The following is a 57,671-nucleotide window of genomic DNA, read 5'->3' on the forward strand; positions in this document are numbered from 1 at the left end:
AAATTACATTGATAACTATAAGAAAATTAGAAGTCAACAAAAACTTGTCTAATTATCCCCTTTAGAATTCAGGAAATTAGTAGCCTAGAAAATAGTGTTTTTTTTTAGTTCCCATTTTTAGGGTTCAGTGCCACGTGTGTGCGGGTTTCTTTTTGTTAAATTTAATAGGTAAATTTTTAAAAAGTAAAAAGAATCCTAGCACACTTAATAATATTGCAAAAATTATATAAAAAGCATTAGAAAAATAGTGTTGTAATAACCAGCTCCCTATAAACGTGCCAGGTATGGCACTCACACCAATTGTGATGCCTTGATTAAAAGCAATCTTTTTTTGTTTAGTATAACCAATAGCACCGATAATAGCGTTAATCATAACAATTACAAGTCCTGAACCAGCAGCTATACGAGGTTCTAAACCAAATAATATCAATAAGAACGGTACAAAGATAAATCCCCCACCAGCTCCAATAATAGTGCCATAAGCGCCAGCAAAGATACTGATCAACAGTAATACCAAAATTACACTTAAAGTCATTTTGTCATCCCTATCATTTTTTCTTAATCTTCTCATGTAGGTTTGACAAAACTCAAATAAGGATTAGTTATAGCCTATTACTAGAAGGAATGCTATATAGTATCAAACTCGTGTTAGAATTTATATAAGGTTAAAGAGGAGGGGAGAAAGTGAATCTTGAAAGTATAAAGATATTTTGTGATGTTGCTGAAACAAAAAGTTTTACTCAAGCTGCACAAAACTATTTTATTTCTCAACCAGCTGTAACGAAACAAATGAAGCAGTTAGAAAATTATTATAACGTGACATTATTTGATCGTAATGAGCGAAAACTAAAACTAACTAAAGCAGGAGAAACATTTTACCCGTTTGCGAAAGAATTAATTAGAATAAATGAAATTGCATTTCAAGCAATACAGAATGAACTCAATGAGCAAAATCATAGGCTGGTTATTGGAGCCAGCTTTACTATAGGAGAATATTTATTACCTCAAGTTATCAGTGAGTTTAAAAAGCAAAATACGAATGTACAAATTGAATTATCCATTGGTAATACACCATCAGTTCTTGAAAAATTAAACTTAAATGAAGTAGATGTTGCATTAGTCGAAGGTGTTTTCCAAATAGAAAAATATGATGTATATAAATTTGCAGAAGACAATTTAATCGCAATATGCTCAAGTCAAAATAAATTATTGAAACAAGATTCAGTAGAATTAAGCGATTTACTTAAAGAACAATTTATAGTTAGGGAAAAAATGTCTGGGATGAGGAAAATTATAAAGAATGAGTTAGAAAGACACAATATGACCTATGCTCAATCATTTATGGAATTAGGCAGCATACAAACAATTAAAAGTGCGGTAGAAGCAAATTTAGGGATTAGTTTTCTACCGAAAATTGCAGTAGAACGTGAATTAGCATTAGGTGTTCTAGGAAATATTAATGTGACTAACTTAAACTTAAGTAGAGATTTTTGGATTGTACAAAAAGATACAGAATTTAGGAAACAAATTGTAAGACAATTTAATGACTTTATTAAGGGAAAAAATTTTAATTGAAATTGTAAGCGTTAACAACTAGGTGGTGCAAATATGAATTATCAAAAAGTGGCCAAAGATGTTTTAAAACATGTTGGCGGTAAAGAAAATATTAAACATGTAACACATTGTGCTACAAGGCTAAGGTTTACATTGTATGAACAAAGCAAGGTAGACAATGAATCGATTAAACAAATGAAAGAAGTTATTGATGCTGTAGATAAGGGAGGGCAATATCAAGTAGTTATCGGTAACGAGGTAGAAGATGTTTATAAGAATTTAATGAAAGAAGGTAACTTGGAAGACAATCATAACAATGACAGGGAAGACGAAGTAGATAATAGAAATATATTTATTAAATTGTTAGACGTGATTGCTAGCATATTTACACCTATTATCCCTGTATTAGCTGGTTCAGGTATGATCAAAGCATTAATTGCGATTATTGACACCTTTAAGTTAACCAATTCAGATACAGCTGTGCATAGAATATTAACCATACTAGGCGATGCTGGATTTTATTTCTTACCGGTTATTTTAGCTGTTTCTGCAGCGAAAAAATTTAATGTTAATCAATATATTGCCATTGTTATCGGAGGTGTATTGCTGCATCCAGCATTTATTCAAATAGTGAAAGAAGGAAAATCTTCAGGAGAGGGTGTTTCCTTTTTAGGGATGCCTGTGGGTTTAGTTGATTATGCTTCAACAGTTATTCCAATCATACTTGCTATTTGGTTTATGAGTTTTGTAGAAAAACAACTTAATAAGTTTATACCTAAAGCCATTAAGATTGTATTAGTGCCTATGTTTACGATTCTTATTGTAGCCGTCGTAACACTGATTGTCTTAGGACCGATTGGGAACTATTTAGGAATTGATTTAAGTTACGTTTTTGCAACGTTGAATGTTCATGTAGGTTGGTTAGTTCCTACATTAGTTGGATTATTTATGCCACTACTTGTTATGACTGGTATGCATTATGCTCTAATTTCATTAGGAATTAACGAACTTGCTTCTAAAAACTTTGACCCAATCGCTGGCCCTGGTATGTTTGTATCCAATTTAGCACAGGCAGGAGCTGCTTTTGCAATTGTTTTTAGAACTAAAAATAAAGAATTAAAAACATTAGCTAGTTCAACAAGTTTCACTGCGATTTTCGGTATTACTGAACCAGTACTCTATGGTGTCAATTTAAGATATAAACGACCACTGGTTGCTGCTATGATTGGTGGCGGTGTAGGTGGTTTGTATTATGGTATCACAGGAGTAGGAAGATTTGCGCAGATACCACCAGGCATTTTATCGATACCAGGTTATATTGGACCAGATGGTTTTGGCGTTTTAATTCATGCCATTATCGGTATTATCATTGCCTTCGTCGTTGCATTTTTAATTTCATTAACCCTTGGTATTAATGAAGAAACTTTAGACGTAGAAGAACAGCACAACGCTTCAGATAATAACCAAATTGCTGATAAAGATACATTTACAGGAGCTCACGTAAATGCACCTATAACTGGGGAGGTTATTCCACTCAATGAAGTCAATGACCCTACGTTTGCTGCTGAACTGTTAGGCAAAGGCGTAGCGATTAAGCCGACAGAAGGTAAGGTTTATGCGCCAGTTGACGGCACGATTACAGCACTGTTAGATAGTCATCATGCGATAGGTATTACGAGTGATGAGGGTGTAGAAATTTTAATACATGTGGGACTAGATACTGTCGAATTAAATGGCCAATTTTATTTTCCACAAGTTGAAAACGGTCAAGAAATTAAGCAAGGACAGCTATTATTGGAATTTGATTCTAAACAAATCAATGATGCTGGTTACGAAACGACAACGCCAGTTATTATCACGAATACTGCTGAATTTGATGATGTGGAAACCATAGTAAATCAAACTATGACACATGGCGAAAAAATAATAAATATTAGCTGAAATAGATATAAAAATAATAGAAAGAAGGTATATTATGAGTTTTCCTAAATCATTTATGTGGGGCGGGGCGACTGCTGCAAATCAATGCGAAGGCGCATATAATCAAGATGGTAAAGGGTTGAGCACTGCTGACGTCATGACGTCATCGAAATATGGACAGCCAAGAGAAGTAACTCAAACTATTGATGAGACAAAACATTACCCTAGTCATCATGGTGTAAATCACTATGAACGTTATGAAGAAGATATTAAACTCTTTGCTGAAATGGGTTTTGAATGTTATCGCATGTCTATTGCGTGGTCTAGAATTTTTCCAAACGGCGACGATGCTGAACCGAATGAGGCAGGGTTGCAATTTTATGATAATATATTTGATTTATGCTTGAAGTACAATATAGAACCAATTGTCACGTTGTCCCATTTTGAAACGCCATTAGGTTTACAAAAATATGGTTCATGGTTGAGCCGTGAGGTTGTAGATTATTTTATGAATTACTGTGAAACAGTGTTCAAACGTTATCAGGGAAAAGTGAAATATTGGATTACCTTTAATGAAATTAATGTGATGTCAACGAAACCTTGGATGGCTGGTGGCATTCAAGAAGATACTGAACAAGCTAGGATGACTGCTGCGTATCACCAGTTTCTGGCAAGTGCCAAGGCAGTCCAACTTGCTCACGATATGAGCGGAGTATATCAAGTTGGTATGATGTATAACGGACATATTGCATATCCAGCGAGTCCCGATCCTGCTGACGTCATTCGTACAACCCAATTTATGCATCAGATGCTTTTTTACGCTGATGTTCAATGCCGTGGCTACTATCCAAATTATAAAATAAAAGAGTTTGAAAGAAACCATATTACGCTGCCAATTGAAGATGGAGACTTAGACGAACTTCGTGCTGGTACTGTTGATTTTATTTCATTTAGTTATTATTTAAGTCACATTGTAGGAGAAGATACACCTTTAAAATTTGTTGGGTTAAACGGTGTGAAAACAGGTTATAAAAATCCGACTTTAGATACAAGCGATTGGGGATGGTCTATCGATCCTTCAGGTTTAAGATATATTTTAAATTTATTGTATGATCGTTACCAATTGCCGTTAATGATTGTAGAGAATGGTTTAGGTGCAGTAGATAAAGTTGAACAAGACGGTAGTGTACGTGATATGTATCGTATAGAATACTTAAAAAAACATCTTCTAGAACTGGAAAAAGCAATTGAGATAGACGGAGTACCTGTCATGGCATATGCGATGTGGGGTCCTTTCGATATTATTTCTGCAAGCACCGGTGAAATGAAAAAACGGTATGGCTTTATATATGTAGACGTCGATGATGATGGCAACGGCACTTATAATAGATATAAAAAAGATTCATTTTATTGGTATCAAAAAGTAATTGAGACAAATGGAGCTTCATTAAAGTTTGAATAACATGAAATCATAGAGGTGGAAAAATGGGAAGACAATATATAGTATTCACAAGTGAATACGGAAGTGGCGCGCGTTTAATTGCTAGACAGTTAGCAGAAACATTAGACATTCCATTTTATGGCGAGGTAGATTTATTAAATGAAACTGCTAAATACCTTGAAATTGACACACAGGTTCTACATAACTTTGATCAATATGGTGAAGTAGCGGAAATAGATATAGAAAAAATCATTGATGGCTATCAGACGGTCATTTTAAATATCGTGCATAAAGGGCCATGTATACTAATGGAAAGAGGCGCAGATTATATATTAAAAGATGCAGTTTCATTCTTAAATGTATATGTTTACGCACCTGATATTGCTAAGAAAATTGAACGAGCAGTTAAAATTGCAGGCCAAAGTGAAGAAAACGCAAAAGCATTTATTCAACAACAAGAGCAATCACGTGCAGCGTTTTATCAACAATATACAGATATCACAAGAGCTGAATTAAGTGAATATGACTTATGTCTGAATTCAGATACTTTGACTGGTAATGCGCTAGATATGTCAATTTGTGTCGATATGATAAAGAGTGCTTTACAGTAACTTTAAAATTTACCGTTTATGATACTTAATTCTTCAATAGGTATAACCCAAAATATATGATTGGTTAGAATAATTGTTTCCAGCGTATTATATGGAAAAGAAAATTGAATTGAGGCATCATCAGTAATCACTCGCTAAATGCAAGATGCTGATGATGCCTTATCTTTAACATAGTTATCATTTACGAATTGATTATATTTTAGAATACACGATTTTGCTCGATTTCTACAAAAACTATGATATATCGTTTAGATTGTTTATGACTGAAATCATATCATCTTGAATCACTAAATCTGCATCGTTATCGTAAGGTGTAGGGTCTCTATTAATAATGATTAAGTTTTTGCCATCAAAATTTGAAATAAGACCAGCGGCAGGCTGAACGACAAGCGAAGAACCTAAGACTACTAAAGTGTCTGCCGCTTTAATCTTGTGTAGCGCATCAAAGATAGTGTCTTGATTTAGCGTTTCTCCGTAAAGCACGATGTCGGGTCTAATGATACTGCCACACATTTCACATTGATGTAATTGTTTATCAATGACATAGGGTTTTGTATATTTTTGATCGCATTGCAGACAATAAAATCGATTTAATGTGCCATGTAGTTCATCTGTTTGGGTACTGCCAGCATCCGAATGTAAGCCATCAATATTCTGTGTAATAACACCTAGTGATTGATGATCTCTTTCAAGTTGAGCAATCCATTGATGTACGACATTCGGTTCTTTATCGGCAAATAGTAAATACTGATGACAAAAACGAATAAAACCTTCTGGCTCATTTTTAAAATAATCTTCACTTAATAGGTACTCTGGGGAGTAACCATTTTTTGAAATTTCATCATATAAACCGCCAATAGAACGAAAGTCAGGGATGCCACTTGCCACAGATATACCTGCACCTGTGAAAAACGTGATTTTATCAGCATTATCTATAATACCCCTTAATTGTTCAATTTTCTGATTCATGTCTATCACTCCATTAGAATAGTAACGTCTGACCGAATTTTGCAAATCCTTTGATTACACTTACGTCAATTTTTGAAAATATAAATATATCTTAGTTTTTATATTGTAGTATTTGTACCAGGCCCCACAGGTATACCTAATAGATACCAAATGATAAATAAAATTGTCCATAAAACTAAAATAACAATTGAATACGGTAGCATAACGGATACCACAGTACCAATGCCGTTATGTTTATTGTATTTTTCAGCTACAGAAACGATATAAGGGAAAAACGGCATTAATGGTGAAATGATATTCGTAGCCGAATCACCAATACGATAGGCGACTTGAGTTACTTCTGGAGTAACACCTAACTGCATAAACATTGGTATAAAAATCGGTGCCATTAAAGCCCATTTTGCAGAATCAGCAGCCATCAGTATATTGATCATTGTGGTCATCAATATTAATATAATTAACGCTGTTAACCCATTAACATGCAAGGATTTTAATAATTCAGCGCCATTTACAGATAGCACTGTGCCAATATTTGTATATTCAAATAAAGCTACAAATTGAGCAGCAAAAAAGATTAAGACAATAAACTCAGACATAGTTGTTAACGAATCACTCATTAATCTAACAGCATCTTTATCGTTTTTAATCTTGTGATCAATGATGCCATAAACAATACCTGGTATTAAAAAGATCAGCATCATAGAAAATATAATACTATGTATAAACGGAGAGTCTATAAAATTCCCGTTGTCACCTCTTAAAATACCGTTGGATGGCACAACCATCAACCCTATTATAACAAGCACAATTGCTAATGAGATATTTGCCCATTTGAAAGCTTTGTTATTAATTTCATTAAACGTTGTATGTTTAGGTGAATCGTATTTCCCTAAACTAGGTTCGACTATTTTATCAGTAATGAATGTACCAATGATAACGATTAAAAAAGTAGATACAAACATAAAAAACCAATTGTCCGTAGCATTGACAATATAATTTGGATTTATAATTTGTGCTGCTTCTGTTGTCATACCACTTAAAATGGGGTCATTAGTACCTAAAAATAGGTTAGCAGAATACCCACCAGCAACTCCACTAAAAGCAGCTGCCAAACCAGCGATAGGGTGTCTATTAAATGATAAGAAGACCATGGCCCCGAGTGGTACTAAAACAACATATCCTACTGAAGCGGCTATATTTGATAATATACCTAGTAATACAATCGTAGGCGTAATGAGCGATTTTGGGGCATTAGCTACAGATTTTTGGATAAATGCACCAAGGTAACCGGTTTTTTCTGCTACGCCAACACCTAACATGGCAACTAGCACGGGGCCAAGCGCAACAAACGAGGTGAAATTCTCAACGACATTCGTAAATACATGAGAAATACCAGAGGAAGTAAGTAGACTAATAACATGAATGGTTTGGCTTTCTACTTTATTGTTGTCTGGATTGATACCTTTAAAATCAACCGTTATATCTAAGGTGTATAAAATATGTGACAAAATAAATAAGATAACAGTAAAAATTAAAAATATAGTTACAGGATGAGGGAGTTTGTTACCTAAGTATTCAATTTTACTTAAATAATGAGTAACTTTATTATTTTTCATAAAACCACTTCTTTCCCGATAGTTATACTAATGATTTTAAACCAAAAGCTAAGAATTTCAATCACTTTTGTTAGTACAATTTAGGTTAAACCGATCTTATTAAAATATTTAATCACCTAAATGAATCGGTCCGCCTGGCCCTACAGGTCTACCGAGTGAATACCAAATGATCATAAAGATAGTCCAAATGAGCCCGCCAATAATACTATATGGTAATAAATTTGCGATTAAGGTACCGAGTGCAATTTTCTTATTATATTTACGTGCGACAGTTAATAAGAAGGGAAGGTACGGAATCATAGGCGTAATCGGATTGGTGATCGAATCACCAATTCTATAAACCATTTGGGTAAATGCAGGATGAAAACCTAAAGTTGCAAACATTGGGATGAATATCGGCGCCAAGATGCCCCATTTGGCGGAAGCACTACCCATAAAAATATTGATTGTTGCTGTAAGTAGAATTAATCCAATAATTAAGGTGACACCGCTTTGGTGTTGTAGTAATTTAGCGCCATTAATCGCAATAACTTGACCGATATGACTCCAATCAAAGAAAGCCAATAATTGTGCGGCAAAGAAAATAACAATAATGAAACTACTCATATCAGACATACTTTGTGTCAGTATTTTACCTAATGATTTACTATTTTGTATTTTTCCGCTTTTAATTCCATAAATAATACCAGGAATAGCAAAAGTAATTAAGAGTATCACACCAAAGCCGTTCATTAAAGGTGAGTCTACGAGCAATTGTCCAGTTTCATTATTTCTTAAAAAGCTATGTTTAGGTATGGCTATAACAACGATACATACCAACCATAACACTAACATCCAGTTCGACCATAACAGTGCTTTACCCTCTTGCTTAGTAAATGTTTTCTTATCTACGCTAACGTCTGTATCTTTATCTATACTTAAATTTTGAAAACGGGGTATGGTCACTTTTTTCGCTAAGATATAGATAATTGGGACTAATAAAAAAGTCGATATAGACATAAAGAACCAATTCATTGCTATATTAATTGATATATCGCCCTCAAATAATTTTAGTGCAGATTGTGTAAATGAAAATGATAACGCATCGTCTAGGCCTATGATTAAATTTGCCCCATAACCTACTTCAACTGCAGCATAACTCATAATTAATCCAGAAATTGGATGATAGCCTAGTTTAATAAAAATCATTGCCGTAAGCATTGGCATAATCATAGGCGCAGCGCCACCTGCAGCGTTGCCTAAAATAGATATTAAAATTAAAAATGGTAATACAAGTTTATGTGGTGTCTTATCGACAACACTATGTAATAAATGTTCAAAATACCCAGTCTTTTCAGCAAGTCCCATACCAATCATAACAACTAAGACCATACCTAAGGCTGGAAAGGTTACGAAGTTGTTTATGGTTTCTGTTAATATTTTCGTTAGACCTTCCCAATTTAGCAAATTGACCACATGAATTGTTTTATTATTTGTTGGTTGTGTGGCTTGGACATTAAATAAAGATAAAACCCAAGATAAACCAAGCACAATGAGACATAACAAGAAGAAAAGCATACTAGGGTCAGGTAATTTATTACCTGCACGCTCAACTCTAGTTAGAATATTAATAGATATTCGTTTCATCATATCATTTTGAACCTCCCATAAAAATTAAATTAAGATATTATTATAACAGATAAAATTCAGAATTATTTGATTTTTTAAACGTTAAATACATCATATATTAAAGTTAAAAACTATTGTTTATGAAACAATGACATCTCTAGCGTTAATTATTGTTCGTTAAGTAAAAAACGAGTCAGAAAGCTAAGCACAATAATAAATGTTTTATATGGGATATAAAGACAAATTCAAAATAAATACATTTTAAATAATGATTTTTATAAAGTGATTCAGCAGTTAGATTAAATAGTATTATTAAAAAATATATTAAGTTATGAAAGCCTACTTAATACAGTCCTCAAAAATATATAATATTGCACAAAAAAATTTTGAAAATAATATCTACACATTATTTCTTATAATAAGTTATGATGAAATGTAGATTTATTAAAGTGAGTATCAAATGTTAATTATTTTGATAATCAGAAATAAGCAAAAGTTCATCTATTAAGATGAACTTTTTGTTTTAAAATTACGTACTTTTATTGAAAGGTAATATATTCATTAAATTGCGTATTGCAGATGGTTTTATAATAAGGAGGGGAAGGCATGCAAGATGAAAATGATCTATATAAAATGATCGTAGAAAAAAGAGATAGTAAGTGTCTAGAAATTCTATACGATCGTTACGAGTCAGTATTATTTAATTTGGCTTACAAAATTACACAAGATAAGCAATCTAGTGAAGAAATTTTACAAGATATTTTCATGAAAATTTGGCATCAAAAAGCAATTTTCAAACCAGAAAGGGGCAAGTTATCAACTTGGCTTATTACGTTATGTCGTAATGGAGCGATTGATATTGTTAGAAAAAGAAAGGTCGTAGAAAGCCAATTTGATGAAACATTTCAAGGTATCCAAACGAGTAGTTTACCTGAATATGATTTATTAGATAAGGAATGTTCTGAGGAAATACAAAAAGATGCTTTCATATTTGAACAAAGATCAACAGAAGATTATATCCTTATTTTATTACAAGGGGTTGAGCCAACAAGAAATTGCAGATAAATTAAAAATGCCTTTAGGTACTGTGAAAAGTAGACTGAGATTATCAATAAAACATTTAAATAACTATATTAAAAAGTTTTTGAGAAGGGAGAGTGAAGAAAATGAAAGATAACAAAGTTGATAAAATATATGAATATTTCAATGATAAGTTAAGTGAAAGTGAAAAAGTGCAAGTTGAACAAGAATTGAATATGTCATCTGAAAGTAAAGAAACTTTAGATAGTATTAATATTCTTCATCAAACTCTTCCTTACAGTAATAAAGAAGTTGACCCTCCGACGGGTATGAAACAAAGAATCTTAGAGTCAGTTTTAAACGAAGAAAATGGTGCCGATATAAATTCAGAAGTTGAAAAACAACAGGATAAAGAGGATGATAACCATTTAACTGCTGCACAATCATATAAAAGTGGTATGGGCGATTCAAGCGAAACACATCAATATAAAAAGCCAACGACATCACCTAAACAAAACGATGATAAAAAACCTAAAATACCTTTATTCCGACGGATTTCTGTAGGCATTATGGCGGCGTTATTATTATTATCTTTGATAGGAAATGGTGTTCAATACTTTAAACTAAAGGAATCGCAAAACCAATCTACTCCAATGATTAATACGAATGACGCTCAATCCATCAATTTGAAATCTATGGATGAAGATAAGACACAAGGTCAAGCTTACGTATCCAGTAATAAAACACATAGTAAATTAATGGTTGAAGCCAACGACATTGAAGCTACAAAAGGTAATGAAGTCTATCAAGTTTGGGTAATCAAAGATAATAAACCTTATCCTGCAGGCACATTTGCAACGAAGAATGATAAAGGTATGGTTGTATTTGATTTAAGTGATATGGATGTAGATGAGAATGACACGATTGCACTTACGTTAGAACCTTCACCAAATAATAATGAGCCTAAGGGACAAATGATTATGGCGAGTAATAAAATTTAATAAAATAAAATTTTAAAAATTTCTCAAAGGATCACAAATTGATGTGATCCTTTTCGTGTTTTTCTACGTATATTTTGTAATTACTTTTTTTATAAAAATACTAAACGTTTTAATTAATTTAGCAAATTATTAAATAAGGTGGGGGAGAACAATGAAAATAACTATTAAAGAAGTTTTATTAAGTATTGGAAAAAACGCATCAAAAACTTCTGAAAGTGTAAAGTTAGATACCAACAAAGTTTGTAAAAAGATCACTTCAATGTATCAAGATATAGACCCAGAAACTATTTTTATATTAAAAGACTCAAAGAATGCAACTTATTATATGCAACAAGCTTACGAAATGAAGCCTCTATTTATAATTACAGATGCACACCCGTCTAAACTTAAACATTTTGAATTGAATATACCTATCGTTTATGTCGATGATTTCCCTAAAGTTGCTAATAACTTGGTAAAATTATTTTATAATCCAGCTATAAAAGGGATGAAATTTATTGCTGTCACAGGGACTAATGGTAAGACTACGACGAGCCACATGATTGGTAATTTATTAACACAACTTGGCGAAAAAGTTGCTATTATCGGAACAATGGGCGTATATGATTGTTATTATCATAAACTTAATTTCAATCATACAACGCAGACCACACCGATGTATTTTGAAATGGCTGAGATCATAAATTATTTTTATAATAAAAACTATGATTATATTGTTTACGAAGCTACATCTATAGCATTAGACCAAAGACGGACAGATTTTATTCAAAATGATTTAGCAGTTTTTACGAATTTTAGCCCTGAACATTTAGAATATCATGGTAGTATAAGCAATTATTTAAATGCCAAATTAAGATTAGATGACTTGAGCTTATCCAATTTAGTTAATTTAGATACAAAATCATATCACAGTATTGTAAAAGACCAGTTCCATTTTTCAAGTCATCCATCGGCCTATTATCATATGGAGAATGATTTAATTAATATCGTTATTAATCAAAAACAATATACAGTTAAACCACGTTTTCAAGGGGGACATAACTACATTAATTTGGCTGCAAGTATATTTGCTTTGCATAAATTGAATTTCGATATTCAAAAGATAGTTGAAGCTGCAATGGTAATTGAATCGCCGTTACATCGCTTTCAAATTATTAAAATAAATAATTATGTGATTATTTTAGATTTTGCGCATACTTCTTTAGCAATCAAAGAATCGATTAACAATGCTTTGAAATATAGTGAAAGTATAGAAAGAAATTTGAATGTTATGGTTACAGGTATTGGGCTTAGAGGGCTCGATAAAGTAGAAAGAACGATATCAAATGTGCCTGATGGTATTAATAAATTAATGCTTGCTGCTGAACAAGTAGGGTATGTAGAGCCTAAAACAATTATTAATATGATGGTTAAACATTTACCTTCAAGTTATAAGGTGAATGATGTTTTAAAAGGTGTTTCTCGAAAAGAAGGGATAAAAGAACTTTTATACGCAACAGATAAGGAAAAAGAAATTATTTTACTTACAGGCATTAATGAGCCGCAAAATTATAAAGGTAAAAAATATGAGCATGATGATGAGCAGTATATTAAAACATTATTATAGAGGTAAGGTATAAATGGTTTATTTTTAAAAAGGAGTATTATGTTTAAAAGAGGCTGAGGCAAACGATGTTTCAGCCTTTAACATTGTATTGGCAGATGGTGGCTAAAATGGAAATGTAAAGTCCTCAACAGTCTTAGCATTCGTATGCTTTATTCCTAGTGGGAGAACGAAGCCATTTTATAAAAATACGATTTCTGTTCCGCTTCCTTTTATGCTTGCTTAATGTGATGTTATGAAAACGGTATACTTTTTAAAATATAATTAAAAAGCACCCTAAAAGTGGATTTATTAAATCCAACTTTTAGGGTGCATATTAACTAAGATTCGTTAAATTAGCTAATCATCACTTTCATCAGATAGCCTTGGTCGTCAAAGAAAGCTTTGTACATACCATTGTTTGTTTCATAAGCCATATATGAACCATTATCTGTTTTGCCCTCATCAGTCATGTGGTTAGACATATGTGCTTTTTTGAACATGTCTTTACTTACTGTATTCGGTTTTGTATCAAAAGTAATGTGAACGACTTGGCCGTCTTTATTCATATCTACCATTGTACTATCAACTTTTTTACTAGAATCAACCGTTTTATCAGATGCGGCTGTATTAACTTTATAACCATCAATCATCACGTTGTCGTATTTTAGTGCTCTTACAAAGTTATAGTCTTGAGTAAATTGGCCATCATAAGTTGTATAGCCATTATAGTTGTAATAAGGCATCATAGTTTCTTGAGCCATATGATCCATGCCCATGTCGTTTTGATTCATGTTACCTTTCATGTCATGGTTCGTGCCCATGTCGTTTTGATTCATGTTACCGTTCATGTCATGGTTCATGTTCATGTCGTTTTGATTCATATCGGCCTGCATATCTTGGTTCATGTTCATACCTTCGTTCGCTTGCGCTGTACTACTTGCACCTAACAATAAACCTGTAGCTATTGCTGATGATGAAAATAATAATAATTTATTATTCATAAACTTTCGCCCCTTTTTATATTTAATGATCAATTTCGAATCGCCTGAAAACAAGTAACAAATTAACGTATCATCACATTCACTTTGTACGTAAGGCCCCCTTTTTATGCTATTCACTAATATATACGTATGTTTAACGTGATAAGTTCACTTTTTTATAAAAAAATTTCGTGAAATTAAAACATGCTTTTAGTGTGAGCTTCTTTGAATTAAAGTCATGAATCATAACGCTATCAATACTATTTTAATAACTCATTACTAAAAAATTGGTAATCACGAAGCCTGCTTCACCCTGTAATCCATTTTTATTTAATGAAAAAGCAATGGTAACACAAGGATGAATATGTACACTTAATACAAAAAAGAGCGTAGCTTGATTAGAGAAACAATTATATTAATAGGAGATTTTTATAGCATAACCAAATGTATTAACAAAATAAGCAGACATATCTAAGTGTGAATATACATTAATAATTTAATTTGACACACGAAACAATATTTTGTAGATTATAAATAATACGAAATATTGTTTTAAAGAGGTGATGGTTATTAGAAATACTTTAATATTATTGGAATCATCGTTAACGAATTTGAATCCATCGGAATATAGGGTGGCGCAATATGTTATAGATCACCCGCATGAAACAATCAATAGTTCAATACAACATCTAGCAAACCTAACAAACGTCAGTGAAGCGACGATTGTTAGGTTATCTAAAAAAATTAAATGTAAGGGTTTTCAAGATTTGAAAATGAAAATTGCAATGGAACTTAATAACGCCAACGAAAGAGGCCCTGATTATGATGAATTAAACATGAACTATTCAAAAGAAAGTGTGATTAATAGCATTTCTCAAAGTAACATTAAATCTATAAAAAATACTGCTCAAATTTTATCACCTGAGGAACTAGAGCAAGCAATATTAATATTAAATAAAGCTAGGAAAATTTGTGTTTTTGGTATTGGAGCTTCATCTATTATCGCAGAAGATTTGAAACAGAAGTTAACACGTATTGATAAATGGTGCGAGGTTGGTAAGAGCTACGATGAACAAGCGACATTGAGTGCTAATTTAACGAATGAAGATGTTGTCATTGCCATTTCGAACACGGGGCAAACAGAAGATATGATACAGTCTCTGTCATTAGCTCGTGACAAAGGCTCGCAAATTATTTCTATAACTAAATATAGTAAGAATTACATAGCTGATTTAGCAAATATTAATTTGTTTTTTAGTTCTGTAGAAAAGCCAGTGAGGAGTGCAGCTATGAGTTCACGCATCGCAATGTTAAATGTTATAGATATTTTATTTATATCATTAGCTAGTAGAAATTATGAAAGGTATACGAAGTTGTTAGAGAACACACGACAAGCAGTTAAAGTTAAAAAAAGAAAATATTAGAGGAGTGTATTGATATGAAAGTATTAATGGTTTGTTCAGGTGGTATGTCTAGTTCTATGATTGTTGACGCTGTAAAGAAAGAAGCAGAAAAAGAAAATTTTAATTTAGAAATTAAAGCAGTTGGAACGGAAACATTTGAAAATCAAATAATTGACTATGATTTAGGTTTAGTAGCGCCTCAAGTGAGACATCGATTAGATAAATTCAAAGAGGTGGGAGAAGCGGCAAATAAACCTGTAGATGTTATAGATCCAATGGGATATACGCCAATAGGGGCGCCTAAGATTTTAAAGCAAATACAAACGTATGCATAAGCGCTAAGCTAAATAAGTGAACAAAGGGTGTATGTTATGCAGAAATTTTTGAAATGGATTGAAAAAGTATTGATGCCACCCATGGCTAAAGCATCCGAACAGAGACATTTGACCTCTATTCGCGATGGTATTATTGCAACACTACCTTTAATTATTGTTGGTTCATTTTTTACTTTATTTGCATCGCCACCGATACCTGCTTTGGAAAAATTAGTAGAACCACATGCTGAAAAAATAATGATAGCCAATAGGATGACGTTAGGATTAATGGCAGTTTATGCTGCGTTTTCAATGGGGTATAGTCTGGCGAAATCCTATAAAATGGATGGGCAGGCAGGCGGCTTACTTTCACTTGCCACATTTCTAATGATGACTTTACCGGTTAATTTGGATGATAAATTACCTCAAAGGGATGCAATGGGTTACGTGTTACCTATGGCTGACTTAGGTGGCTCCGGGTTGTTTGTAGCGATTATATCAATGATATTTGCTGTTGAAATGATGCGTTTAGTAGTGAAATCAGGTTTTACAATTAAAATGCCAGACCAAGTACCGGGATCAGTTGCACGTTCTTTTGAATCTTTGGTACCTGCGATAGTGATTATCGTTATATCTTGGTTTGTAAGAGTCATATTAAATATAGATTTAAATGCGATTATTAATAAAATTTTTGAACCATTAGGCAATTTTGCGGGTGACAGTTTATTAGGCGCTTTAATCCCAGTATTCTTCATAGTGCTTTTATGGTCAGCTGGTATACATGGCGTGGCTGTCATGGGTGCAGTATTCCAACCCATTTGGTTTTCTTTATTAGACCAAAATATCGATGCTAAAGCTGCAGGTGAGCCGTTACCACATATTATTGTTGAACCATTTTTCCAATGGTTTGTATGGATAGGCGGGGCAGGCGCAACACTTAGTTTGTGTATATTGATGATATTTTCAAAATCAGAATATTTGAAGAAGGTCGGTCGCTTCTCCATTATACCCAGCATATTTAATATTAACGAACCACTTATATTTGGTGCGCCATTAGTAATGAATCCGATTCTTGCTTTACCATTTATAGGCATTCCACTGATTTTAACAACGATTACTTATTTTGTATTTAAGTTAGGTTTGATTGCAAAGATTACAATATTAGCACCGTGGACGTTACCCGGACCTTTGGGTGCATTATTTGCCACAAACGGTGATTGGCGAGCCCTTGTGTTGGTAGTATTTAACCTTATAGTAGCAGTTATCATTTATTATCCATTCTTCAAAATGTATGAACGTAAAATGATAGAACAAGAACAAGGTAACATAAACGATCCGTTAAACGATGATTAAATGAGATGGGGGATTAGATGAGCGAGCAAAATGAACAATCTATATTCGAAATCATTTCACATGGTGGAAATGCAAGAAGCTTAGCATATGAAGCGCTTGATGCGGCAACAGAATTTAATTTTGAACAAGCCAACCAATTTATGGAACAAGCGAAGCAAGAAATGAGTAAAGCACATAATATACAAACAGAGCTTATACAATCTGAAATAAATGGTGACAAAGTAGAAACATCGTTATTAATGATTCATGCTCAAGATCACTTGATGACAGCCATTAGTGAGAAAAATTTAATTGAAAAAATGATTGTTTTATATAAAAAATTAGAAGAGAAGTGTTGATATGATACGATTTGTTTATATTATATTATTGTTTTTTCTTGTATTTTGCTGCTACAAAATAGCTCATTTTATAGTAAACAAATTCAATTTTAATAGATGGGTATTACTTGTAGCGATTCCATTTATCATTGTTGTCCCAGTATTGATATTTGAAAAGATTAATATATTGGGGTGGGGCGCTATGTTGTTTTTATTAATATTTGCAAGTATTCTCTTTTTTGAAAAATCACGTGTACTTATTGATAAACGACAAATGAGAGGCATTTTGTATAAATCAGATAAGGAGTAAATGTATATGCATAAATTAGGAATATCAGTTTATCCGACACAATCTTGTTTAGAAGAAATGATTCATTATATTGAATTAAGTGCGAAATATGGGTTTAAACGTGTATTCACAAATTTATTATCAGTAAAAAATGATGATGAAGCGGTATTTCAAAAGTTTAAATCAGTTGTTAGAGTTGCTACAGAAAACAATATGATAGTTATTGCAGATATTAATCATAAAGTGTTTAAAGATTTGAATTTAACGCTTAAAGATTTATCCTTTTTTAAATCATTAGGTGTATCAGGCATACGCGTGGACGCTGGGTTTTCAGCCCAAGAAATAGCACAAATGAGTTATAACCAAGAGCATATGTTTGTAGAATTAAATATCAGTGTGAGCGCAACTTTTATTGAAGATGTCTTAAGTTATAAACCCAATTTGAACCAACTTATAGGTTGCCATAACTTTTATCCTCAAACATACACTGGTTTATCTTACAACCGTTTGATAACTACGAGCGAGTCTTATAAAAAAAATGCTATTAAAACTGCAGCTTTTGTGACTTCACAAGAAGGAAAGATAGGGCCGTGGAAGATTATGGAAGGTTTGCCTACTTTAGAAAGCCATAGAAATTTACTTACAACAGTACAAGCCAAGCATTTATTAATGACAAATGTAATAGATGATTTATTGATTGGTAACGCATTTGCTTCTGAATCAGAATTGCGAGCACTCTCAGAAATTAATTTGACTATGCCTAGCTTTGATGTTTATTTGAGTAATGATATTACGTCATTAGATAGAAAAGTCATCGAAAAAGAATTTCATTTTAACCGAGGGGATGTATCAGACTACGTGATACGTTCAACTATGAGTCGTGTGCATTATAAAAATGAAGATTTCCCTCCAAATAATACAAACCAAATTGTTAAAGGAGATATTATGATTTGTAATGAGGCATACGGGCATTACAAAGGTGAAATGCAAATCGCATTACAAGATATGGTAAACAAAGGTTATAAAAATGTCATAGGCCATGTTAGAAAAGAAGAGCATTTTTTATTAGATTTACTTGAACCTTGGCAACCATTTGAATTAAAAGTAATATCTTAAAAACCATGTCATTGAATTACGAACGATGTCACAAAAGGATACAGAGCAGTTGCCTGTTTAAAGCTTACCGATTATATTACGAATTGTTAAAAGGAAAGCAACAAAATATGATTTAAAAAATAGGAAACGCATTTACTGCAGGAGAGAGGTTAGTCTACCCACCATTGAAGCAAAGGATTGGGAGCTACGGTACTCGCCAATCCTTTTTAGTATAACAAATCATCTTAGGTTTTTATTTGTATAATGGCTATTGAGGGCATTCATAGGGGTTAAAGTCGAGTGGCATAGGGGTAGCGAATCCTAGCATCACAAAGTCTTCGTCGCCTGTATTGGTCATATCATGGGCATCGCCTGGAAATGATACAAATATATCACCTGCTTGGATGGTTTTTTGATTATTATTGTTTGTGAAAAATGTACCTTTGCCTTGGAGAACAATCCAAACATCATCTGCATCTTTGTGTGTGTGACAAGGCAATGTTTGACCTGGTTTTAGACACCAAACAGCACCGGCTGAATGTGTTGATTCATAGAATATTGTTTTTTTCGCTGCTTCATCAGAAAAATGTTGTAAATCATTAATTTTAAAAAAACGGTTAGATGTGTGTAACATAGCTTTCACTCCTGTCAGTTCACAATATAATTGGGTGTTTCACCGCTAAGTTGTTTCACTACGTTTGTCGCTGCAATATCAGCCATCATATCTCTTGCTTCAAAAGTTGCATTACCAATGTGTGGTGTAATGACTACATTTTTCATTGATTTAAGCGCTTCTGTTATTTGTGGTTCGAATTCAAATACATCCAGTGCAGCACCTTCAATCACGCCTTCTTTAAGTGCTTTGACTAATTCGGCCTCATAAACAATTGGCCCTCTAGATGCATTGATTAAGTATGAAGTTGGTTTCATTTTTTGAATCGCTTGGTAATCAATCATATGCTTTAATTGTTCATTATACGAACAATTTATAGTTACAAAATCTGAACGTTCTAAAAGTGCATCGAGTGTGACGTATTCAGCATTTAATTCAGCTTCTTTATCTTTATAGCGATTTGGCCCTGTGTAAAGCACACTCATATCAAACCCTTTAGCACGTCTTGCAACTGCCATACCGATTTCTCCTAAGCCGATAATACCAATTGTTTTACCTGATACTTCACGTCCTCTAAAGAATAAAGGGGACCAACCATTGAATCCTTCGTTACGGCAAAGTTGATCGCCTTCAGGAATACGGCGAGCGACAGCCAATAAAACGCCCATCGTTAAATCTGCTGTTGCATTTGTGGAAGCAATCGGTGTATTCGTAACATCAATATGGTGTTCACGGGCAGCTTGGATGTCAATGTTATTAAAACCAGCACCATAGTTAGCTATGATTTTTAGTTTTGGCGCCGATTCAATGACTTTTCGGCTCACGTTAGTAGACAATAAAGTGATTAATGCATCTGCATCTTGAACTTTTTGAATTAATAATGCTTCAGAAATTAACGTTTTACCTGTGTACATATCAACCTCAAAATGTTTTTCAAGTTGACTAAGTCCCATTTCAGGGATTGCGCCTGCGATAAAAACCTTTTTCATAAAAATCGTCTCCTTTTATTATGTGAAAATATTCACAATATTTATCTTAAGTGTAGCATCTATCTAGTGATTAGGTATGTCTAAAATGATGAACTCAAAGTTTCGTTTTGTATAAAACAAACAAATTTTATGAGATATGTATCGGGATCAGGCATTTCACTCATTAAGCACTGGGTACAAGATAGCACACCTATTTCTAAAGAAGATCTGATTGATCATTTTTATAATCTAATGAATAATGGGACAGCTAGTATGATTAAAAAATAAAATATATTAATAGAGCGTCTTACTACAATGATTAAACGCTTGAAAAATAACTTGAAAAAACGCTGTATACATTTATACAGCGTTTTTTATGATGATTATGAGTGGAAGGCAATCTATCTAGCTAATGGTTATACTGTTTAATTCTTTTAGTGTTTGACTTGTTCTAGACTCAATTAGAACCGGCACAGTGTATTACAGAATGCCGATGAGTTTCATCCAAAGAGATCCTAAACCAATCCATATAATAAAATAAACGATACCTAAGATAAAATTCATTGTCCACCAACGTTTTTGGCTTATATAACCAGCCGCGTATAATATTGGCGCAGGTCCACTACTATAATGTGTTGTCGAAGCCAATAGATTACCGAAGAAACCTAACATGAGCGCACTGTATAACGGTGGCGCCCCGGCTGCAATAGCAACGCCTAACAGTGCAGCGTACATTGCGCTAACATGAGCAGTAGCGCTAGCAAATAGATAATGTGAATAGAAATAGAAAATGAGTAACATAACCAGTACGATTGGCCAACTAAAGCCACCTAAACTTGTTGCAATCAGTTTACTTAACCATGGGATAAAGCCTAGTTTATTTAATTGATCAGCCATTAATACAAGTACTGAGAACCAGATTAATGTATTCCATGCACCTGTTTCATTTAAAATATCTTTCCAGTTTAATACGCCAGTAATGAGTAATAATGATAGTGCGATAAATGCAGTCAATGTAGCATCAATTTGAATTAGGCTGCCTGTAACCCAAAGCGTCAATGCTATGATAAAGATGACAATCATAAATTTTTCTGGTATTGAGATTTTGCCCATTTTAGTTAACTCATTATCTGCCCAATTTTTAGCGTTAGGCGTTTGTTTAATACTTGGTGGGTATATTTTATAAATAATGAATGGAACAATAATGAGAGAAAGTAATCCAGGGACTAGGGCAGCTAAAAACCAATTCATCCATGTTATATGTACTTGAGCAGTACTTTCTGCAAGGTTTTGAGCGAGGGGATTACCAGCCATAGCAGTTAAAAACATTGCAGCAGTAATTAAATTACCTTGAAATTCTGTGAAAATTAGAAACGCGCCCATTTTTCGCTCAGATCCTTGCTTAGGGTCTGAACCAAATGATTCTGATAGAGATTTAATAATTGGAAACATAATACCACCCGCACGGGCCGTATTGCTTGGTGTAGCAGGGGCTAATATAAGATCGACACCTACAAGCGCATAGGCGAGACCTAATGTTTTTTTACCAAATCGTTTCACAAATCTTAGAGCGATGCGACGTCCTAGTCCTGTTTTTACAAAGCCTCTTGAGATAAAAAAGGCTATGACAATAAGCCAAATGCTATTATTACCAAACCCTTGCACAGCCGTTTTTATATCGGCAACACCAGTCAACACCATAAAAGTAAAACCTAATATGGATACAGCACCAATTGGCATAGGTTGCGTAATACAAGCGATAATAGTTGATACAAAAATAGCAAACATATACCAAGCTTGTATGCTTAATGATTCTGGCTTAAGGGGGGTCAGTGCCCAAATCAGTATACCGATGACAAGGGGGAGAATGAATTTGCGGTATCTTATTGAATTTTGCATATTGAACTTTCCTTCTTTCTACACAGATTACTCATTACAATTATCAATCTACCCTTATAAAAAAGTGCTGTAAAGAAAAAGAATGGAAAAAAATTATATATTTAGCAATAATTTTTTTAATGATCAACGCAAACGTGTATTTACAAAAAAGAGCTATGAAATATTTCTTATGGCAATGTGAAAAATATAATAGTTAAAGTAACTATTCACATTTTGTTTAAATTAATATATTCTTTAAAATATAATATATATCAAATTTTATGAGGTGAGTATATGAATAAATTTTCAAAATATGTTGTGACATTTTCACTGTCAGCGGTATTTTCAGTTGCTGCGCCACTCTCTACATACACATCAATTGCTAACGCTAGTGGGGGCAGTGCACCGGTCGTTGAACAACAGGATCAGCAGCAAGAAAAAGTGAATTTAGGTACTGAAAATACGATGGCTGTTTCATGGTATCAAAATTCCGCTGAAGCAAAAGCATTGTATTTGCAAGGGTATAACAGCGCCCAAGTCCAATTAGATAAAGAAATTAAAAAGAATAAAGGGGATCATAAACTTGCAATCGCATTAGATTTAGATGAAACAGTTTTAGATAATTCTCCTTATCAAGGTTATGCATCCTTAAATAACAAAGTACATCCAGAAGGTTGGCACGAGTGGGTAGAAGCTGCAACAGCGAAACCTGTATATGGTGCAAAGGAATTTCTAAAATACGCTGATCAAAAAGGGATAGCTATTTATTATATTTCTGATAGAGACCAAGACAAAGATTTTAAAGCGACACAAAAGAATTTAAAAGCGCAGGGTATTCCACAAGCAACAGAAGATCATATTTTGTTAAAAGGTAAAAATGATAAAAGTAAAGAATCACGTAGACAAGCAGTAGAAAAAGACCATAAGTTAGTTATGTTATTTGGTGATAACTTGTTAGATTTTGGAGAACCTAAAAAACCTACTGCTGAAGAACGTGAAAAATTTGTGCAAAAACACAAAGACGAATTTGGTAAGAAATACATTATTTTCCCAAATCCTATGTATGGTAGTTGGGAAGGCACATTGTATAATAACGACTTTGATATTAGCGATGAACAAAAAGACGCATTAAGAAAAGAATCTATTAAACAGTTTAACCCATCCACAGGCGAAGTAGAATAATAAAGAGAGACAATGGAAACACGTTACATGGTATGGCCTTTATTGGATTAAACGAAAACTAGCTTGATCCATTTTAGGATAGAGATAGAATAAGCATAGATTGAAGAAGTAAGATTGAAAACCAACGGGGCAGTATTCAGATGCCTGAGTTCACTATAGTCAATTAATGAAAACAACTGATTATATGAGTTTAAAATGAACGAAGTGTTTCACGTGAAAAAATAAAATATATAAAAAAGTCTATTGACATGCTGTTTCGAACTATGCCAATAGACTTTTAGGTTGAGAAGATTATTGTGCTGTATAACCGCCGTCAATAACGATGGCTTGACCTGTAACGCTTTTAGCTTTGTCACTGGCAATAAATACAGAGTAATCAGCTACTTCTTGTATATCAACTAGTTGTTTTTGAGGAATTAACGGAAATAGCACTTCATCCAATACTTGCTTGATACTGACATTTCTCGTTTTCGCAAGATCTTCCATCTGGCCACGCACGAGTGGCGTATCAATATAACCAGGGCATATTGCATTGACAGTAATGCCGTCTTGTGCGGTTTCTAAAGCAGTCACTTTTGTTAAACCTATAATACCATGTTTGGCACTGTTGTAAGCAGATTTGCCAGAAAAGCCGACAAGTCCATTAATAGAAGACATATTTAAGATACGCCCATATTGCTGATTTTTCATAATAGGTAGCGCATATTTAGTCATAATAAAAGTGCCAACCAACATAATATCGATCATCTGTTTGAATTTATCAGTTGGAAAATCTTCTATATTTGCTACATGTTGCAAACCTGCATTATTGATTAATATATCAATACGGCCATAATGTTTTACAGTTTGATTTACTAAATTTTTAACATCTTCTTCATCGGAAACATCAGCTACAATACCTATACATTCAAAGTTTTTTGTTTGAAATGATTGAACGACATGGTCTAATTTATCTTGATCAATATCAGTAAACACGACTTTTGCACCTTCGTTTAAAAAGACTTTAGCAATTTCTAACCCGATGCCACTAGCGGATCCTGAAATCATTGCTACTTTATCTTTTAACATATCTATCCCTCCATCATTGTTTATAATGTTTAGTTTACATCTATAAAAATGATAAGTAAAATGAATAAATATAATCAAAGGTATAACTTTTAGTAATAGTGAAAGGGGGGAACAAACTTGGAAATACGCCAAATCAGTTATTTTTTAGAAGTTGCACAACAAGGTAGTTTTACCAAAGCATCTCAAACATTACATATTTCCCAGCCAGCGTTAAGTAAAACAATTAAGGCGTTTGAAACAGAACTTGGTGTCGAATTGTTAGACCGTACAGATAAACGTGTAAGACTGACTGATTCTGGAGAAATTGTTTATCAATATGGTAAACAAATACTTAATACAATTTCAACGTTAACTTCAAGTTTAGAAGATAATGCAATGCTTAAAAGCGGTCACATTAAAATGGGTTTGCCTTCCCTCATTGGAATTATGTTTTTCCCTAATATTATGAAGGGGTTTGCTTCAGCCTATCCAGGTATAACAGTGGCGTTAACAGAGGAGGGGACAAACAACGTAATTCATCTTGTAGATAAAGGAGATTTAGATTGCGGTATTGTGATGTTACCTGTGGACCAAAATGATTTTGATGTTATTCCATTGACTCAAGATAGATTGATGTTGTTTTTGCACAAGTCTCATGTACTTGCAAATCATTCTGAGATTTCAATGATGGATGTTAAAGATGAGCCCATGATTTTATTTACTGAAGACTTTACAATGCACGATCGTATTATTCAGGAATGTAATGATTTCGGTTTTCAACCGCATATTGCATATAAAAGTTCGCAATGGGATTTTATCAAAGATATGGTGGAGAATAACTTGGGGATTACTTTTTTTCCTGGCTCACTTAATCGCAAAATAAATAAAGAGAAAATCATTTCATTACCCATCACCGATCCTTATATACCTTGGAAAGTAGGTATTATTGTAAAAAAAGGCAGTCATCGTTCTTTTGCTACTCAAGCTTTGATTGATTATATATTAGATAGTGATCTTTAGATGTACTATAACTATGAGTTATAGCAATGATGACGATTATGTATTTAACAAATCGTTTGTTCAATCTTATAGTATTAATTGTTCAGAGATAGATTTGAATGAATACATGGGAGTGATAAACGATGGAAAAGACAAGATACCAACAAGGTATAGATAAATTAATGACATATACATCAGAAACAGGCACAACACATTTACAGATAGCTGAAAATCTTAAAGATATTGCACCAGATGTATCAAAATATATCATGGAATTCGCATACGGTGACATATACTCACGTAACGGGCTAACCAACCAACAGCGTGCATTGGTGACAGTATCATCGTTGATTACACAAGGTACGGAACCGCAATTGGAGTTACACATGAATACCGCATTGACGTCAGGGGTGACAGCAGAAGAACTTGTCGAAGTCATCACACAATTAATACCATATACTGGATTTCCACGTGTATTAAATGCCTTAACTGTAGCTAAAAAAGTGTTTGCGGACAGAGATATTTCCGTTGATACACGTAAAGTAGAACAATCCCAATCCTTATAATTGAACAGATGGATGACAATATATTACCTGCTATATTTAATAAACAGTTTATAATTAAATGATTGGAGAACATGTATATTATATTGCGAGTGTTGGGACGGTGTATGGTAAACTTTGGCCAAAATAAATAATATAATAGTATGACAAATGATTTTTAAAACGCGATTATACACTTTAGAGCGAGAATGCAGATGCTTATTGTAACTGTGTTTTCGCTTTTTTATAAAAATGATGATAATAGTGACTTTGAAAATTCGAAAATAAATTTATTTTAACCTAAAATAATTGTATAATTGATTTTTAAAACGTTTTATAATATAAATGGGTTGTAACAACTGTATATATACATATAAAAATAGTTTGTTGTATAAAGCCAATAGGAGGGGTATGTAAAGCGTAGAGGAGCATACTTTCATCACTTTGATTACAGAAAAACAAAGCAAAACTCTAAATTTACAATATGGATAACTTTAATTATCACATTAATATTTATAGTAGTAATATTTATCGGTGGCATGGTTTCCAACATTTTAACGTTGATATTAGATTCATTTCATATGTTAAGTGACGTTTTAGCATTGAGCTTGTCTATGGTAGCTATTTATTTTGCGGCTGGAAAAATCAACTGTTCGCTTATCTTTGGCTTTCTTAGATTGAAAATACGAGCTGCTTTTTTGAATGTTTAGCACTAACCATGTTATCACCACAGAACACCCTCCTTTTGAGCGCTCATGTAGTGTTTGATAGCGCTTCTGAAGAGAAAGCATATGAAACCATATAATAATATATCTCGATTATTAGAGCATCAATATCACATGAAACATACCACGTTACAAATTGAGAATCTTAAATTTAATAGTCATTCCAAAAGTATTTTGAGAATTTGGAGAAATAAACGTTTAATATGGTATTTAAAACGATTACTTTTTAACAGATAACTCCCCAAATAGTTATTAAGTGTAAAGATGGAAATGAGTTTAACGTTGCACTTATGTATGCGATTTGGGTATTTTTTATGGCATATCTTTCATTTTAATAAAAACGTACATCATCATAGTTTTAATTGATTAAAATAAACTATATAATTTTAAGCATTAACCAAGAAAGGTGTTTATGATGGGACAATATCATATTAAAAAACCATTAAACAATAATGTTATTATTTGTACACGTCAGCAAAAAGAAGTAGTAGTTATTGGCAAAGGTATCGGTTTTAATAAGAAACCTGGGATGGTCGTGGATGACGAAGCAATGATAGAAAAAATTTATGCATTGGAACATAAGACACAACAAGAACATTATAAAGCGCTCATTGAAGAAGCAGATGACGCTGTTATCCAAGCGGTTATTGATGCAATTAATATGATTACCAATTCAGATATAGAAATTGACGGCAATCATTTAGTTGTTTCACTAACAGATCATATTATATTTGCATATAAACGGTTGAAACAAAACCAATATATTAGTAATCCATTTACGATGGAAACCAAACACTTGTACCCTGAAGCATATAAAATATCCGCTTCAGTTATTCACCAACTTAATTCAGTGTTACCAATTCAATTCCCAGAAGACGAAATTGGTTTTATTGCATTACATATTGCGTCTAATATGGAAAATTTAACGATTAGCCAAATGAATCATATTAATGATTTAATTAGCAAATGCATTCAAATTATAGAGCATGATTTACATCAATCTATAGATATGTCATCTATACAATATCAACGCTTTATTAGGCATGTTCAATTCTTAATTAGAAGACTTAGTAAAGGCGAGACGATCAAGTCACAAACTGAATTTGAGAATATGTTGAAAGCGCATTACCCCTTGTGCTATAATATAGCGGTCAAGATAATGAAAATGATGCAAAAACAATTAGGTGTAACAGTATATGAAGCGGAAGTTGTATATCTGACAATTCATATCAACCACTTAACACAATAATAAATGAAGCACGTGTAACTGATTCGATCAGGCATGAGTACTTAGACCGAGCAAAAGCTCAGTTTATTTACTCATGCCTTTTTTTGTGTCTTTAAACTTGTTTTGACGCAAATACATAGAAACGCACATAAATTCATAGCTCAGTTTATGAAATAAATAGAGTTTCTTGAAAATGGAGGATTATACAGTATGTGGAAGAAATTTTTTGGTCAGCTGCAACGTATAGGTAAAGCACTCATGTTACCTGTTGCAATCTTGCCAGCTGCTGGTTTGTTATTAGCATTTGGTACGGTTTTACAAGGAGAAGTATTACAATCATACATACCTTTTATTAAAATGGATGGTTTTCAACATGTAGCGCAAATGATGGAGGGCGCTGGTGTTGTTATTTTTGATAATTTACCAATGATCTTTGCGTTAGGTGTGGCCATCGGTCTAGCTGGGGGTGACGGCGTAGCTGCCATCGCTGCGTTTGTTGGTTTTATGATTATGAATAAGACAATGGGCGCATTTTTAGGTATTACACCTGATAATGTCGATGATGCAGCAAGTGGTTATGCAAGCGTATTAGGTATTCCAACTCTACAAACGGGTGTCTTCGGTGGTATTATTATCGGTGCGCTTGCTGCATGGTGTTATAATAAATTCTATAACATTTCGTTACCGAGTTATTTAGGGTTCTTTGCTGGTAAACGATTTGTACCTATTATGATGGCAACATGTGCGTTTATACTAGCTTTTCCAATGGCGTGGATTTGGCCAACGATTCAACACGGTTTAAATGCATTCAGTGAAGGTTTGTTGGATTCAAACACTGGTATAGCAGTGTTTTTATTTGGATTTATTAAACGCCTACTGATTCCATTTGGTTTACATCATATTTTCCATGCACCATTTTGGTTTGAATTTGGTAGCTTTAAAACTGCTGCCGGACAAATCATTCATGGGGACCAACGTATTTTTATTGCTCAAATTACTGAAAACGTACCGTTAACTGCTGGTAAATTTATGGGTGGAGAATTCCCAGTGATGATGTTTGGACTTCCAGCAGCAGCATTAGCGATTTATCACTCAGCAAAGAAAGAAAATCGTAAAGTAGTTGGTGGATTGATGTTATCAGGCGCTTTAACTTCATTCTTAACAGGTATTACGGAGCCATTAGAATTCTCATTCTTATTTGTAGCGCCACTTTTATTTTTTATTCATGCAGTTTTAGATGGACTTGGCTTCTTGATTATGTATGTATTAAATGTTCATTTAGGTTATACATTCTCAGGTGGATTTATTGATTTCTTATTGCTGAATATTTTACCAAATAAGACATCATGGTGGCTTGTGATTCCAGTAGGTATCGTTTATGCAGTGATGTATTACTTTATATTTAGATTCATTATTAAAAAATTAAATTATAAAACACCTGGTAGAGAAGATAAAGAAATGCAAAGCAATACTGTATCAGTGAATGAGTTACCATTTAAAGTATTAGATGCAATGGGTGGTAATGCAAATATTAAACATCTTGATGCGTGTATTACACGTTTAAGAGTAGAAGTTAATGACAAGTCTAAAGTCGATGTTGAAGCACTAAAACAATTAGGCGCTTCGGGTGTATTAGAAGTGGGTAATAATATGCAAGCTATTTTTGGACCTAAATCAGATCAAATCAAACACGACATGGCACAAATTATGGCAGGTAATATTACCAAACCTGAAGAGACAACAATAGAAAATGAAGATACGAATCAAGCAGTTGCTATTGAAGGAGAAACAATTTATGCACCACTTAAGGGTCATGTAGTACCATTAAGTGAAGTTCCTGACCAAGTATTTAGTGATAAATTAATGGGAGATGGTATTGCCATTCACCCTGAAAATGGAGAGGTTGTTGCACCATTCGATGGTATAGTAGAACTTGTGTTTCCTACCAAACATGCAATAGGTTTAAAATCTGAAGCAGGTGTAGAAGTATTAATTCATTTCGGTCTAGAAACGGTTGGATTAAAGGGAGAAGGTTTCGAAGTTCATGTAGAGTCAGGCGACGAGATTACAAAGGGTCAAACGTTAATGACAGTTGATTTAAGTTACATTAAAGCAAATGCGAAAAGCGATATTACACCAATTATTGTCACAAATTCTGGAGAACACGAGATTAAATCATCACGTGATGGCACAGTCGATCAAGGTGAAGTTTTAATTAAATTATAATAATATAAATAACTTTCTTAATACATGGTAGACATGTTGCACTGTATCCTATTTGCAGAAGGAAGTTAAAAACACTTTCGTTTGATTCATACTAAAATGAATTGATACGAGGGTGTTTTTTTATGAAAAGTGTTACTTATTTATTAGAATTTAAAAATAAGGTAATAGAAATTAAATGCGTGGTATACACAAAAAAACAAAATTACGTATTACTTAAATGTTTAATTAGATATTCAAATATTACTTTTTTGAAAATAGATGTAAACTTAAATAATATTAGATGTTTTATACATAGTAGTTTATAATATATAGGACATAATTATTAAATCATTCAAAATAAATAATTAATTTACTAGCATCGTAACATGAAAAATAACGATTTAAGTAAATACAATAGTGAAAATGAGGGAAAAGCATGATTTATACAGTAACAAGTACATTACCGCCAGTACATGGTGGTAGAACGAAAGCGTTGTTAAGTCGTATTAAATTGATTGATACGGAATTAGGCGTAACGAGCAAAATTTTTACAACGAATTATAATGCAAATTACGCTTCAGTATATGAAAAATTTATTAATGAAGGAAAAGTAACGAAAAATACAGAGTTTGAAAATTTATATGATTGGTTGAGTGGTTTTAAATTATTGGAGACACCTAAAAAGAAATTTAAAAATCAACCAAAATATCAAACGACAAATCGTAAAATCAAAGGTTTAACGGATGAATCATCAAAAAACGGGAACATTATACGTTATTTTAATGAAAATCAATATGTACTTTATCGCAAATATTATCAGTCTAGTGATGTTATGCAATTTGAAGATTTTATGTCGCCGATTAGTGCAAAAAGATTAGAACGCTGGGAATACAATATGTTTGGTCAATTACATCGCAAAATCTATTACCTACATAACCCGTTTGCAAAATCATACGAAGTATATTTTGACACACAGGAAAATGTATATTGTAAAAAGTTTTTTAAAAACGATAAAGATAACACGTTAGACTATATTCAAATTTATAAGAATAGTAGGCCTTATTTAGCTTTTAGTAGTGAGAGGGATTTGTTTAAATATTATTTCGAACAACGTTTTAATGATAACGACATCGTATTTAATGACGCAAGGTTATTAGATAAACCGTTATTAACGCAATCTAATGCTACGAAAAACATCCTAGTATTTCATAGTAGTCATCTAAATGGAGAAAAAGTAAAAGGTTCTTATAAATTTGCACTAGAACACCCTGACAAAGTTGAAAAGTACATTATATTAACGCATAAGCAAACCTATGATATTCAAAAAGAAACAGCGATTGATCAGCATCGTTTTGCAGTTATACCACATTCCATGGAACCCTATCCACGTGATAATAATATTGAGCAATTAAATAGATTTATCTATTTAGGCAGAATAGGTAAAGCTAAACAAGTAGATCATTTAATTAAGGCATATAAACAGTTTTTAGACAGTGGATACGATATGAAATTAGCAATATTTGGAAAAGACGAAGACGGGCAGAAAGAAGCATTGTTAGACTTAATCGAGCAATTTGGTATTCAAGATAAAGTAGAGATTAATGAATATACAAACACACCTTTAAAAGAGTTCCAAAAATCAAAAGCTGCATTGTTAACAAGTAAATTTGAAGGATTTGGGTTAACTGTAATGGAAAGTATTGAAGTTGGTTGTCCAGTGATTTCTTATGATGTTAGATATGGGCCGTCAGAGATTATTAAACATGGGGAAAATGGTTATCTAGTTGAACCGGATGATATTAATGCCTTTACAGAATATATGGTGAAAATTATAGAAGAGCCATTTGAACATGTTGAGACCAGATCAGAACTAAGTCATAAAAAAGCTGTAGAAAACTATAATAAACTATTTCAAGATATAGGTCATACTAAATAAATGAGTATGATAGACATTTTTATAAAGTCTACTTATTAATAATTTAAACATTCGACTTAAAAATGTGAATATATAACGTAAAAGCAGTTGCCATTCTCAAACTCAAGATGGTAACTGTTTTTTAACGTACAAGAGATTGATATATTTTACGTCTTTACGTCATTTTTGTGTTATTGTTACGAAGTTTTTTTGTCTTCATAAAGCGGATATCATAAAAAAAGAAATAACATTTTAAGCGTTATAGTTTTGCTATTGTTAATAATAAAAGATAAAAATACTAGCAAAAGCTTTGTCTCTTATATACGGCGTGTTATATTAATGATAAATGCAATTAATTACTTAGCTATTATATTGTATATTATATTAGTTTTAATTTTATTTTTTAAAGGAGTAACAATGAATAAGTTTAAATTATTGGTTGCCATGTTGTGTTTGATTTTAGTTGGATGCTCGAACCAAGAGAGTGAACCTCATCATGCAGATAGCAAAAATCATGAAAAAAAGCAAAATCAAAAAAATGAAGATAAACATAATAAAACAGTTAAGAATGGTGTTACTTATATCGATGAGATTTTAGTTGTAAATAAAGATATTTCCTTACCAGCACATTTTAACCCGGGTGAGAACGAAGTGGCCCGTGAAGCGCTACATAAATTTTTAAACGATGGTAATAAGAAAGGATATCATTTATCAAGTGCGAGTGGTTTTAGAAGTTACCAAACTCAAGAACAATTATTTAATCGTTATGTTCAAAGAGATGGAAAAGCAGCTGCCAATAAATATAGTGCTAAACCAGGTCATTCAGAACATCAAACTGGTTTAACATATGATATTGTTTCTGAGAACACAGATACTAACTTCAAAACATCATTTGGCAAGACGGAAGAAGGGCAATGGATAAAACATAATGCGCATAAATATGGGTTTATTATAAGATATCCTAAGGGCAAAACGCATATAACTGGTTATCAATATGAGCCTTGGCATATAAGATATGTAGGAAAAGATACTGCTAAAGCGTTATATAACCATAGCGAAACATTAGAGGAATATTTAGATTTATATCCAAAATAATAGAGTTCACAATTAAGGCATTTTGACTACTTATTATAAATCATTGAGAGAGGAATGAGCATAAGTGTTAAACAAAATAATCGTGGTGAGTCTAAGTTGTATACTCTCTTTAACTATGATAATACCAACATCTTCAGCAACAGCTCAATCAGCAACGTCCCAAGATACATATGAGGAGCAATATAAACCAGAAAGCGTTAGTGTGACAACTCAAACCGGTCAAATTCTTTATCAATCTAATGATGACAAAGTAACAGATCCAGCTTCTCTAACTAAAATGATGACAATGTATTTGACCTTTGATGCTATAGAAAACGGGGATATAAAAGCATCAGATAAAATACAGATAACTCAAGATTATGAAAAGATGTCTGAATTACCTCATTTAGCAAGCGTCCCTTTAGAGATGGAACAAGCTTATACGATTGATCAATTTTTAAGACAGATTACTTTAGAATCAAGTAATGCAGCGACACTGATTTTAGGTGAAAAAATAGCTGGTTCAACGTCGACATTTACAAACCAAATGAATGATAAAGCTAAAAAGATTGGTATGGAGCATACGCATTTTGTAAATCCTACAGGCGCAGATAATCAACTATTACACCAATATACACCTGAAAAATATAAAAAAGAGCGTAAGACTCAGACAACCTCACAAGATATGATAATTTTAATGCAACACTTATTAAAAGATCACCCTGAGGTTTTAACGTATAGTTCTAAGACGAAAGATAATCAATTTGGTACAGAATTGAAAACTAAAAATCTTTCTTTAAAAGGACAACGGTTTGACTTAAAGGGGGCGGATGGTTTAAAAACGGGGACCAGTGATGAAGGCTACAGTTTAGCGTTAACGAGTAAACGTGATGGTCTGCGTCTTAATGAAGTTATTTTAAATGTTAAGCCTTTTCCAAGCGATAAAGCAAAAAACGAACGTCATAAAATAGCTAATAAACATATCAATAAACAATTTAATAAATATGAATATAGAAAAGTATTAAGCGAAGGCGAACATAAAATTAACGATAAAACATATCATGTACAAAATGATTTGTACGATGTTGTTCCTAAAAAGATGAAGAACGTGAAATTGAATGTAGATAAAGAAGGCAAAGCATACGTGTCTTATAAACGGCAATTTATTAAGGGCACACACGCGCCAAAGGTAGATGTTTCATTAAAGAAAGAGGAAAACAAATTCACGGCTTTTTTCAAAAATTTATTTAGATAAAACATGAATTAAACATTACAAAGTAAACTTCAAACTAATGTATGTTAGAAAACATTGTAGTTTTTAAAGCAATATACAAGGTATCAATACCGTTCGGAAACGTAAAGTTCATTATGAGAAAGTTTAGTTAATTAAAGTTTATGCCACAGAGGATAACTAAATGATTGTTCAAGTAAGTACATCTCTCTAAAAACTGTGCTTGTCTATTTTACTATATTTTAAGTCGTTAAATCATTTATAGTACGAGGAAAATGAGAGGAAAACAAAAATAAATATTGCCTGGGAAATCAATTGCTTAAACGTCTCTTAAGGCTTATGGTAGAAAAGAATAGGAGGTTTGGTTAATGAGTAAAAAATTCATTAATGTATCAATTTATAAACATGATAAGGCATCGGAAATTTTAGTAGAAAATGGTAAGTTCAAGGCTTTTGGCAATAATCTTGGTAAAGCCGATGAAATTATTGATTTAGAAGGGGCATTAGTCTTGCCACCGTATGTTGATGCTCACCTTCATTTAGATTACTATTTTACAGGACAAGATTCGCAAATCAAAAATACATCTGGCACATTGTTTGAAGCTATTGATTTATGGAATGATTATAAGAAAGGCACGACAAAAGAAGAAATGAAATCGCGTATGCGCCAAGCAGTTAATGATGTTGCAAGTTACGGAACACAGTACATTCGTGCGCAAACGGATTGCACGGATCCAAACTTAACTGGTATTAAAGCAGCGCTTGAAGTAAGAGATGAATTAAAAGATAATATTACGATTCAAGTCGTAGCGTTCCCACAAAATGGTATGTATGCCTTTAAAGAAGAAGGTAAAACAGGGCGTGAATTAGTTGAAGAAGCTTTACGATTAGGCGCAGATTGTGTTGGAGGTATTCCACATAATGAATGGAGCCCGGAAGAAGGAGCTGATTCCATTAAAGAAATCGTTAGGCTTGCTATTAAATATGATAAATTAATCGACGTCCATTGTGACGAAACAGATGATACACAAGCACGCTTCTTAGAAAAGTTAAATGCAGAAGCGATGAAACAAGGTTATGGTCAATCTACCACAGCTTCACATACTTGTTCGTTTGGTTCAGCCGATGATGCTTATGCATTTCGAATGATGGGTTTATTTCGTCAATCTGGCTTGAATTTTGTTTCATGCCCAACTGAAAATTTATATTTACAAGGTAGACAAGATACTTATCCAAAAAGAAGAGGGTTAACGCGTGTTAAAGAATTTGTAGATAATGGGATTAATGTTGCTTTTGGGCAAGATTCAATTGTTGATTTATGGTACCCAGCAGGCTCTGGTAATTTAATGAATATTTTAGATAACGGCTTACATGCGACACAATTAATGCGCGAAGAAGATTTTCCGCGTAATTTTGACTTAATTACTTATAATGGAGCAAAATTAATGGGATTAGATGATATTTATGGATTATCTGAAGGAAAACCAGCGAATTTTATTGTACTGGATGCTCCAAATGTATTTGAAGCACAACGCCGACGCGTTGATTGTATTGCATCTATTCGAAATGGAGCATATTTATTTAAAAAAGAGAAACCTAAATATACAACCGAATTAGATATTGATCGCAAAACAAAATAATATACGTACTTTTAATTTTGAGGTCATGCCAACGCTTAAGTCGTTGGTATTTTTTATACGAAAAACGAGCACTGGAACAGTGCCCGCTTATCAATGAAATATATTATAATGATGTGCCATTAGTTGAAATTACATTTTTATACCATTCAAATGAATCTTTTTTCATTCGTTTCATACTGCCATTACCATAGTTGTCTTGATCAACATAAATGTAACCATAACGTTTTGTCATTTCGCTTGTAGACATAGAAATTAAATCGATTGGCGCCCAAGATAAATAGCCAATTAAATCCACACCATCTTGAACAGCTTTTTTAGCTTCACTCATATGTTTGCTTAAGTAATCTATACGATAGTCATCATGTATTGCGCCATCAACCACCTCATCGACTGCGCCTAAACCATTTTCTACAATAAATAATGGTACACGATAACGATCCCATAGCTCATTTAACACAATTCTTAAACCAATCGGATCAATTTGCCAACCCCAATCAGATGCTTCTAAATAGGGATTTTTTAAGCTGTTCATTAAATTACCTTGAGTTGTTTGTCCTTCAGGGGAAATAGAAGATAACATAGACATATAATAACTAAATGATAAGTAGTCAACTGTATGTTGACTAATGATATCTAAATCATTATCTTGAATATCCAATTCAATTCCGTTATCTGCTAAAAATTGTTTGTAATAGTTAGGGTACTCACCTCTGACTTGTACATCTGTATACATTAAATTCATTTGATCTTCTTGCTGTGATTTTAAAACATCTTGTGGGTTACAAGTATATGGATAATGTTTCATACGGGCTATCATACACCCCATTTTGGCATTCGGTATTATTTCTTTTAATTTTTTAGTAGCTAGTGCAGACGCTACAAATTGATGATGGAGCGCTTGATATGAAGCTGCTAAAGGATCATCTAATTTATCTGAAATAATACCGCCACCTGTGAAAGGCGAAATATTAATAACATTGATTTCATTAAATGTTATCCAGTATTTGACGTCATGTTTATAGCGGTTAAAAACAGTTTCAGCATAGTGAACAAAATGATTAATGACATTACGATTTATCCAACCATTGTACTTTTCTGTTAAACCAAAAGGTGTTTCATAATGACTTAGTGTTACAACAGGCTCAATATTGTATGATTTTAATGTGTTGAATACATCATCATAAAAAGCAAGACCGGCTTCATTAGGTTCTTTTTCGTAACCTTTTGGGAAAATACGTGCCCAATTTATGGACATCCTAAATGCTTTGAATCCCATTTCAGCAAATAGTTTAATGTCTTCTTTATAGTTATGATAAAAATCTATACCATCACGTTTAGGGAAACGACCTTGATACTGTCCGGAAGTAACTTTATCAATAAAATCTGAAGTTACTTCCATATGATTATCCCCGGTACGTTGGTCTTTAGGAATATATTCTGAGAAGTCCGCACTAGATAACCCTTTACCGTCTAAATTATATGCGCCTTCGATTTGATTAGCAGCTGTAGCGCCGCCCCATAAGAATCCTTTTTTAAATCCGTTGATTTTTTCCATATTGAATACTCCTCTATATTTAAATTAATATGATAAGTTTTCGCCATTACTTTGAATAACTTGTTGATACCAATAAAATGAATCTTTACGTAATCTATTTAAAGAACCATTTCCTTTATTGTCTCGGTCAACATAAATAAAGCCATAGCGTTTTTTCATTTCACCACTACCTGCAGAAACTAAATCTATACAACCCCACGAAGTATATCCAAGCAACGGTACGCCATCTTTCACGGCTTCAATCATTTGGTTTAAGTGTTCGCTTAAATATTTAATTCTATAAGTATCATGAATGCTGCCATCCTCTTCAACTTTATCGATTTCACCTAGACCGTTTTCCACGATAAATAATGGTTTTTGATAGCGATCGTATATTTGGTTCATTGTCACTCTTAATCCTACTGGGTCGATTTGCCAGCCCCAATTTGACACTTCTAAATGAGGATTTTTGAGTGAAGCAAAGGCGTTCCCGGCTTCTTTGTTTTGATTAATTTCTTTATTTCCACTTTCGAGTCGGCTTGAATAATAAGAAAATGAAATATAATCTACTGTGTATGTTTTTAAAATTTCGTCGTCACCAGTTTGTTTTTCAATACATACGCCTAAATCTTCAAACATACGTTGACTATAACTAGGATATTCACCGCGAGATTGAACATCTATAAATATATATTGTTCTCTATTTTTTGACAGTGCAGCCATTACATCATCTGGATGTGACGTATTGGGGTACACGTCGCCAGCTGCTAACATACAACCAATTTGGTTCGTTTCATCAATTTCTTTAGCAATTTTTGTAGCAAGACTTGAGGCAATAAGTTGATGATGAGCAGCTTGGTACATTATTTGGTTTTTATTGTCATTTTCGTGGATAATTAGACCGCCACCAATATAAGGAATATGCAAAATCATATTGATTTCATTATGTGTAATCCAGTACTTAACTCTATGACTATATCTCTCGAATAGGACAGTAGCATAATTTAAGAAGAAATCTACAGTTTTACGGTTATACCATCCACCATAATTCTCAGCTAAATAATAAGGGGTATCAAAATGATTAATAGTAACAATCGGTTCAATACTATATTTTTCTAAAGTATCAAATACATTATCATAGAATGCTAGACCTTTTTCATTGGGTTCAGTTTCATCACCGTGTAGGAAAATCCTAGGCCAAGAAATTGAAAAACGTAATGCTTTAAACCCCATTTCAGCAAATAACTTGATATCTTCTTCATACCGATGGTAAAAATCAATAGATTGGTGGCTAGGGTAAAAATCAAAACTATTATTCAATCCTTTAGCTGGGTTAAATAGTGGTTCTTTTCGTGCTTCTCCTGCAGGAAGTAAATCTACAAGGCTTAGCCCTTTACCAGCTTTATCATATCCACCTTCAACTTGATTGGCAGCGATAGCGCCACCCCATAAAAAATCTTTACCTAATACTGACATATTATTGACCTCCTTGAATTTTTGAAATTAATAAATAACAGAGATGAGCGAGTCTCTTTCTTTAATTGTGTCTTGCTCTTGTATAACGACATCTTTTGTTTCATTTGTATTGGTTATGACAACCATGACGATGTCATCGTATGAATGGTTGCGTATTGTTTCTGAATCAAATTGTATGAGTGGTTGATTGACTTGAACGGTATCGCCTTGATTTACTAACGGTTCAAAACCTAAACCATCTAGTTTCACTGTATCAATTCCTATATGAATGAGTAACTCTGTCCCATTTTTTGATTTCAGACCGATTGCATGACCAGTAGGAAATAGACTTTCTACAGTTGCATCAAACGGAGCCACGATGATGCCTGAGGAAGGCTTGATAGCGATGCCTTTACCCATTGCGAGAGATGAGAATACCGGGTCATCAACAAGCTCAAGCTTTTTCATCTCACCAGACACAGGTGCCACAATAAAGTCGTCCTTGGGTTCCGGTATATTTTCATTTATGGTATTGACTGCATCATTATTATCTTGGTCATTATTAGGTTGTTCTGATTCTGGTGCGGTAGCTTGTACTGTAGTTTCTTTTTTATCAGAATGGACAATATAACCAACGATACCACCGACAACTACGGCTAATAATGAAGCAACTACAATAGCCCAGAACGTAGAATCTAAGCCATTATCACCAATGAACGTGGTATAACCAAAAATGCCAAGGCCGCCCATAAAATACATTTTTGTACCTGCGAAACCCACAAATCCACTAAATAAGCCACTAATAATACAGCTATAAATAAAGAGTTTTTTTCTAGGTAATGTAACGCCATAAATTGCAGGTTCAGTCACGCCAAATATGCCAGAAATAGCAGCTGGTAAAGAAATTGATTTCAGGTTAGTATTTCTTGTTTTTAAGAAAATACCAATAACGATACCAGTCTGGGCAAAGGATGCTGCAAAAATAAGTGGGAATATAATATCATATCCAGTGGTAGAAACATTGTTAATCATAATTGCAACAAGCCCCCAATGGATCCCAAATATAACAAACACTTGCCAAAAAGCACCTAGCAATAAACCTGCTAATATAGGGCTTAATTCATAGATGCTTATTGCTCCTGAACCAATCCAATTAGCGATCCAAGAAGATATAGGTCCAATCACTATAAAAGTCAGGGGAACAATAATGAGTAAAGTGAAAAATGGAACAAAGAATGTTTTAACAACATCTGGAATAATACGTTTTAATTTACGTTCAAGGATACTTGCAAAATAAATCGCAACGATAATAGGAATAACACTTGATGTATAGGTCATAGATATAACTGGTATCCCTAGAAACGACAAATTTGACTCTACTTCAAAAATGGTACCAGCAAAAAGTATATGCGCCCCCTTAGCACCTAATTCCATTGCAGATACTAATGAAGGATATACAATAGCTGCACCTATGGCCATACCAATAAAATGATTTGAACCAAATTTTTTAGCAGCTGTAAAACCTAAAAATACAGGGAAGAAATAAAATAATGCATCTCCCAATGCAAATAATATTTGATATGTGCCAGATGTCTCAGTTAACCAACCAAGTGATAAGAATAGTGCAGCGAAACCTTTAATCATCCCAGCAGCTGCAAGAATGCCCAAAATAGGTTGGAAGATACCAGATATTAAATCAATAAACCGATTTAACATATTACCTGAATTAGCCGCTTGTGCTTGATTTTCATTATCTGAATCTAAACGTGTTATTTTAGTAATTGCATCGTATACATCGGGCACATGGTTACCAATCACCACTTGGTATTGTCCGCCTGATTTCATTACTGTAACGATGTCATCATGTTGTTTTAAATATTTTGTATCAGCTTTATCTTCATCATTCAATTTAAAACGTAAACGTGTAATACAGTGGGTAAGAGAATTAATATTTTCTTCTCCTCCAACTTTGGCTACGATATCTTTCGCTAAATCTTCATATTTCATTGATAAATTCACCTCAATTTTCATTTTGTTTAAAGAATACATAAGTTTAATACGTTGATGATGGCCAATCAATTAACGTAATTTATTTAAAAAACAAATAGCTAGGCTAGCTTTAGCTAAATAAAAACAAAAAAACCCAGAATAATACACATACGGACCTCTATTTAGGTTCGTAATGCATTACTCTGGGTTTTGCCTACTTAAAGTTACAACCCCAAACGTTGATAACAACGTCAAAAGTAACAAAATATAAGTTTGAATATAGTATAGCCGCTATAAAAAAGTATGTCAACGCTTACATTTATTATTTTAGTAATCGCGCGATATGTAGTATTAAATAAACGCGTTCGTCGTTAGATAATGGGTGATGATAATGTTTGAGTAAAAAGTCTGCGATTTTATCAACACAAGCATCTGACTTAGCATGCTTGTGTTTTAAAGCACCTAGTAGATTTTCATCTGTAACTTCATTTAAAGATTGATGATTAATTAGCCTTTGGCTAAAAAATTTAAGGTGTGTCATAAACCTAGAGTAGTTTAGATCATCTTCGTTGATAGCAAGATTGAAATGATAACGAACGATATCAAGCATATTTTTAGTAATTTTAGTGATTTCATAAATATTGGCAATATTTTCATCTAAACTAGCATTTACAATATGCATAGCAATAAATCCAATTTCGTCTTTTGGTAACGTAACATTGAAATAATGATTAATCTCGTGTAATCCATTTTGAGCTACTTCATATTCATTTGGATATAGTGTACGTATTTCATAGAGTAATGGATTTTTGATATCAAAACCATCACGTGTGCGTTCAATCGCATAATTGATATGATCAGTTAATGCAATATAAATCGTTTCTGAAACGGGTGAATCATAAAGTTGGTTTGCCGCTTTTATAATTTTTTCAGTAATTAAAAGCACATCTTGATTGATTTCGTTTAATAAAGTTAACATGTGTTCTTGATCTTCACTCGTTAACCGAAACACTTTTTCAATTTTTGAACGTTCTAGTTGTTGTCCATTTTTCTTGCCGAACGCTAATCCGTTTCCCATAACGATACGTTCTTCTCCATTAATCTTGGATAATACAACATTATTGTTTAAGATTTTAGTGATTTTCATAAAAACATTCCCTTAGTTAAGTGATTTTGAAATGATAATACATTAAATATAGACGAGAATATGAGAAATAGTCAAAATATGTTGAGCATGAACGTTGATCTATAAATAGTTACTTAACCGTGAATATTGTGTAGCCAATTGCTGACTGTAATGACAATGTGCTTATTAAAAGTACAAATTTAAAAAATAATTTTACTTAAACTATGTTTCTCAATTTTAATGCTACTTATCATGAACGTTAGTGCTTGTATTCTCTTTACTAGTCATATTAGTAGGATGATCGATGAAACTATTTTTTAAGAAGTGTCTGTTGTTCCATTTCAAGTTTGAAAATGCACATTGAAAGTGTACATAGATAAATTATAAGTGCTTAAACAGCGCTTATTAAAATTATTGATATGTTATTGTATTGAACCCAAACGCTATTAACATTTTCAAGTTAATTATAATAATGAAATTAACTTGAGCGTTGGCTTTTCACAATAATCTAATTATTATTCGCGGAGATTATATTGTTCTTTCGCCATTAGTCTCAGTGGCCCATTAAAAACAATTTTAACTAAACTGTCTATTAAGGTGTACGGGTCGATTCTACGATTATCTTTCACCCAATATTTAATAAAAGATATTGTCGCACCTGAGACATAACTATGAAAATAATCTAACGGAATACCATCTATCGTATTTTTAGTTGTAATATGATTTTTCATGTTTTGATAAATCACTTGACTTAATTTTGTTTCTAATTGGCTACGTCTTTCTAATAAAAAGATGGTTTTATAAAACTCAAAATTGGCATCGATGTGAAGTACAATTTTTTTTAATTTTTCTTCGGTAAAGATACGTACAAATGCTTTAGCATCCATACCCACATAGAATTTATCTTTTGTATTTGGTGTGTTCGATAAATGTTCAATATATTCATTTTCCATCTTATTTAAAAGCGTATATTTATCTTCATAATGAAGATAAAAAGTCCCACGGTTAATATCAGCATTTTGGGTAATATCACTGATCGTTATTTTATCTAAATCTTTTTCATTTAACAATTGAATAAATGCTTGTTTAATCGCATTTTGTGTTTTTCGGACACGTCTATCTTCTGGCATAAATTCAAACTCCTTTATATTTAATAGACATTTATAGATAAAGTGTTCATTAATGAACGACTTGAGTATCATTGATTATTGTATAAGATTTACTTCCTATTATAATAGACAAGGTGATAAATATTCAACACTATGTTTTTTAAAAAGAGGAGGGATGATAAATAAATATTTTTAAAAGTAAATTACTATGGCTTACACCTATTGTAGCTATTCTAATATTTGTTATTTTTTCAATTGCTTTTTACCCAGCATTTAATCCAAAACCTAAAGATATTCTAATGGCAATAGTCAACCAAGATAAAGGTACTGACATACAAGGCAAAAATATTAATATAGGTAAGAATTTAGAAGGTAAATTAATAGACAGCAATTCAGATACGGTTAAATGGGTTCAAGTTGATAGTGAAGCAGATATAAAAAAAGGCATGAAAGATCAAAAATATTATGGTGCAGCAATTATTGAAAAAGATTTTTCGAAACATGCACTAAGTAAAACACAAAAAGTAGTTATGGACGCTAAAAAACAAGAAATGAAAGATAAAGTTCAATCTGGTGAGGTGCCAGCAGAACAAGCGAAAAAAATGCAGGAAAAAATGACGGAATCTGGAAACAATCAAAAAATAAAAACACAAAAAGCAAGTTTTAAAACAATGGTCAATGATGGCGGTGGGACACAAGTATCACAAATGGCTTCTCAAATATTGGGAGGCATGGGTGATAACATGAACCAACAAATTACAAAACAAAGCTTGTCTATACTACAAAAGCAAGATGTTGATGTAAAAGCATCAGACGTTCAAAGTTTAACGCATCCAGTTAACGTAAGTAATGAAAAAATAAATAAAGTGAGCAGTCATCAAGCAGGTGGCAATGGTCCATTCTTAATGTTTATGCCAGTGTGGATGGGTTCTATTCTCATTTCAGTATTGCTCTTTTTTGCTTTTAGAACGAGTAATAATATTGCAATACAACACCGTATGATTGCTTCATTAGGACAAATTGCTATGACAATCATTACAGCATTTGTAGGCGCATTTGCATATATTTACTTTATGGAAGCTGTACTGGGGTTTGATTTCAACAATGCAAATACGACAGCTACATTTGTTGCTCTAGCAATCATGGGGTTCGTAGGACTTATATTAGGTACGATGACTTGGTTCGGTTTGAAAACTATCCCAATATTTTTCCTTTTAATGTTTTTCAGTATGCAATTAGTAACATTACCAAAACAAATGTTACCTGATTTCTATCAAAAATATATTGTTGGATGGAACCCGTTTGCGCATTATGCTAGTTCATTAAGAGAGATTTTATATTTACATGGAGATGTCCAATTAGATACAACGATGTGGATGTTTATTGGGTTTATGATTTTTGGTGCTGCTTCTACAGTGATAGCTGCAGGAATTAGAAAACATAGCACTAAACGCACTGAGGTACCATCATAAAATTTAATATTTTGCTTAATCTATAATCTATAAAGACTCTAAAACACTTTTTAATCAAGCGTTTTAGAGTTTTTTAATGTATAGATTTATATGTTTGAAAATGAATAATAAAGATTGGTAAATGATTTAATGGGAATAATATAAATAATAGTAAATAGTTGTATTTTAACTATGATGAGTCTGGGACATAAATAGAAGTCTCAGTTGCTTATCACAATTGGGTAGTAGATAACTGGGTTAAAATTATGCTTATAGTAAGTTTTTCAACCCTAGTCATCCTTGCCGAGAGGGGACAACGAACTTCATACTAAAAATTCGATTTCTGTCCCACTCCTAATTTTATAATATGTGATAAAGGCAATGAAATTTTAAGGTTAATGCGTGCCGTGCTAATATGATAATAAAACAAATTTTATTACTAATAAATGAATTTTGTATTAAATTGATGGTATGCCACGCTTCATAAATAATAAAAAGGAGGAGGTCATTATGGCTATAATAAAAACAAATTGGAACGGTGACATTAAAGGATTTGGAAAAGTAGAAACAGAGCATTTAGACGCAAAGATTGCAGTAGCAACTAAATCAGGTGGTACTGGAGAAGGTGCGACGCCAAAAGAATTGTTAGCAAGTTCAGCAGCATCCTGTTATATCATTACATTAATGTATGCGATTGAGGCAAGAACTATTTCAGTAGTAGATGTCCAAATGGACACTGAAATTAAAGAATTAGAAAACAAAGCATTCGAATTTATACATTATCCTAAAATCACTTTACCTGAAAACGCAGACAAAAAAGATTTTGAAGAAGTAGATCGACTTTTTGAGATAGCTGACAGAGGATGTACCATTGGTAAGTTATTAAAAAAAGCAGATGTATCTATTCGTATTCAAGGAGAAGTTAATAGCTAAACACATATTGAGCATATTGAGGATTTAAAAACGCAAAATACCTTTGAACTATATTATAAATAAGAAGTGGAACGACGAAATCATTTTATAAAAATATGATTTCGTCGTTCCACTTTTTTATTTTGATGATGAGCTGACTATACTTTTAATTTCCTGGGAAATTTGATTCGCTGAGGACAATGCGCCTTCGACATGGCCACCATGGACAGTGTCGTACTCTGTGCCAGCAAAAAGTATATTGCTGAAATATTTTGGTGGTGGACCATAACTCGGGAAACTTTCGATGTTAAGTTTATCACCTTCGGTTACAGTATGACCATCTTGAGACCAATCTTTATATAAAATTTGTTCATACGCTTGTGCTTGACTACCAAAAAGTTTGGTTAATTGTTGAATTACTTCGTCCTTAATCAATACTTCAGATTTTGAATACCTTTCAGATGGAGGAAGGCTGAAGAAACCGAATAATGCAGCTTTGCCAGAAGGGATAGTAGCATCATAGATTTCTCTTAATGGACCTGACCAACTAACAACATTACCAGAAAGATTTTCATCTCTCCAAAAAGGATGTTGATAGGTTACCACAATTTTAGCTTGCGCGCCCATCCAAGTCGGTTTATTAAGTAAGTCCATTTGTAATGGCTCTGGCAGAGGCGGTATGAAATCAATTGAATTAAGGACTAATCTTGGTGGCACAGTTAAGACAACAATATCAGCATGAAATGTTTCATGCGTCTGGCTGTGTTGGTTTAAAGTAACAACGGAATAAGATGATTGATTTTCTTGGTAAATTGATTCAACTTTATGATTCAAAATAATATTATCGTCAGAAATATGGTTGTTTAATGCTGTTACTAGCGCATTAACACCACCTACGATCCGCTTGCTTCTATTATTTACGTTAGAAGCAGCAATACGTTTTGGTGATTGATTTTGAGATAATTCTAGTAAACTGTCGCCTTCATTATATTGCTCAATTGTAGAAAGGTTGTATGTATGTAATAGAGATTCGATATGCTTTTCGGTGTCTGGCCAATACCATGTGGGGCCTAAATCAAAATAATCTTTGGAATTGTCGTGTTTCGTTAGCACTCTGCCACCCAATCTTTCTCGCGATTCTACAATTTTGAAAGAGATATTGCTTTCTGAAAGCAAAGTGCCGATACGCAGTCCAGCTATACCACCTCCGATAATTAATACCTGCAATGGCATACTTAAAACACCTTTCTTTTAAAAATTTCGAAAATTAAGATAATTATAACATAATCATTATATTTTTATAAATAACGTGTTTTTTTGAAGCATATAAAACAATTAAATAAAGAAAACCGTTTGATTATATCATTAAGCGTATGAATAGATTAAAAAAGTTAAAATCAATATAAATTCATCCATGTTGAAACCTCGATGGCTTGCTATGCTTGTAATTAAATATGTTAAGTAATACGTTAAGTTTTTTAAGTTCATTGAGTGCCAAACTGATTTCGATATTCAGAAGCGCTAATTTTAAAATGTTTAGCGAAACTTTTAGAGAAGAGAAGCGGATCTTTATAACCAACTTGACGCGCTATTTCATTTATTAAGACATTGCTATGAATTAATAATTGGGAAGCATGATACATTCGAATATAAGTTAAATATGCTTTAGGAGAGCAATTTAAGTTTTTCTTAAACAGTCTAAATAAGTGACTGCGTGTTACATTGACATGATTCGCTACATCCACAATCATAATATTATTCTGATAATTTGTATTGATATAGGCAACCGCATTTTGAATATCTTTATTAATAATATCGACATTAACTGAAAATATTTTAGGAAATTGTTTTTGTAATTTGTAAGCTAAGTCATATAAGTATTGCATAATTAAAATATCATTAGAATTATTTGTATCAATTGATTTTGAAAGATTGCATATTTTTTGGATAGTATGACTTATTTCGGACGTCTCTTGATTAATAATGACATGTTTATCTACAATATGACACCGTTGTAAATAATCTAAAATTTGTTTACCGCTTAACCCAATCCAATAGTATGTCCAAGGGTTAGAAAACGACGGCCTATATTCTACATCCATCCCTTTTTCTAATAAAAACATATCGCCTTCTTTTAGTGCATGTTTTTTACCATTGTAAATAAACACCCCCTCGCCATGGGTTACGATATGTAAAACAAATTCTTTGATTACTGAATATTTATAACCAACGTTCGGCACACCAATTTCAATGCCACATTCTACTAAATCTGCATCAATATGCTTTTTTTGAAATTTTTTCCATAACACTTGCATAGAATACCTCTTAAAATATAGTTATATAGTTTATATAACCATATTTTAAGTATAAATGAAACATTTTGCCATATTTTATCATCATAATGCTATTCATAACCTTTATAAATAATTGATAAAATAAAGTTAACACATTATGAAAGCGTTTTATTTGTATAAATTTCAGGGGTGAGAAAATGAATAGACACTTAACAGGCATGCAAAAATTTTCTTTTGGATTCGGTGCCATAGGTAAGGACGCCATCTTCAACATTGTTGGTGTATTTTTAATGTTTTATATCACAGATATTGTCGGTTTAAGTCCAGCGTTTGTGGGCGTAATGCTTTTTGTTGCACGAATATGGGATGCGATTAATGACCCAATCATGGGTGTAATTGTCGATAATACACGGAATAATTTTGGTAAATTTAAAACTTGGTTAGTAATCGGGACGGTAGTGAATGCTATTGTTACAATTTTATTATTCACAAACTTTGATTTACCACAAACTGCGATGTATGTATATATATCAATTATATATATTGCATGGGGCATGACTTATACAATGATGGATATTCCGTATTGGTCTTGGTTGCCTAATTTAACGCATAATCCTAGAGAACGTGAAGAAATATCTGTAATACCAAGATTTTTCGCAAGTTTAGCTGCGTTTACTATAGGGACATTTGGTTTATTTTTTATACATAAACTCGGGGATATATTTGGTAAAGGTAGTGATTCAATAGGTATTTTCGTATTTGCAGTTATTTGTAGTGCTGTTTTTATATTTACAATTGGTGTCACAGTATGGAAAGTACCCGAGGATAAAGAAATGGAACAACAAACAGGTATTAAGGTGAATTTTAAAGATATTGGTAGAATATTATTTAAAAATAAAGAATTATTAGCAATCATGGGTGTTTTACTAACATTTAACCTTTGTTTACAAACACTGAATGGTTCTATTATCTATTACTTTAAATATGTAGTAAATGCAGAGCATTTATTTGCTATTTTCAATGCAATGATTCTTTGCGAAATGCTCGGTTTATTAATGTTACCACGTTATATCAAATGGGTAGGGAGAACCAAAGCTTTTAATACTTCAATTACACTCATTATTGTAGGTTTATTATTTATTTTAATTTCAGGTTTTGTCGCACCACAAAGCGTCATAACTGTAATTGTAGGCGCAGGCTTACTACGGATTGGATTAGGATTTATGATTGGTATCACAACAGTTTCGTTAGCAGATGTTATCGATTACGGTGAAGTTAAATTTGGACAGCGTAACGAAAGTGTAATTACGTCAACGAATACATTTTTAACAAAAACTTCACAAGCTGTAGCTGCGCTTATTGTAGGGCTTGGATTATCCATTTTAGGCTATACACCAAATGAAGCGCAAACAGCGCTGACAATTAATGGGTTACGTATTTTAATTATCATATTGCCTATCATTTTCGTAATCTTAGCTGCATTTTTATATCATAAAGCTTTTCATTTAAAAGGTGATTTCTTAACGGATATAGAACAGACGCTGCAGAACAAACGTCAGAGAGAACACAAAGAACGTATGAGTAAATAAAGGAGGAAATAATCAATGATAGAACAACAATTTCATGAAAATATAGATATTCAACATGTAAATACTTTGCCACGTCGTGCATTTTATATACCTTATCAACCGGGAGAGGTCGCTTACCGTTTAGAAACACGTTATCAAACTAATAATGTAACGTTGTTAAATGGAGATTGGTGTTTTGAATATTTTAATACATTAGCAGACTGTTTGAATACGAGTAGAGAAGTGGATAAACATCATATTCCTGTGCCGTCAGTTTGGAATTTATATGGGTATGATCAAATACAATATTTAAATACACAATACCCGATACCATTTGAACCGCCATATGTCCCTAAAGAGAATCCATGTGGCCGCTATACAAGATCATTTGAAGTGACAACATATGATGAAGACAGTGACTATCACTTAAATTTTGAAGGCGTAGATAGTGCGTTTTATGTATGGATTAATAATCAATTTGTTGGTTATAGCCAAATTTCTCATTCGATTTCTGAATTTGATATTTCCAATTTGATTCATGATGGTATTAACACGATTCAAGTACTGGTTTTAAAATATTCAGATGGTACATATTTTGAAAACCAAGATATGTTCAGACATTCAGGTATTTTTAGAGATGTCTATATTTTAAAACGTGCAAAAGCACGTATTAACGATTTTAAAATTGAAACACGTGTCAATGAAATGCTAACTCAAGGCGCAATTGATGTTAAATTAGAAGATAAACAAGATTTGGGCAAAATTAAGGCACACGTATATGATCCTAAAGGCGTGCTGATTCAAGAAAAAGATATTTCAAACAACTATAGTTTCACAATTGAAACGCCACAATTGTGGTCAACTGAAAATCCAACACTATATACTGTGACACTGTCTACTGAAACAGAAGTTATTACACAAAAAGTTGGTATTAGAGAAGTACAAATCAAAGATAATCAATTTTATATCAATGGCCAATCTATTAAATTTAGAGGTGCTAATTATCATGATAGTGATCCTCGAACAGGTTATGTGATGAGTGAATCACAATTTATGAAGGATTTAGCATTGATGAAACAAGGCAACTTTAACTCGATTCGTACAGCACATTATCCTAAATCGCCATTATTCTATGAATTAGCAGACCAATACGGATTTTATGTGATGAGCGAAGCAGATTTAGAAACACATGGTGTTGTTAGGCTTTATGGTGATGAAAATACAGATAACTTTAACATTATTACAGATGACCCGCAGTATGAAATACCAATAATTGAACGCATTGAAGCATCGATTACGCCGTTAAAGAATTATAGTTCAATTGTATCTTGGTCTATGGGCAATGAATCAGGCTTTGGTGTGAATATGGTCAAAGCTATGGCACACGCCAAAGCATTAGATGCGACACGCCCATTACACTATGAGGGCACTTTCCATAGAGACAAGTCAAAATCATATGATTTATCAAATGTTGAAATGATTAGTAGAATGTATCCTTCACCAGACGAAGTAGAAACAGCATATCTGACAGATCCTAGTTTAGATAAACCATTTATACTTTGCGAATACGCACATGCAATGGGGAATTCTCCTGGTGACTTGCACGCTTATCAAACACTTGTAGAACAATACGATAGTTTTATTGGTGGGTTTGTATGGGAATGGTGTGATCATGCCATTCAAGTTGGTCAACATCATGGTGATCCTATCTTTAGATATGGTGGAGATTTTGGAGAAAAACTGCATGACGGTAACTTCTGTGTTGATGGTATTGTTTGCCCTGACCGTATACCACACGAAGGATATTATGAATTTAAACACGAACATAGGCCTGTTAAATTAATACATGAAGCAGATGGTATTTTAAAATTGCGTAATCAACTAGATTTCAGTAGTGTAGAGCACTATTTAACTATTGAAGGTACAGCAACTTATTTAAATGGTGACAAAAAGATATTTGAAATTATGATGAATAACTTTGAACCACATAGTATAAAAGATGTCGATTTAAGTGACTATATTGAAATGAGTGAATTAAGTGATGTGTTATTACGTTATAAATTGAAAAATGAAGAACCATTACGCCATAATCATTTTGAACTAGGTCATGATCAAATTGTCTACCAACGACAACCAGTTGGGTATGATACTACCCAAGAAAATGGTGAATTAAGCTATAAAGAAAATAATCAAAGCATTACTATTGCAACAAATGATAGGCAATATGCCTTTAATAAAGCAGATGGTAGCTTAGCGTCTGTTATCCATAAAAATGAGATTATTTTAACCCAACCTACAAAAAACAATGTTTGGCGTGCGCCTACAGATAATGATATTAATATTAAAAAGGATTGGGCGTATTTAGGCTATTATGATGCAATTACGCGCATACGTGATTATAAAATTATAGAAACTGATGATGCGGTCAGTGTTGATTTTGAAATTGTAATAATTAATGATGTTGTTCCTCCTATACTACAGGGATCAATGACATGGACAGTATATAATGATGGACGTCTTAATGTGAATTACGATTTAGAAAAAGATACAGAAGGGCCGTTTTTACCGAGGTTTGGCTTAGCTATGGTGTTGCCAAAAGCATTTGAATCAGTAACTTATTACGGTAATGGACCATTTAGTAGTTATCCAGACAAAGGCGTAGCGAACTATTTAGATTATTTCGATACAACTGTCACAGATAACGGTGATAATCATATCAAACCACAAGAAACAGGCAGTCACGATGGTACAACTTATGTAAACATTTCAAGTGACCAACATCAAATGGTTGTATCTAGCAAACAACCATTTAGCTTCAATGCAACGCATTATACATTAGAAGACCTAACACATACAAAGCATAAAGATCAATTAGTAGAAGGTAATACTTATTTATATATTGATTATGCACAAAGTGGTATCGGCTCTAATAGTTGTGGACCAGAATTAAACAAAGATTACCGTTTAAACGACAAACATATCAACTTCCAATTTGAATTAAGATTTGAATAAATGAAGTAAGACCCCCACAAAATCAAACGCATTTTGTGGGGATTTTCTATTTTTACAACCGCTACTTCTAATTAGAAAATTAAACTATTTTGAGTTGTGGTTTGATACTTCAACAAAATAAGTGGTAATAAATAAATATAAAATAACTAAAATAGTTTAGTTTGATTTAAATTTATTTTAAGTATATCTGTATATATAATGAGGGGGTAACCATGAGGAAAAATATTTTAAAGAAGTATTTTAAATTGAATCAAATGATTATCGTGAGTAGTTTATTTATATTAAATGTTCTAAGTATTTCGTTTTTTAACTCAACTAAAAGTGATGCATCTGAAACATGCAATATTGAAAAGTCCAACACTCTAAATGCATACCGTATTAATTATGAAGTTGCTAACCGAAATCCTGATAAATATGAATCTATGGAAGAGCTCCAAAAAGAAACGAAAGAAGGTGTTGATTGGAAAATCAATACGGAAAAAAATGATAGCAATACAATTATTGCAGCTATGCACGGAGGCGCAATTGAACCAGGTACTACAGAATTAGCAAAATATACTGCCCGACTTGGCAACTATAATTACTTTTCATTTGAAGGTATTAGAAATGCAAATAACTCTGAATTACACGTCACATCAGTAAATTATGACAATGACGTATTGCACGACATGGTTTCAGATAAGCAATATAGTGTAATGATCCATGGTTATAAAGGCGATAAAGCTGTTGCATATATAGGAGGTAAGGATGAACAATTACGCTCAGAGATAACAGATGAATTAAAATCCAAAGGAATTAAAGCTGAAGAAGCGCCTGATTTAATTGAAGGTCGCGCAAATAGTAATCCAGCCAATATGAATGAAAAAGGAGAGGGTGTACAAATTGAAATGACAACTGCTTTAAGAGAACAGTTATTCTCTAATAATGATTTAAGTAGTCAATCGAGAAATGATGAGTCTAATTATAGTGCGACTATGTTAGATATGGCCAAAGCAATTAATCAAGCAATTAACAAAGTGAAATTAGAAGAATGACGAGAGATTCAGCTCAGTTTGATTGAAGTTTATAATTGGCCTAATTTAAAATAAGTTAATCGGAATATACTATTTATATATAATTATAATAAGTAATTAATAATAAAAATGACTAGATTTTGGACAAGATGTATCAAAATGCGCTAAAACCTAGTCATCATATTCATACTATGTTGATTAAACGATAAGACTACGAGTATAGCCTAGGGATTAAAATGAGCTTAATTTTATTTTATTATCCTCTCTTAATAAAAGCGCACAAATAAATCCGATAATGAGTAAGCTACCTGCTAGGTAGAAACCAGTTGCCATTTTGCCAGTTAAATCGGTTAAGTAACCTGTTAAATAAGGTGCTAATATAGAAGCGGTCATACCAATAAAGTTATAGACGCTAAAAGAAGTGCTCAATGCATCTTTAGGCGCATTGTCTGATACCACAGCGATGAGTACAGGGTTAGTACTTATTTTTCCAACAATACCGTACCCAATTAAAGCAATATATAAAACCCATAAATTATGAAACATCACTATAGATATTGTAAAAATAAATGCTAATGGCAACATGATAATGAGCACTGGACGACGTCTACCTAAACGATCAGATACCCAACTAAAGAATAAAGATCCAGATATCGCTGCCCAAGGTACAAGTGATGCGACAAAAGCGATTTGTGCGCCACTAATACCTCGTTCAGTTTCTAAGTAAAAAGGTAACCATGTGATAATCATAAAAAAACCATAAATAGAACAGAAAATAATAATATAAGCTAAAATAAGGTTTCGATTTTTAAACAAACTTGAAAATTTAAAATTTTCCTGAACTGAGTCATTAGAGATGATGGTTTGCTTCGGTCGTTCTTTGATCACTTTATACATAAGCAAAGCTAAAATAAGTACTGGAATACCCATAATAATGAAGGGTACACGCCAATGCATACCAAATTCTTGAACCGTATAACTTGAAATAAAATATCCAATGGATGTCCCAAAAGCCATGCCGCTATTAATCAGTGCGCTACCTAACGTGATATGCTTTTCAGGAATTGCTTCCGAAGATAAGGCATATTGTGGCCCATAGTATGCGCCTTGTGCCAGTCCTACCATGAGCCAAGCAAACATGAATAGGAAGAATGATGGCATAATACCTGTAACGGCTGTAAATATACCGAAAATAAGCATGCTAGGTACAAGTATTGTCTTACGGCCGATTTTATCCCCTAAAACACCTGAGGGAATTTGAGTTAATGTGTAACCAACAAAGAAGATACTCATAATTAAACCTAACTGTGCATTGTTTAATGAAAATGCCTGTTTGATGTCTCCCATAATAGGGTTTAGAATCGTTCGGGCAGCGTAAATCACGAGCCAACCCAACGTGAAGATAGTAACTAACTTAATCCAATATGTTTTATGGATAGGTGTTGTTTCTTGTTGCATATAAGATACTCCTTTCATAAATTTATTCAATTTAATAGTAACTATTTTCTGGGAAATATGCTTTAGTAAAACTGACGAAAACATTGTGTGAAATTGAAATAAATTACATCTTTTAATTTTTAAATTAAAATTTCTGAGTGATTGAAATTTGCACTGTAATATAATGGTTTTGATACAATTGATAGTTTCAATTAATTGTTATTATGGGTATGAAATAACAAAGTCTTAACATAGGTTGAAGGAGTGTACGTTTTGAATAATGTATTGGAATTCGAAAAATTATTAAAATCGTTAGATGCACAAAAATATGGCGCATATAAACGGATCAAAGGTGAATATCAATTTGAGCACTTTCGTTTAGCTATAGATCATATACAAGCAGATCCTTACGCGCCACCATCTAAAGTACGTATCAAAATGAAACGAGATATTGCTAAAATACCTAATGAATTATTAGACTCATCGACTAAAATCATTGCTGTATCTGATTTTTTAACAAGAACTTTTAGCAATCGCATTAAATCCGTTCTTAAATCTGATAGATTTTCGAAAAAATCTCCAGATATTGTTATAGACCATTGTGGACAAGAGATATTAAAACGGACCTCTGTAACTATCAATAAACGTGATATCGAAGTCCGTTTTGAAGTCGGTTTACCAGCTGCTGGAAGAAAGATTTTAGGAAAAGTAGCTGATCACATATTTATAGATCTAGTACCCAAAATAGTAGAACAATCATTATTGTATAAAAATTTGAATCAAGCGGCCTTAAATGAACAAGTGATATTGTATACAGATCAAGTATTTATACGTGAAACACTCAAACTTCAACATTTAGTTGCTTTTGTGGCTAATGATTCCATATTACCGAGAAAAAGTGGTGTATCTGGCAAACCATTACCTGGTGCTGTTTCATTCCAAAGCCCTAAAAAATTTGAAATTCAAATGACTTTACCCAGTGGTAAAATAGTTAAAGGGATGGGTTTACCTGAAGGTATAACGTTGATTGTAGGCGGTGGCTTTCATGGCAAGTCCACATTACTTGAGGCCTTAGAGCGTGGTGTATACCATCATGTGCCTGAGGATGGTCGTGAAATGATAATTACACGTGAAGATGCAATGAAGATTCGTGCAGAAGATGGCCGTAGTATTGAAAAGGTGAATATTGAACCATTTATCAATAATTTACCAGGTAAAAAAGATACTACGCAATTTTCTACTGAAAATGCCAGTGGCAGCACATCACAAGCTGCGAATGTCATGGAAGCTTTAGAATCACAAACATCATTATTATTGATAGATGAAGATACCTCAGCGACTAATTTTATGATTAGAGATACTAGAATGCAAAAATTAATAGCGCCGGACAAAGAGCCTATTACACCCTTTGCTAATAAAGTTAAGCCTTTGTTTGAAGATTACCAGGTTTCAACGATTTTAATCGTAGGTGGTTCAGGTGATTATTTTGAAGTGGCTGATCAAGTACTCATGATGGATGAATATATACTAAAAGATGTTACAGATAAAGCTAAAGCAATTGCTGAGACAGATAACTATCAACCAGAACATGGTCTTCATTATCAATTTGGTGAAATACCCAAAAGAATTCCATTAAAATCTAGTTTTTCTAATAAAGGCAGAGACCAACGTTTTAAAGTGAAAGGTATGCATACAATTTTATATGGTAAAGCACGTATCGATATTTCTGGTTTGGAGCAACTTGTTGACTCAAGCCAAACCAATTGTTTAGCCATGATGATTGATTATTATCAAAGTAATTTATTAAATGAACAAGACACTGTGTCCCAAGCAGCTGATAAAATTTTTGAACTTATTGATGAAGCAGGATTAGAGGTTATCTCACCTCATGATGGACACCCTGGTAACTTAGCATTGCCTAGAAAGCAAGAGTTCTGTGGCGTCCTTAATCGCTATAGAGGATTAAAAATTAAAGGTAAGTAAGTATAAGTGTCTGGGACATAAATAGAAGTCTCAGACGCTTATGAAAATTGGGCAGTAGATGACCGAGGTGAAATTATACTTATAGTAAACTTTTTAACCTTAGTCATTCTTGCTGGGGCGAGACAACGAAATGCTTATTAAAAAAATTCGATTTCTGTCCCACTCCTTTATTATTTATAAAAAGCGTTGTAAGTAGGTGGGTGGGTAGCCTGAGGTCATACATACGTGAGCCTACCAGTTAAGATATAAAGCTGTATAGCAATGTGTAATCTAACTGCACATATAACATGCTCCTTGTTAATAGCTTTTGAAAGAAAAATTTATGATAGTCTCATCAAACTAGAGTCCGCCAAAGTAGACTGACCAGTCTTTACAAAGAGAATAAGATTTCTGTTCGTTACTCGTTGCTCATGATTCTTTGTAAGTATATTCTATAATATCAGCAGGTTGATATTAAAGTGCTTT

47 protein-coding genes and 1 pseudogene (1 of these 48 running past the window's edge) are annotated in these 57,671 nt (G+C 32.9%); 30 read left to right on the plus strand and 18 right to left on the minus strand.

The window, feature by feature from the left end; all coding sequences use genetic code 11:
- Positions 1-124: 124 nt before the first annotated feature.
- A complete protein-coding gene (locus tag KA900_RS12655; protein ID WP_210139703.1) occupies positions 125-535 on the minus strand; it encodes a sulfite exporter TauE/SafE family protein in 411 nt (136 codons plus the stop codon).
- Between the two features lie 149 nt (positions 536-684).
- Here KA900_RS12655 and KA900_RS12660 point away from each other — a divergent pair, with 149 nt between their 5' ends.
- From KA900_RS12660 to KA900_RS12675, 4 genes are read left to right on the plus strand one after another with little or no spacing between them, the layout of a single operon-like run.
- Positions 685-1,575: a LysR family transcriptional regulator gene (locus KA900_RS12660; RefSeq protein WP_096808110.1), complete on the plus strand. Its 891-nt coding sequence runs from the start codon at positions 685-687 to the stop codon at positions 1,573-1,575.
- 33 nt (positions 1,576-1,608) lie between these two features.
- Entirely contained in the window at positions 1,609-3,495 is a 1,887-nt protein-coding gene (locus KA900_RS12665; RefSeq protein ID WP_210139704.1) for a beta-glucoside-specific PTS transporter subunit IIABC, read from the plus strand.
- Between the two features lie 34 nt (positions 3,496-3,529).
- Positions 3,530-4,936: a glycoside hydrolase family 1 protein gene (locus tag KA900_RS12670; protein ID WP_210139705.1), complete on the plus strand. Its 1,407-nt coding sequence runs from the start codon at positions 3,530-3,532 to the stop codon at positions 4,934-4,936.
- Positions 4,937-4,959: 23 nt separating this feature from the next.
- On the plus strand, positions 4,960-5,526 hold the full coding sequence (locus KA900_RS12675; RefSeq protein ID WP_210139706.1) for a cytidylate kinase-like family protein: 567 nt from the start codon (positions 4,960-4,962) through the stop codon (positions 5,524-5,526).
- A 234-nt stretch (positions 5,527-5,760) separates the two neighbouring features.
- Here KA900_RS12675 and KA900_RS12680 read toward each other — a convergent pair whose 3' ends face one another.
- The 3 genes from KA900_RS12680 to KA900_RS12690 all read right to left on the minus strand — a co-directional run bounded on the left by KA900_RS12680 (position 5,761) and on the right by KA900_RS12690 (position 9,740).
- The gene (locus KA900_RS12680) at positions 5,761-6,495 is read right to left on the minus strand and encodes an NAD-dependent protein deacylase (protein WP_096808114.1); all 735 of its coding nucleotides are present in this window, start codon (positions 6,493-6,495) and stop codon (positions 5,761-5,763) included.
- 98 nt (positions 6,496-6,593) lie between these two features.
- Entirely contained in the window at positions 6,594-8,111 is a 1,518-nt protein-coding gene (locus KA900_RS12685; RefSeq protein ID WP_096808115.1) for an AbgT family transporter, read from the minus strand.
- 108 nt (positions 8,112-8,219) lie between these two features.
- Entirely contained in the window at positions 8,220-9,740 is a 1,521-nt protein-coding gene (locus KA900_RS12690; protein WP_210139707.1) for an AbgT family transporter, read from the minus strand.
- Between the two features lie 585 nt (positions 9,741-10,325).
- Between KA900_RS12690 and KA900_RS12695 the strand changes: the two genes are divergently transcribed.
- The 4 genes from KA900_RS12695 (at position 10,326) to KA900_RS12705 (ending at position 13,346) form a co-directional block, all read left to right on the plus strand.
- Complete coding sequence (locus tag KA900_RS12695; protein WP_245339196.1) at positions 10,326-10,784, plus strand: RNA polymerase sigma factor; 459 nt, start codon at positions 10,326-10,328, stop codon at positions 10,782-10,784.
- On the plus strand, positions 10,699-10,896 hold the full coding sequence (locus KA900_RS14830; protein ID WP_245339197.1) for a sigma factor-like helix-turn-helix DNA-binding protein: 198 nt from the start codon (positions 10,699-10,701) through the stop codon (positions 10,894-10,896). The genes KA900_RS12695 and KA900_RS14830 overlap by 86 nt, the downstream gene beginning before the upstream one ends.
- Positions 10,886-11,740 carry an anti-sigma factor gene (locus KA900_RS12700; protein WP_210139708.1) on the plus strand — a complete coding sequence of 285 codons (855 nt, stop codon included), beginning with the start codon at positions 10,886-10,888 and terminating at the stop codon, positions 11,738-11,740. Before KA900_RS14830 ends, KA900_RS12700 begins: the two co-directional genes overlap by 11 nt.
- A gap of 151 nt (positions 11,741-11,891) precedes the next feature.
- A complete protein-coding gene (locus KA900_RS12705) occupies positions 11,892-13,346 on the plus strand; it encodes a Mur ligase family protein (protein ID WP_210139709.1) in 1,455 nt (484 codons plus the stop codon).
- Between the two features lie 332 nt (positions 13,347-13,678).
- On the opposite strand, the gene isaB is transcribed toward KA900_RS12705, so the two are convergent.
- Entirely contained in the window at positions 13,679-14,326 is a 648-nt protein-coding gene (gene isaB / locus KA900_RS12710) for an immunodominant staphylococcal antigen IsaB family protein (RefSeq protein ID WP_210139710.1), read from the minus strand.
- 542 nt (positions 14,327-14,868) lie between these two features.
- On the opposite strand from isaB, the gene KA900_RS12715 reads away from it, so the two are divergent.
- Genes KA900_RS12715 through KA900_RS12740 form a run of 6 tightly spaced genes read left to right on the plus strand, consistent with a single transcriptional unit; the run spans position 14,869 to position 19,097 of the window.
- Entirely contained in the window at positions 14,869-15,729 is an 861-nt protein-coding gene (locus KA900_RS12715; protein WP_115341790.1) for a MurR/RpiR family transcriptional regulator, read from the plus strand.
- Positions 15,730-15,743: 14 nt separating this feature from the next.
- Positions 15,744-16,043 (plus strand): PTS sugar transporter subunit IIB, encoded by a 300-nt coding sequence (locus KA900_RS12720; protein WP_210139711.1) that lies wholly within the window; start codon positions 15,744-15,746, stop codon positions 16,041-16,043.
- A 36-nt stretch (positions 16,044-16,079) separates the two neighbouring features.
- A complete protein-coding gene (locus tag KA900_RS12725) occupies positions 16,080-17,375 on the plus strand; it encodes a PTS sugar transporter subunit IIC (RefSeq protein WP_103373284.1) in 1,296 nt (431 codons plus the stop codon).
- 17 nt (positions 17,376-17,392) lie between these two features.
- The gene (locus KA900_RS12730; protein WP_096808124.1) at positions 17,393-17,713 is read left to right on the plus strand and encodes a PTS lactose/cellobiose transporter subunit IIA; all 321 of its coding nucleotides are present in this window, start codon (positions 17,393-17,395) and stop codon (positions 17,711-17,713) included.
- A gap of 1 nt (position 17,714) precedes the next feature.
- Positions 17,715-18,002 (plus strand): hypothetical protein, encoded by a 288-nt coding sequence (locus KA900_RS12735; RefSeq protein ID WP_096808125.1) that lies wholly within the window; start codon positions 17,715-17,717, stop codon positions 18,000-18,002.
- 6 nt (positions 18,003-18,008) lie between these two features.
- Positions 18,009-19,097, plus strand: coding sequence for a DUF871 domain-containing protein (locus KA900_RS12740; RefSeq protein WP_210139712.1), 1,089 nt, complete (start codon positions 18,009-18,011; stop codon positions 19,095-19,097).
- 247 nt (positions 19,098-19,344) lie between these two features.
- Here the strand turns inward: KA900_RS12740 and KA900_RS12745 are convergent, their stop codons facing one another.
- From KA900_RS12745 to KA900_RS12755, 3 genes are all read right to left on the minus strand, one after another.
- Entirely contained in the window at positions 19,345-19,710 is a 366-nt protein-coding gene (locus KA900_RS12745; RefSeq protein WP_210139713.1) for a cupin domain-containing protein, read from the minus strand.
- A gap of 14 nt (positions 19,711-19,724) precedes the next feature.
- Positions 19,725-20,678, minus strand: a complete 954-nt coding sequence (locus KA900_RS12750) for an NAD(P)-dependent oxidoreductase (protein WP_210139714.1) — start codon at positions 20,676-20,678, stop codon at positions 19,725-19,727.
- 459 nt (positions 20,679-21,137) lie between these two features.
- Positions 21,138-22,556, minus strand: a complete 1,419-nt coding sequence (locus KA900_RS12755) for an anion permease (protein WP_210139715.1) — start codon at positions 22,554-22,556, stop codon at positions 21,138-21,140.
- A gap of 273 nt (positions 22,557-22,829) precedes the next feature.
- Here KA900_RS12755 and KA900_RS12760 point away from each other — a divergent pair, with 273 nt between their 5' ends.
- On the plus strand, positions 22,830-23,717 hold the full coding sequence (locus KA900_RS12760; protein ID WP_096808130.1) for a 5'-nucleotidase, lipoprotein e(P4) family: 888 nt from the start codon (positions 22,830-22,832) through the stop codon (positions 23,715-23,717).
- A gap of 291 nt (positions 23,718-24,008) precedes the next feature.
- Here the strand turns inward: KA900_RS12760 and KA900_RS12765 are convergent, their stop codons facing one another.
- Positions 24,009-24,785, minus strand: a complete 777-nt coding sequence (locus KA900_RS12765; protein ID WP_210139716.1) for a 3-hydroxybutyrate dehydrogenase — start codon at positions 24,783-24,785, stop codon at positions 24,009-24,011.
- A 117-nt stretch (positions 24,786-24,902) separates the two neighbouring features.
- Here KA900_RS12765 and KA900_RS12770 point away from each other — a divergent pair, with 117 nt between their 5' ends.
- From KA900_RS12770 to KA900_RS12810, 9 genes and pseudogenes are all read left to right on the plus strand, one after another.
- Complete coding sequence (locus KA900_RS12770) at positions 24,903-25,784, plus strand: LysR family transcriptional regulator (protein ID WP_107644296.1); 882 nt, start codon at positions 24,903-24,905, stop codon at positions 25,782-25,784.
- 122 nt (positions 25,785-25,906) lie between these two features.
- Positions 25,907-26,329, plus strand: a complete 423-nt coding sequence (locus KA900_RS12775; RefSeq protein WP_096808133.1) for a carboxymuconolactone decarboxylase family protein — start codon at positions 25,907-25,909, stop codon at positions 26,327-26,329.
- Between the two features lie 398 nt (positions 26,330-26,727).
- Positions 26,728-27,009, plus strand: a pseudogene (locus KA900_RS12780) (cation efflux transmembrane domain-containing protein); the annotation flags it as partial.
- Between the two features lie 436 nt (positions 27,010-27,445).
- Positions 27,446-28,279 (plus strand): glucose PTS transporter transcription antiterminator GlcT, encoded by an 834-nt coding sequence (gene glcT, locus KA900_RS12785; RefSeq protein WP_210139717.1) that lies wholly within the window; start codon positions 27,446-27,448, stop codon positions 28,277-28,279.
- A 189-nt stretch (positions 28,280-28,468) separates the two neighbouring features.
- Positions 28,469-30,484 (plus strand): glucose-specific PTS transporter subunit IIBC, encoded by a 2,016-nt coding sequence (ptsG, locus tag KA900_RS12790; protein WP_210139718.1) that lies wholly within the window; start codon positions 28,469-28,471, stop codon positions 30,482-30,484.
- 415 nt (positions 30,485-30,899) lie between these two features.
- Positions 30,900-32,399: a glycosyltransferase gene (locus KA900_RS12795; RefSeq protein ID WP_210139719.1), complete on the plus strand. Its 1,500-nt coding sequence runs from the start codon at positions 30,900-30,902 to the stop codon at positions 32,397-32,399.
- Positions 32,400-32,795: 396 nt separating this feature from the next.
- The gene (locus KA900_RS12800; protein WP_210139720.1) at positions 32,796-33,473 is read left to right on the plus strand and encodes a M15 family metallopeptidase; all 678 of its coding nucleotides are present in this window, start codon (positions 32,796-32,798) and stop codon (positions 33,471-33,473) included.
- Between the two features lie 64 nt (positions 33,474-33,537).
- Positions 33,538-34,707: a penicillin-binding protein PBP4 gene (gene pbp4 / locus KA900_RS12805; protein WP_210139721.1), complete on the plus strand. Its 1,170-nt coding sequence runs from the start codon at positions 33,538-33,540 to the stop codon at positions 34,705-34,707.
- A gap of 344 nt (positions 34,708-35,051) precedes the next feature.
- On the plus strand, positions 35,052-36,323 hold the full coding sequence (locus KA900_RS12810) for an amidohydrolase family protein (protein ID WP_210139722.1): 1,272 nt from the start codon (positions 35,052-35,054) through the stop codon (positions 36,321-36,323).
- A gap of 103 nt (positions 36,324-36,426) precedes the next feature.
- On the opposite strand, the gene KA900_RS12815 is transcribed toward KA900_RS12810, so the two are convergent.
- From KA900_RS12815 to KA900_RS12835, 5 genes are all read right to left on the minus strand, one after another.
- A complete protein-coding gene (locus KA900_RS12815) occupies positions 36,427-37,878 on the minus strand; it encodes a glycoside hydrolase family 1 protein (protein ID WP_210139723.1) in 1,452 nt (483 codons plus the stop codon).
- Positions 37,879-37,902: 24 nt separating this feature from the next.
- A complete protein-coding gene (locus KA900_RS12820) occupies positions 37,903-39,333 on the minus strand; it encodes a 6-phospho-beta-glucosidase (protein ID WP_210139724.1) in 1,431 nt (476 codons plus the stop codon).
- 27 nt (positions 39,334-39,360) lie between these two features.
- Positions 39,361-41,319: a beta-glucoside-specific PTS transporter subunit IIABC gene (locus KA900_RS12825; RefSeq protein ID WP_210139725.1), complete on the minus strand. Its 1,959-nt coding sequence runs from the start codon at positions 41,317-41,319 to the stop codon at positions 39,361-39,363.
- A gap of 304 nt (positions 41,320-41,623) precedes the next feature.
- Complete coding sequence (gene licT / locus KA900_RS12830) at positions 41,624-42,448, minus strand: BglG family transcription antiterminator LicT (RefSeq protein ID WP_210139726.1); 825 nt, start codon at positions 42,446-42,448, stop codon at positions 41,624-41,626.
- A gap of 494 nt (positions 42,449-42,942) precedes the next feature.
- Complete coding sequence (locus tag KA900_RS12835; RefSeq protein WP_210139727.1) at positions 42,943-43,557, minus strand: TetR/AcrR family transcriptional regulator; 615 nt, start codon at positions 43,555-43,557, stop codon at positions 42,943-42,945.
- A 161-nt stretch (positions 43,558-43,718) separates the two neighbouring features.
- Here KA900_RS12835 and KA900_RS12840 point away from each other — a divergent pair, with 161 nt between their 5' ends.
- Complete coding sequence (locus KA900_RS12840; RefSeq protein ID WP_210139752.1) at positions 43,719-45,008, plus strand: ABC transporter permease; 1,290 nt, start codon at positions 43,719-43,721, stop codon at positions 45,006-45,008.
- Positions 45,009-45,497: 489 nt separating this feature from the next.
- Entirely contained in the window at positions 45,498-45,920 is a 423-nt protein-coding gene (locus KA900_RS12845) for an OsmC family protein (protein ID WP_210139728.1), read from the plus strand.
- A 117-nt stretch (positions 45,921-46,037) separates the two neighbouring features.
- On the opposite strand, the gene KA900_RS12850 is transcribed toward KA900_RS12845, so the two are convergent.
- Positions 46,038-47,132: a flavin monoamine oxidase family protein gene (locus tag KA900_RS12850; protein WP_210139729.1), complete on the minus strand. Its 1,095-nt coding sequence runs from the start codon at positions 47,130-47,132 to the stop codon at positions 46,038-46,040.
- 251 nt (positions 47,133-47,383) lie between these two features.
- Positions 47,384-48,214 carry an AraC family transcriptional regulator gene (locus KA900_RS12855; protein ID WP_210139730.1) on the minus strand — a complete coding sequence of 277 codons (831 nt, stop codon included), beginning with the start codon at positions 48,212-48,214 and terminating at the stop codon, positions 47,384-47,386.
- A 176-nt stretch (positions 48,215-48,390) separates the two neighbouring features.
- Here KA900_RS12855 and melB point away from each other — a divergent pair, with 176 nt between their 5' ends.
- The 3 genes from melB to KA900_RS12870 all read left to right on the plus strand — a co-directional run bounded on the left by melB (position 48,391) and on the right by KA900_RS12870 (position 53,807).
- Complete coding sequence (melB, locus tag KA900_RS12860) at positions 48,391-49,782, plus strand: melibiose:sodium transporter MelB (RefSeq protein WP_210139731.1); 1,392 nt, start codon at positions 48,391-48,393, stop codon at positions 49,780-49,782.
- A 15-nt stretch (positions 49,783-49,797) separates the two neighbouring features.
- Positions 49,798-52,773, plus strand: coding sequence for a glycoside hydrolase family 2 TIM barrel-domain containing protein (locus KA900_RS12865; RefSeq protein ID WP_210139732.1), 2,976 nt, complete (start codon positions 49,798-49,800; stop codon positions 52,771-52,773).
- A gap of 212 nt (positions 52,774-52,985) precedes the next feature.
- Entirely contained in the window at positions 52,986-53,807 is an 822-nt protein-coding gene (locus tag KA900_RS12870; protein WP_245339199.1) for a poly-gamma-glutamate hydrolase family protein, read from the plus strand.
- A gap of 210 nt (positions 53,808-54,017) precedes the next feature.
- Here the strand turns inward: KA900_RS12870 and KA900_RS12875 are convergent, their stop codons facing one another.
- Positions 54,018-55,244: an MFS transporter gene (locus tag KA900_RS12875; RefSeq protein WP_245339201.1), complete on the minus strand. Its 1,227-nt coding sequence runs from the start codon at positions 55,242-55,244 to the stop codon at positions 54,018-54,020.
- 252 nt (positions 55,245-55,496) lie between these two features.
- On the opposite strand from KA900_RS12875, the gene KA900_RS12880 reads away from it, so the two are divergent.
- Complete coding sequence (locus KA900_RS12880) at positions 55,497-57,206, plus strand: ABC-ATPase domain-containing protein (protein WP_210139734.1); 1,710 nt, start codon at positions 55,497-55,499, stop codon at positions 57,204-57,206.
- 453 nt (positions 57,207-57,659) lie between these two features.
- On the opposite strand, the gene KA900_RS12885 is transcribed toward KA900_RS12880, so the two are convergent.
- Positions 57,660-57,671, minus strand: partial view of a helix-turn-helix domain-containing protein gene (locus tag KA900_RS12885; protein ID WP_210139735.1) — the 3' portion only. The gene runs 153 nt beyond the window's last position; 12 of the gene's 165 nt are visible here — the last part of the coding sequence; the start codon falls outside the window, past its right edge; it ends in the stop codon at positions 57,660-57,662.

This window comes from Staphylococcus sp. GDY8P120P, from assembly GCF_017892065.1.
GTDB lineage: Bacteria > Bacillota > Bacilli > Staphylococcales > Staphylococcaceae > Staphylococcus > Staphylococcus nepalensis.

Excerpts from the sequence above, each read along its gene's own strand:
- KA900_RS12875 (WP_245339201.1), bottom strand. The coding sequence starts at position 55,244 with ATGCAACAAGAAACAACACCTATCCATAAAACATATTGGATTAAGTTA.
- KA900_RS12800 (WP_210139720.1), top strand. The coding sequence starts at position 32,796 with ATGAATAAGTTTAAATTATTGGTTGCCATGTTGTGTTTGATTTTAGTT.
- KA900_RS12750 (WP_210139714.1), bottom strand. The coding sequence starts at position 20,678 with ATGAAAAAGGTTTTTATCGCAGGCGCAATCCCTGAAATGGGACTTAGT.
- KA900_RS12675 (WP_210139706.1), top strand. The coding sequence starts at position 4,960 with ATGGGAAGACAATATATAGTATTCACAAGTGAATACGGAAGTGGCGCG.
- KA900_RS12715 (WP_115341790.1), top strand. The coding sequence starts at position 14,869 with ATGGTTATTAGAAATACTTTAATATTATTGGAATCATCGTTAACGAAT.
- KA900_RS12865 (WP_210139732.1), top strand. The coding sequence starts at position 49,798 with ATGATAGAACAACAATTTCATGAAAATATAGATATTCAACATGTAAAT.
- melB (WP_210139731.1), top strand. The coding sequence starts at position 48,391 with ATGAATAGACACTTAACAGGCATGCAAAAATTTTCTTTTGGATTCGGT.
- KA900_RS12755 (WP_210139715.1), bottom strand. The coding sequence starts at position 22,556 with ATGCAAAATTCAATAAGATACCGCAAATTCATTCTCCCCCTTGTCATC.
- KA900_RS12730 (WP_096808124.1), top strand. The coding sequence starts at position 17,393 with ATGAGCGAGCAAAATGAACAATCTATATTCGAAATCATTTCACATGGT.
- KA900_RS12870 (WP_245339199.1), top strand. The coding sequence starts at position 52,986 with ATGAGGAAAAATATTTTAAAGAAGTATTTTAAATTGAATCAAATGATT.
- KA900_RS12765 (WP_210139716.1), bottom strand. The coding sequence starts at position 24,785 with ATGTTAAAAGATAAAGTAGCAATGATTTCAGGATCCGCTAGTGGCATC.
- KA900_RS12700 (WP_210139708.1), top strand. The coding sequence starts at position 10,886 with ATGAAAGATAACAAAGTTGATAAAATATATGAATATTTCAATGATAAG.
- KA900_RS12735 (WP_096808125.1), top strand. The coding sequence starts at position 17,715 with ATGATACGATTTGTTTATATTATATTATTGTTTTTTCTTGTATTTTGC.
- KA900_RS12795 (WP_210139719.1), top strand. The coding sequence starts at position 30,900 with ATGATTTATACAGTAACAAGTACATTACCGCCAGTACATGGTGGTAGA.
- KA900_RS12695 (WP_245339196.1), top strand. The coding sequence starts at position 10,326 with ATGCAAGATGAAAATGATCTATATAAAATGATCGTAGAAAAAAGAGAT.
- KA900_RS12760 (WP_096808130.1), top strand. The coding sequence starts at position 22,830 with ATGAATAAATTTTCAAAATATGTTGTGACATTTTCACTGTCAGCGGTA.
- KA900_RS12655 (WP_210139703.1), bottom strand. The coding sequence starts at position 535 with ATGACTTTAAGTGTAATTTTGGTATTACTGTTGATCAGTATCTTTGCT.
- licT (WP_210139726.1), bottom strand. The coding sequence starts at position 42,448 with ATGAAAATCACTAAAATCTTAAACAATAATGTTGTATTATCCAAGATT.
- KA900_RS12815 (WP_210139723.1), bottom strand. The coding sequence starts at position 37,878 with ATGGAAAAAATCAACGGATTTAAAAAAGGATTCTTATGGGGCGGCGCT.
- KA900_RS12665 (WP_210139704.1), top strand. The coding sequence starts at position 1,609 with ATGAATTATCAAAAAGTGGCCAAAGATGTTTTAAAACATGTTGGCGGT.
- KA900_RS12845 (WP_210139728.1), top strand. The coding sequence starts at position 45,498 with ATGGCTATAATAAAAACAAATTGGAACGGTGACATTAAAGGATTTGGA.
- glcT (WP_210139717.1), top strand. The coding sequence starts at position 27,446 with ATGGGACAATATCATATTAAAAAACCATTAAACAATAATGTTATTATT.
- KA900_RS12740 (WP_210139712.1), top strand. The coding sequence starts at position 18,009 with ATGCATAAATTAGGAATATCAGTTTATCCGACACAATCTTGTTTAGAA.
- KA900_RS12720 (WP_210139711.1), top strand. The coding sequence starts at position 15,744 with ATGAAAGTATTAATGGTTTGTTCAGGTGGTATGTCTAGTTCTATGATT.
- KA900_RS12775 (WP_096808133.1), top strand. The coding sequence starts at position 25,907 with ATGGAAAAGACAAGATACCAACAAGGTATAGATAAATTAATGACATAT.
- KA900_RS12850 (WP_210139729.1), bottom strand. The coding sequence starts at position 47,132 with ATGCCATTGCAGGTATTAATTATCGGAGGTGGTATAGCTGGACTGCGT.
- KA900_RS14830 (WP_245339197.1), top strand. The coding sequence starts at position 10,699 with ATGCTTTCATATTTGAACAAAGATCAACAGAAGATTATATCCTTATTT.
- KA900_RS12745 (WP_210139713.1), bottom strand. The coding sequence starts at position 19,710 with ATGTTACACACATCTAACCGTTTTTTTAAAATTAATGATTTACAACAT.
- KA900_RS12835 (WP_210139727.1), bottom strand. The coding sequence starts at position 43,557 with ATGCCAGAAGATAGACGTGTCCGAAAAACACAAAATGCGATTAAACAA.
- ptsG (WP_210139718.1), top strand. The coding sequence starts at position 28,469 with ATGTGGAAGAAATTTTTTGGTCAGCTGCAACGTATAGGTAAAGCACTC.
- KA900_RS12685 (WP_096808115.1), bottom strand. The coding sequence starts at position 8,111 with ATGAAAAATAATAAAGTTACTCATTATTTAAGTAAAATTGAATACTTA.
- KA900_RS12855 (WP_210139730.1), bottom strand. The coding sequence starts at position 48,214 with ATGCAAGTGTTATGGAAAAAATTTCAAAAAAAGCATATTGATGCAGAT.
- KA900_RS12680 (WP_096808114.1), bottom strand. The coding sequence starts at position 6,495 with ATGAATCAGAAAATTGAACAATTAAGGGGTATTATAGATAATGCTGAT.
- KA900_RS12820 (WP_210139724.1), bottom strand. The coding sequence starts at position 39,333 with ATGTCAGTATTAGGTAAAGATTTTTTATGGGGTGGCGCTATCGCTGCC.
- KA900_RS12725 (WP_103373284.1), top strand. The coding sequence starts at position 16,080 with ATGCAGAAATTTTTGAAATGGATTGAAAAAGTATTGATGCCACCCATG.
- KA900_RS12690 (WP_210139707.1), bottom strand. The coding sequence starts at position 9,740 with ATGATGAAACGAATATCTATTAATATTCTAACTAGAGTTGAGCGTGCA.
- KA900_RS12705 (WP_210139709.1), top strand. The coding sequence starts at position 11,892 with ATGAAAATAACTATTAAAGAAGTTTTATTAAGTATTGGAAAAAACGCA.
- KA900_RS12810 (WP_210139722.1), top strand. The coding sequence starts at position 35,052 with ATGAGTAAAAAATTCATTAATGTATCAATTTATAAACATGATAAGGCA.
- KA900_RS12825 (WP_210139725.1), bottom strand. The coding sequence starts at position 41,319 with ATGAAATATGAAGATTTAGCGAAAGATATCGTAGCCAAAGTTGGAGGA.
- KA900_RS12670 (WP_210139705.1), top strand. The coding sequence starts at position 3,530 with ATGAGTTTTCCTAAATCATTTATGTGGGGCGGGGCGACTGCTGCAAAT.
- isaB (WP_210139710.1), bottom strand. The coding sequence starts at position 14,326 with ATGAATAATAAATTATTATTATTTTCATCATCAGCAATAGCTACAGGT.